The organism is Streptomyces sp. NPDC058045 (genome assembly GCF_042885635.1).
Lineage (GTDB): Bacteria > Actinomycetota > Actinomycetes > Streptomycetales > Streptomycetaceae > Streptomyces.
Genome location: NZ_JBHVRR010000024.1, coordinates 1 through 57,032, shown reverse-complemented (window position 1 = coordinate 57,032; position 57,032 = coordinate 1). Strand labels below are relative to the sequence as shown.

49 protein-coding genes (1 of these 49 running past the window's edge) are annotated in these 57,032 nt (G+C 73.1%); 16 read left to right on the top strand and 33 right to left on the bottom strand.

The annotated features are described in order from the left end of the window. From ACFVST_RS16795 to pssA, 3 genes are all read left to right on the top strand, one after another. A protein-coding gene (locus ACFVST_RS16795) for an acyl-CoA dehydrogenase family protein (RefSeq protein WP_390151771.1) crosses the window boundary here: on the top strand, positions 1-535 show its 3' portion. Its footprint begins 671 nt before the window's first position; only the last 535 of its 1,206 coding nucleotides appear in the window; its start codon lies beyond the left edge, outside the window; its stop codon occupies positions 533-535. A 171-nt stretch (positions 536-706) separates the two neighbouring features. Beyond that, the gene (locus ACFVST_RS16790; protein WP_390151769.1) at positions 707-1,363 is read left to right on the top strand and encodes a phosphatidylserine decarboxylase; all 657 of its coding nucleotides are present in this window, start codon (positions 707-709) and stop codon (positions 1,361-1,363) included. Between the two features lie 22 nt (positions 1,364-1,385). Next, the gene (pssA, locus tag ACFVST_RS16785; RefSeq protein WP_390151862.1) at positions 1,386-2,207 is read left to right on the top strand and encodes a CDP-diacylglycerol--serine O-phosphatidyltransferase; all 822 of its coding nucleotides are present in this window, start codon (positions 1,386-1,388) and stop codon (positions 2,205-2,207) included. A 70-nt stretch (positions 2,208-2,277) separates the two neighbouring features. On the opposite strand, the gene ACFVST_RS16780 is transcribed toward pssA, so the two are convergent. Continuing rightward, positions 2,278-3,441, bottom strand: a complete 1,164-nt coding sequence (locus ACFVST_RS16780; RefSeq protein WP_390151766.1) for a glycerate kinase — start codon at positions 3,439-3,441, stop codon at positions 2,278-2,280. A gap of 178 nt (positions 3,442-3,619) precedes the next feature. Here ACFVST_RS16780 and ACFVST_RS16775 point away from each other — a divergent pair, with 178 nt between their 5' ends. Next, on the top strand, positions 3,620-4,111 hold the full coding sequence (locus ACFVST_RS16775) for an NUDIX domain-containing protein (RefSeq protein ID WP_390151763.1): 492 nt from the start codon (positions 3,620-3,622) through the stop codon (positions 4,109-4,111). Positions 4,112-4,128: 17 nt separating this feature from the next. On the opposite strand, the gene ACFVST_RS16770 is transcribed toward ACFVST_RS16775, so the two are convergent. The 11 genes from ACFVST_RS16770 to ACFVST_RS16720 all read right to left on the bottom strand — a co-directional run bounded on the left by ACFVST_RS16770 (position 4,129) and on the right by ACFVST_RS16720 (position 16,152). Continuing rightward, positions 4,129-4,611, bottom strand: a complete 483-nt coding sequence (locus tag ACFVST_RS16770) for a methylated-DNA--[protein]-cysteine S-methyltransferase (RefSeq protein WP_390151761.1) — start codon at positions 4,609-4,611, stop codon at positions 4,129-4,131. Between the two features lie 10 nt (positions 4,612-4,621). Beyond that, positions 4,622-6,094, bottom strand: a complete 1,473-nt coding sequence (locus tag ACFVST_RS16765) for an AlkA N-terminal domain-containing protein (protein WP_390151758.1) — start codon at positions 6,092-6,094, stop codon at positions 4,622-4,624. Between the two features lie 112 nt (positions 6,095-6,206). After that, complete coding sequence (locus ACFVST_RS16760; RefSeq protein WP_390151755.1) at positions 6,207-6,725, bottom strand: O-acetyl-ADP-ribose deacetylase; 519 nt, start codon at positions 6,723-6,725, stop codon at positions 6,207-6,209. 29 nt (positions 6,726-6,754) lie between these two features. Further along, a complete protein-coding gene (locus tag ACFVST_RS16755; RefSeq protein WP_390151859.1) occupies positions 6,755-8,167 on the bottom strand; it encodes a phytoene desaturase family protein in 1,413 nt (470 codons plus the stop codon). Between the two features lie 114 nt (positions 8,168-8,281). Further along, the gene (locus ACFVST_RS16750; protein WP_390151856.1) at positions 8,282-9,109 is read right to left on the bottom strand and encodes an inositol monophosphatase family protein; all 828 of its coding nucleotides are present in this window, start codon (positions 9,107-9,109) and stop codon (positions 8,282-8,284) included. A gap of 159 nt (positions 9,110-9,268) precedes the next feature. Then, positions 9,269-10,816: an NCS1 family nucleobase:cation symporter-1 gene (locus ACFVST_RS16745; RefSeq protein ID WP_390151752.1), complete on the bottom strand. Its 1,548-nt coding sequence runs from the start codon at positions 10,814-10,816 to the stop codon at positions 9,269-9,271. A gap of 41 nt (positions 10,817-10,857) precedes the next feature. Continuing rightward, positions 10,858-11,859: a TIGR03842 family LLM class F420-dependent oxidoreductase gene (locus tag ACFVST_RS16740; RefSeq protein WP_390151750.1), complete on the bottom strand. Its 1,002-nt coding sequence runs from the start codon at positions 11,857-11,859 to the stop codon at positions 10,858-10,860. A 28-nt stretch (positions 11,860-11,887) separates the two neighbouring features. Next, the gene (hydA, locus tag ACFVST_RS16735) at positions 11,888-13,288 is read right to left on the bottom strand and encodes a dihydropyrimidinase (protein ID WP_390151747.1); all 1,401 of its coding nucleotides are present in this window, start codon (positions 13,286-13,288) and stop codon (positions 11,888-11,890) included. Between the two features lie 84 nt (positions 13,289-13,372). Next, positions 13,373-14,668: an aspartate aminotransferase family protein gene (locus ACFVST_RS16730; protein ID WP_390151745.1), complete on the bottom strand. Its 1,296-nt coding sequence runs from the start codon at positions 14,666-14,668 to the stop codon at positions 13,373-13,375. Next, positions 14,665-15,507: a nitrilase-related carbon-nitrogen hydrolase gene (locus ACFVST_RS16725; RefSeq protein WP_390151742.1), complete on the bottom strand. Its 843-nt coding sequence runs from the start codon at positions 15,505-15,507 to the stop codon at positions 14,665-14,667. The genes ACFVST_RS16730 and ACFVST_RS16725 overlap by 4 nt, the downstream gene beginning before the upstream one ends. A gap of 366 nt (positions 15,508-15,873) precedes the next feature. Next, positions 15,874-16,152, bottom strand: coding sequence for a helix-turn-helix domain-containing protein (locus ACFVST_RS16720; RefSeq protein WP_390151740.1), 279 nt, complete (start codon positions 16,150-16,152; stop codon positions 15,874-15,876). A gap of 61 nt (positions 16,153-16,213) precedes the next feature. Between ACFVST_RS16720 and map the strand changes: the two genes are divergently transcribed. After that, entirely contained in the window at positions 16,214-16,981 is a 768-nt protein-coding gene (gene map / locus ACFVST_RS16715) for a type I methionyl aminopeptidase (protein WP_390151737.1), read from the top strand. A gap of 32 nt (positions 16,982-17,013) precedes the next feature. On the opposite strand, the gene ggt is transcribed toward map, so the two are convergent. Beyond that, on the bottom strand, positions 17,014-18,843 hold the full coding sequence (gene ggt / locus ACFVST_RS16710; RefSeq protein WP_390151734.1) for a gamma-glutamyltransferase: 1,830 nt from the start codon (positions 18,841-18,843) through the stop codon (positions 17,014-17,016). A gap of 341 nt (positions 18,844-19,184) precedes the next feature. Between ggt and ACFVST_RS16705 the strand changes: the two genes are divergently transcribed. Next, positions 19,185-19,934 (top strand): hypothetical protein, encoded by a 750-nt coding sequence (locus tag ACFVST_RS16705; RefSeq protein ID WP_390151731.1) that lies wholly within the window; start codon positions 19,185-19,187, stop codon positions 19,932-19,934. 664 nt (positions 19,935-20,598) lie between these two features. Here ACFVST_RS16705 and ACFVST_RS16700 read toward each other — a convergent pair. Next, positions 20,599-21,129, bottom strand: a complete 531-nt coding sequence (locus ACFVST_RS16700; protein ID WP_390151729.1) for a DUF6278 family protein — start codon at positions 21,127-21,129, stop codon at positions 20,599-20,601. A 442-nt stretch (positions 21,130-21,571) separates the two neighbouring features. Between ACFVST_RS16700 and ACFVST_RS16695 the strand changes: the two genes are divergently transcribed. Beyond that, the gene (locus tag ACFVST_RS16695; RefSeq protein ID WP_390151853.1) at positions 21,572-23,335 is read left to right on the top strand and encodes a GDSL-type esterase/lipase family protein; all 1,764 of its coding nucleotides are present in this window, start codon (positions 21,572-21,574) and stop codon (positions 23,333-23,335) included. A 19-nt stretch (positions 23,336-23,354) separates the two neighbouring features. On the opposite strand, the gene ACFVST_RS16690 is transcribed toward ACFVST_RS16695, so the two are convergent. The 10 genes from ACFVST_RS16690 to ACFVST_RS16645 all read right to left on the bottom strand — a co-directional run bounded on the left by ACFVST_RS16690 (position 23,355) and on the right by ACFVST_RS16645 (position 36,776). Continuing rightward, the gene (locus ACFVST_RS16690) at positions 23,355-24,134 is read right to left on the bottom strand and encodes an exodeoxyribonuclease III (protein WP_390151726.1); all 780 of its coding nucleotides are present in this window, start codon (positions 24,132-24,134) and stop codon (positions 23,355-23,357) included. Between the two features lie 42 nt (positions 24,135-24,176). After that, positions 24,177-24,809: an MBL fold metallo-hydrolase gene (locus ACFVST_RS16685; protein ID WP_390151723.1), complete on the bottom strand. Its 633-nt coding sequence runs from the start codon at positions 24,807-24,809 to the stop codon at positions 24,177-24,179. Positions 24,810-24,865: 56 nt separating this feature from the next. Further along, positions 24,866-26,158, bottom strand: a complete 1,293-nt coding sequence (pcaC, locus tag ACFVST_RS16680; protein ID WP_390151720.1) for a 4-carboxymuconolactone decarboxylase — start codon at positions 26,156-26,158, stop codon at positions 24,866-24,868. Between the two features lie 136 nt (positions 26,159-26,294). After that, positions 26,295-27,452, bottom strand: a complete 1,158-nt coding sequence (locus ACFVST_RS16675) for an SWIM zinc finger family protein (RefSeq protein ID WP_390151717.1) — start codon at positions 27,450-27,452, stop codon at positions 26,295-26,297. A 1,292-nt stretch (positions 27,453-28,744) separates the two neighbouring features. Continuing rightward, positions 28,745-31,633 carry a DEAD/DEAH box helicase gene (locus ACFVST_RS16670; protein ID WP_390151714.1) on the bottom strand — a complete coding sequence of 963 codons (2,889 nt, stop codon included), beginning with the start codon at positions 31,631-31,633 and terminating at the stop codon, positions 28,745-28,747. Between the two features lie 290 nt (positions 31,634-31,923). Continuing rightward, a complete protein-coding gene (locus ACFVST_RS16665; protein WP_390151712.1) occupies positions 31,924-32,571 on the bottom strand; it encodes a sugar kinase in 648 nt (215 codons plus the stop codon). Further along, entirely contained in the window at positions 32,568-33,764 is a 1,197-nt protein-coding gene (locus ACFVST_RS16660) for an ROK family glucokinase (protein WP_390151710.1), read from the bottom strand. The genes ACFVST_RS16665 and ACFVST_RS16660 overlap by 4 nt, the downstream gene beginning before the upstream one ends. 62 nt (positions 33,765-33,826) lie before the next feature. Next, positions 33,827-34,699: an ATP-binding cassette domain-containing protein gene (locus ACFVST_RS16655; protein ID WP_390151850.1), complete on the bottom strand. Its 873-nt coding sequence runs from the start codon at positions 34,697-34,699 to the stop codon at positions 33,827-33,829. 5 nt (positions 34,700-34,704) lie between these two features. Beyond that, on the bottom strand, positions 34,705-35,772 hold the full coding sequence (locus ACFVST_RS16650) for an ABC transporter permease (RefSeq protein WP_390151707.1): 1,068 nt from the start codon (positions 35,770-35,772) through the stop codon (positions 34,705-34,707). Beyond that, positions 35,772-36,776 (bottom strand): sugar ABC transporter substrate-binding protein, encoded by a 1,005-nt coding sequence (locus tag ACFVST_RS16645; RefSeq protein ID WP_390151704.1) that lies wholly within the window; start codon positions 36,774-36,776, stop codon positions 35,772-35,774. The genes ACFVST_RS16650 and ACFVST_RS16645 overlap by 1 nt, the downstream gene beginning before the upstream one ends. A gap of 305 nt (positions 36,777-37,081) precedes the next feature. Between ACFVST_RS16645 and ACFVST_RS16640 the strand changes: the two genes are divergently transcribed. After that, the gene (locus ACFVST_RS16640; RefSeq protein WP_390151701.1) at positions 37,082-38,089 is read left to right on the top strand and encodes a Gfo/Idh/MocA family oxidoreductase; all 1,008 of its coding nucleotides are present in this window, start codon (positions 37,082-37,084) and stop codon (positions 38,087-38,089) included. A gap of 10 nt (positions 38,090-38,099) precedes the next feature. On the opposite strand, the gene ACFVST_RS16635 is transcribed toward ACFVST_RS16640, so the two are convergent. From ACFVST_RS16635 to allB, 5 genes are all read right to left on the bottom strand, one after another. Next, positions 38,100-39,428 carry an alpha/beta fold hydrolase gene (locus ACFVST_RS16635; protein WP_390151698.1) on the bottom strand — a complete coding sequence of 443 codons (1,329 nt, stop codon included), beginning with the start codon at positions 39,426-39,428 and terminating at the stop codon, positions 38,100-38,102. Between the two features lie 207 nt (positions 39,429-39,635). Continuing rightward, positions 39,636-40,055: a ribonuclease domain-containing protein gene (locus ACFVST_RS16630; RefSeq protein WP_390151696.1), complete on the bottom strand. Its 420-nt coding sequence runs from the start codon at positions 40,053-40,055 to the stop codon at positions 39,636-39,638. 170 nt (positions 40,056-40,225) lie between these two features. Further along, entirely contained in the window at positions 40,226-41,041 is an 816-nt protein-coding gene (locus tag ACFVST_RS16625) for an AIM24 family protein (RefSeq protein ID WP_390151693.1), read from the bottom strand. Positions 41,042-41,169: 128 nt separating this feature from the next. Beyond that, positions 41,170-42,282 carry an allantoicase gene (gene alc, locus ACFVST_RS16620; RefSeq protein WP_390151690.1) on the bottom strand — a complete coding sequence of 371 codons (1,113 nt, stop codon included), beginning with the start codon at positions 42,280-42,282 and terminating at the stop codon, positions 41,170-41,172. A gap of 5 nt (positions 42,283-42,287) precedes the next feature. After that, on the bottom strand, positions 42,288-43,640 hold the full coding sequence (gene allB, locus ACFVST_RS16615) for an allantoinase AllB (RefSeq protein ID WP_390151687.1): 1,353 nt from the start codon (positions 43,638-43,640) through the stop codon (positions 42,288-42,290). Positions 43,641-44,033: 393 nt separating this feature from the next. Here allB and ACFVST_RS16610 point away from each other — a divergent pair, with 393 nt between their 5' ends. Then, positions 44,034-44,831, top strand: a complete 798-nt coding sequence (locus tag ACFVST_RS16610) for an IclR family transcriptional regulator (protein WP_390151684.1) — start codon at positions 44,034-44,036, stop codon at positions 44,829-44,831. 41 nt (positions 44,832-44,872) lie between these two features. On the opposite strand, the gene ACFVST_RS16605 is transcribed toward ACFVST_RS16610, so the two are convergent. After that, positions 44,873-45,214, bottom strand: coding sequence for a DUF5955 family protein (locus tag ACFVST_RS16605; protein WP_390151682.1), 342 nt, complete (start codon positions 45,212-45,214; stop codon positions 44,873-44,875). A gap of 630 nt (positions 45,215-45,844) precedes the next feature. Between ACFVST_RS16605 and aceB the strand changes: the two genes are divergently transcribed. Beyond that, positions 45,845-47,467: a malate synthase A gene (gene aceB / locus ACFVST_RS16600; protein WP_390151679.1), complete on the top strand. Its 1,623-nt coding sequence runs from the start codon at positions 45,845-45,847 to the stop codon at positions 47,465-47,467. 84 nt (positions 47,468-47,551) lie between these two features. Here aceB and ACFVST_RS16595 read toward each other — a convergent pair whose 3' ends face one another. Continuing rightward, positions 47,552-48,478 carry a HipA family kinase gene (locus tag ACFVST_RS16595; protein WP_390151676.1) on the bottom strand — a complete coding sequence of 309 codons (927 nt, stop codon included), beginning with the start codon at positions 48,476-48,478 and terminating at the stop codon, positions 47,552-47,554. A gap of 55 nt (positions 48,479-48,533) precedes the next feature. Beyond that, the gene (locus tag ACFVST_RS16590) at positions 48,534-48,953 is read right to left on the bottom strand and encodes a VOC family protein (RefSeq protein WP_390151673.1); all 420 of its coding nucleotides are present in this window, start codon (positions 48,951-48,953) and stop codon (positions 48,534-48,536) included. A 248-nt stretch (positions 48,954-49,201) separates the two neighbouring features. Here ACFVST_RS16590 and ACFVST_RS16585 point away from each other — a divergent pair, with 248 nt between their 5' ends. The 3 genes from ACFVST_RS16585 (at position 49,202) to ACFVST_RS16575 (ending at position 53,309) form a co-directional block, all read left to right on the top strand. After that, positions 49,202-49,477: an acyl carrier protein gene (locus ACFVST_RS16585; protein ID WP_390151671.1), complete on the top strand. Its 276-nt coding sequence runs from the start codon at positions 49,202-49,204 to the stop codon at positions 49,475-49,477. A 130-nt stretch (positions 49,478-49,607) separates the two neighbouring features. Continuing rightward, entirely contained in the window at positions 49,608-51,377 is a 1,770-nt protein-coding gene (locus ACFVST_RS16580) for an ABC transporter transmembrane domain-containing protein (RefSeq protein WP_390151668.1), read from the top strand. Between the two features lie 111 nt (positions 51,378-51,488). Next, positions 51,489-53,309 (top strand): ABC transporter ATP-binding protein, encoded by a 1,821-nt coding sequence (locus tag ACFVST_RS16575; protein ID WP_390151847.1) that lies wholly within the window; start codon positions 51,489-51,491, stop codon positions 53,307-53,309. Between the two features lie 12 nt (positions 53,310-53,321). Here the strand turns inward: ACFVST_RS16575 and ACFVST_RS16570 are convergent, their stop codons facing one another. Further along, complete coding sequence (locus ACFVST_RS16570; RefSeq protein ID WP_390151665.1) at positions 53,322-53,981, bottom strand: winged helix-turn-helix transcriptional regulator; 660 nt, start codon at positions 53,979-53,981, stop codon at positions 53,322-53,324. Positions 53,982-54,110: 129 nt separating this feature from the next. On the opposite strand from ACFVST_RS16570, the gene ACFVST_RS16565 reads away from it, so the two are divergent. The 3 genes from ACFVST_RS16565 (at position 54,111) to ACFVST_RS16555 (ending at position 56,699) form a co-directional block, all read left to right on the top strand. Next, positions 54,111-55,319: a pyridoxal phosphate-dependent aminotransferase gene (locus ACFVST_RS16565; RefSeq protein WP_390151662.1), complete on the top strand. Its 1,209-nt coding sequence runs from the start codon at positions 54,111-54,113 to the stop codon at positions 55,317-55,319. A 78-nt stretch (positions 55,320-55,397) separates the two neighbouring features. Continuing rightward, on the top strand, positions 55,398-55,997 hold the full coding sequence (locus ACFVST_RS16560; RefSeq protein ID WP_390151659.1) for a histidine phosphatase family protein: 600 nt from the start codon (positions 55,398-55,400) through the stop codon (positions 55,995-55,997). A 39-nt stretch (positions 55,998-56,036) separates the two neighbouring features. Continuing rightward, positions 56,037-56,699: a hypothetical protein gene (locus tag ACFVST_RS16555; RefSeq protein WP_390151656.1), complete on the top strand. Its 663-nt coding sequence runs from the start codon at positions 56,037-56,039 to the stop codon at positions 56,697-56,699. Positions 56,700-57,032: the final 333 nt, after the last annotated feature.

Here is a 57,032-nt window from a genome sequence, read left to right as displayed (position 1 = left end):
CACCGAACTGATCATGGACGGACTGCGCATTCCGGCCGATCGCGTACTCGGCGGCGCCACCGGCCAAGGGTTTTACCAAATGATGGACGGAGTGGAGGTCGGCCGGGTCAATGTGGCGGCCCGCGGCTGCGGCGTCGCCCAGCGCGCCTTCGAACTCGGGGTGGCCTACGCGCAGCAGCGGCACACCTTCGGCAAGCCGATCGCGGGGCACCAGGCGATCCAGTTCAAGCTGGCCGAGATGGCGACCAAGGTCGAAGCGGCCCATGCGATGATGGTCAACGCGGCACGCAAAAAGGACTCCGGGCAGCGAAACGACCTCGAAGCGGGAATGGCGAAGTATCTCGCCTCCGAATACTGCAAGGAGGTCGTGGAGGACGCCTTCCGGATCCACGGCGGCTACGGCTTCTCCAAGGAGTACGAGATCGAGCGCCTCTACCGGGAGGCCCCGATGCTGCTGATCGGCGAAGGGACCGCCGAGATCCAGAAAATGATCATCGGGCGCCGCCTGCTGGAGGAATACCAGCTCCAGGGTTAGATGTCCGCTTCTGGGATGTTTCGTCCGAGAAGAACGTCACACCCCGTAGGCACCCTTCGCCCGCCGACTCGGCTTCCTGGCTTGCCCAGTTACCGCTCGCAACCGATACGATCGCCGGAAAGCCGCCGTCCCCCGATCACCGCGCGGCATCATCCGCTACGAAGGTCATCCATGCCCCACAGCCAAACCTCTGCACCAAACGAGCGCTTCCCCAAGGGACGCCTTGCTCGCGGAGCATCGCCGTGGCTCCTGCCGACCGTCGCCACCGCCGCCCTCAGTCTGGCCCGGTCACGACACTCCCGAAGCGCGGCCGCCATCGCCGTGCCCGCCACCGCGCTCGCGGCGGGCATGGTGTGGTTCTTCCGCGACCCCGAGCGTGAGATCACGCAGGGCAGGGTCATCTCCCCCGCCGACGGCGTGGTACAGAGCATCATGCCGTGGAAGGACGGACGCACTCGCGTCGCCATCTTCATGAGCCCGCTCAACGTCCACGTCAACCGCGCCCCGCTGGCCGGCACCGTGACGTCGGTCGAGCACATCCCCGGCGGGTTCGTACCGGCGTTCAACAAGGAGAGCGAGAACAACGAGCGGGTCGTCTGGCACTTCGACACCGAGCTGGGCGACATCGAGCTGGTGCAGATCGCCGGGGCGGTGGCCCGCCGCATCGTCCCGTACCTGCCGCAGGACGCCAAGGTCGAACAGGGCGAGCGGATCGGCCTGATCCGCTTCGGTTCCCGCGTCGACCTCTACCTCCCCGAGGGTGTCGACGTGGACGTAGAGGTCGGTCAGAAGACGGTGGCTGGGGTGACTCGAATTGACCGTGATTGATCCGGAGACACAGGCCGGCTGGGTGCCGGAGGCCGAGGACGACGGCGAGGACGCGGAGGAGATGCCGCTCTCACTCCGCCTGTCGATAGCGGACACCCTCACCCTCGGCAACGCCACCTGCGGCTTCATGGCCGTCTACTTCACCACCACCGGCATCCTGATCCCGCACCTCACCGGCAGTGACGAGTCGGGCATGGCCCGTCACTCGGCGGCGACCGCGGTCATCCTGATGCTGTGCGCCGCCGTCTTCGACCTCTTCGACGGGCTCGTCGCCCGCAAGCTGCGGTCCTCGCCGATGGGCGCCGAGCTGGACAACCTCTCCGACCTGATCAGCTTCGGCCTGGCTCCGGCCTACTTCGTGCTGGTCTACGGCATGGTCGCGGACGACGCGCACCAGCGGGTGGCCGCCGTCGGGGCGGTGGTGGTGCTGCTCGCGGTCGTACTGCGGCTGGCCAGATTCTCCTGTGTGACGGTGAAGGACGGCACCTTCCAGGGGATGCCCAGTCCCTTCGGGGCGCTGACCGTGGTCTCCATCGTGCTGCTGGAACTCCCCTTCGTGGCCACCCTGCTCGCCATCATCGGCACCGCCTGGCTGATGGTCAGCCGCGTCGAGTACCCCAAGCCGCGCGGCCGGCTCGCGGTGGCGATGCTGTCCTGGATCGTGCTGAGCATGGGGCTGCTCGCCGGCTGGGCCTTCGACGCACCCGGCGGACAGCTCGTGCTCCAGACCGGATGCGCCCTGCAACTGGTGATGGGTGCGGTGATCCCGCTCTTCGCCACCGCACGCCGGGTGAACAACTTCCGCGGCAACCGCCGCGAAGCGCGGGCCACCCAACTCCCCTGACGCCCGCCCGAACCGAGGGCCCGGCCACCCGAGAGGTGTCCGGGCCCTGCTGCGTTCCCACCACCGGCCGTCAGCTCAGCCGGTCCGCCGCGATGGTCTCGGCGACCCGCTGGAGGAGCGGCCCGGCCTCCGCGATGGCCTGCTCCACATCACGCGCGATCTCCGTCAGCGGGTACGCCCGCGAGATCCCGGCCCGCTCCAGCGCCGCCGGCTCCAGCGCCAGCCGCCCGCACACCGCCACCACGTCCTTGCCGGCGGCCCGGGCGGCGGCGGCCACCCCGGCCGGCGCCTTGCCGTGCAGGGTCTGCTCGTCCAGCGAGCCCTCCCCGGTGATCACCAGATCGGCGCGGTCCAGGGCCGGTGCGAAGCCCAGCACATCGAGCATCACCTCGATCCCCGGCCGGAAGCTCGCCCCGAGCCCCACCAGTGCCCCGTAGCCGATACCGCCCGCCGCGCCCGCGCCCGGCGCCAGCGCGTACTCGGCGGCGCGCGTCCCGATGGACTCCTCCAGGATCCGGGCGAAGTGCGCCAGCGCCGCGTCCAATTCGGCCACGTCCGCCGGCTCCGCGCCCTTCTGCGGCCCGTACACCGCGGGCGCGCCCTTGGGTCCGGTCAGCGGATTGTCCACGTCGCTGGCGAGCACCACCTCGACTGCGGCCAGCCGCGGGTCGAGACCGGACAGATCGGCGCGGGCTAGACCGGCCAGCGGGCCGCCGCCGGGGGCGACCGGGGCGCCGTCCGCGTCCAGCAGTTCGGCGCCGAGCGCGGCGAGCATCCCGGCGCCGCCGTCCGTGGTGGCGCTGCCGCCGACCCCGAAGACGATGCTGCGGGCCCCGGCGTCGAGGGCGGCGCGCAGCAGCTCACCGGTGCCGTAGGTGGAGGCGGTCAGCGGGGCGAAGACGCCGTCGGGCAGCAGTTGCAGCCCGGAGGCCTCCGCCATCTCCACCACCGCGGTGCCGTCCCGCAGCGCGAAGGCGGCGGTGACGGGGGTGCCGAGCGGCCCGGTCACCCGCACCTCGTGGCGGGTGAAGCCGGCCGCGACAGCCGCGGCCACCGTGCCGTCCCCGCCGTCGGCGACGGGCAGCGCCTCCACCACGGCGTCCGGCCGTACGGCGCGCAGCCCGGCCGTGACCCGCTGGGCGACCTCGACGGCGGTCAGCGAGCCCTTGAACTTGTCCGCGGCGATGAGCACCCGCGGCGGGCCGTCCTGCGTGCCGGGAACGGTCTGATTCACTGCGTCCGCCACCTTGGTTTTCCCCTTGCTACTCGGGCCTTGCTCCGGGGAGGCACACCCCTGGTCAAGGACAGTCGCGCCGCTGCGACCTTAACCGCAGCGGGTACCCGCTGCCCATGGCTGACCACACTCCGAGAGCCCCGGCGGGCGCCCGGGCGGGCCGGATACCCTGGCCGGCGTGACCGCCACCGACTTCGCCGCCTATATCGCCGGGCTGCCCCGCGTCCTCGCCGGGGCCGCCGCCCTCTTCCGGGACGCCGAGGGCCGCGTCCTGCTGGTCGAGCCCAACTACCGGCCGGGCTGGGGGCTGCCCGGCGGCACCGTCGAGTCCGACGCCGGGGAGACCCCGCGGCAGGGCGCCCGCCGGGAGACCGCCGAGGAGATCGGTCTGGACGTACCGCTGGGCCGCCTCCTCGCCGTGGACTGGGTGCCCGGCGAGGGCCGCCCGCCGCTGGTGGCGTATCTCTACGACGGCGGCGTGCTGGACGCCGGGCAGTTGGCCTCGGTCCGGTTGCAGGAGGAGGAGCTGCTGTCCTGGCGGATGGTGGAGCCGCGGGAGGTGCCGGAGCTGCTGCCGGGCGCCGGGGGCCGGCGGGTGCTGGCCGCGCTGGAGGCACTGGCCGACGGCACGGCACCGCTGGAGCTGGAGGACGGCCACCGGGCGGTCTGAACCGGGGCGTTCACGGGTCAGAACAGTGCCGTGCCGCGTTCGAAGTCGAGCAGCCGCCGCTTGCGGTCGAGTCCGCCGCCGTAGCCGGTGAGGGAACCGCCGGCGCCGATCACGCGGTGGCAGGGGACGATGATGCTGACCGGATTGCGCCCGTTGGCCAGGCCGACGGCACGGGACGCCTTCGGGTTCCCCAGTGCCAGGGCCAGCTCGCCGTAGCTGAGGGTCGCGCCGTACGGGATCTGCTGGAGCCGCTGCCAGACGCGGTGCTGGAAGGGGGTGCCGTCCAGGTGCAGCGGCAGGTCGAACTCCTTGAGGTCGCCCGCGAAGTAGGCGTCGAGCTGCTCCGCGGCGGCCGCGAAGGGCCGCTCGTCGCGGTGCCCGAAGGTCTCCAGGGGCGGGCGGTGGCGGTGCTCGGTCATATAGACGCCGGACAGGACGCCGTCGGTGGCGACCAGGGTGAGCGGCCCGTACGGGCTGTCCTTGACGGTGTGCTGTTTCACCGGGATTTCCTTACGCGGGAAGGGAGTTGACGGGATGGTCGTCGGTGGCCCACAGATACTGCACGGCGTAGGCGCGCCAGGGGCGCCAGGCGGTGGCGTGCGCGGTGAGGGCCGCGGGGGTGGCGGGCAGCCCGAGGTGGCGGGCGGCGCGGCGGGTACCGAGGTCGGTGGGGAGGAAGGCGTCCGGGTCGCCGAGGGCGCGCAGGGCGATGACCTCCACCGTCCAGGGGCCGAAGCCGGGCAGCGCGGCGAGCCGGGCGCGGGCCTCGGACCAGTCGCTGCCCGGGCCCAACCGCAGGCTGCCCGAGGCGAGTTGGGCGACCAGACCGGTGAGGGTGGCGCGGCGGCTGCGGGGCAGCGCCAGCGCCTCGGGGTCCAGTGAGGCGAGTGCGTCCGGGGTGGGGAAGAGGTGACTCAGCCCACCCTCCGGGTCGTGCACCGGCTCGCCGTGCGCGGTGACCAGGCGGCCCGCGTGGGTGCGGGCGGCGGCGGTGGACACCTGCTGGCCGAGGACCGCGCGTACCGCGAACTCGGCCTCGTCCACGGTGCGCGGCACCCGGCGTCCCGGCGCCGCGTCCACCAGCGGGGCGAGCCGCTGGTCGGTGCGCAGCCGGGCGTCGACGGCGACCGGGTCGGCGTCCAGGTCGAGCAGGCGGCGGCAGCGGCTGATGGCGACGGGCAGGTCCCGCAGATCGCTGAGGGTGAGCCGGCAGCCGATATGGCCGTCGGCGGGAGTGAGCGCGGCGACGCCGTGCCCGTAGGGCAGTCGGAGGGTGCGGCGGTAGGCGCCTTCACGCCATTCCTCCACGCCGGGTACGGCGGTGGCGGCGAGATGGCCGAAGACGTTTCCCGCGGTGAACGGGGCGCGGTACGGCAGCCGCAGCGCCAGGGTGCCGGGGGTGGCGGGCCGGCCGGGGCCGCGGGGGGTGCGGGCGCGGAGTGCGGTGGGGGTGAGGGCGTAGACCTCGCGCACCGTGTCGTTGAAGGTGCGGATGGAGGAGAAGCCGGCGGCGAAGGCGATCTCGGCCATCGGCAGTGCGCTGGTCTCGATGAGCAGCCGGGCGGTCTGGGCGCGCTGGGCGCGGGCCAGGGCGAGGGGTCCCGCGCCTAGTTCGGCGAGGAGTTGGCGCTCGATCTGGCGGGCGCTGTAGCCGAGGCGGCGGGCGAGACCGCCGACGCCCTCGCGGTCCACGGTGCCGTCGGCGATCAGCCGCATGGCGCGGGCCACCAGGTCGGCGCGCTCGTTCCAGGCGGGTGAGCCGGGGGCGGCGTCGGGGCGGCAGCGTTTGCAGGCCCGGAATCCGGCCTGCTGGCAGGCGGCGGCGCTCGGGTAGAAGACCATGTTCTCGGGCTTGGGCGGGGTGACGGGGCAGGCCGGACGGCAGTAGATGCGGGTGGTAAGCACCGCGGTGTAGAACCAGCCGTCGAAGCGGCCGTCCTTGGACTGCACGGCGCGGACACAGCGTTCGGTGTCGGTGTGCATGACTGCCAGCATGGTGGATCGGCCCCCCGGTGGCTGGCGGGAATCCGACATGGCCCTCGGACTGCCGGGGCCCGGCCGGATCACACCGGGCTCGGGGCCTGCCCGGGTCGCCTCAGTCCGCGGCCAGGGCCCGTTCGAAGGCCCGGTAGGCGGCCTCGTCGAAGAGGACGAAGCGGACCTCTTCGACGGGGGCGGCGGCCTCGGCCCGTACGGTGCTCACCGCGATACGGGCGCCGTCGTCCATGGGCCAGCCGTAGACGCCGGTGGAGATGGCGGGGAAGGCGATGGTGCGGGCGCCCAGGTCGGCGGCGATCCGGAGGGATTCGCGGTAGCAGGAGGCGAGTAGTGCGGAGCGGTCCTCGGTGGTGGAGTGCACCGGGCCCACGGTGTGGATGACGTGCTCGGCGGGGAGGCGGCCGGCGGTGGTGGCGACGGCCTGACCGGTGGCGAGGCCGCGGCCGTAGTGCCCGGCGCGCAGTGTGCGGCAGGCGGCGAGGATCTCCGGTCCGCCGGCCCGGTGGATGGCGCCGTCCACTCCCCCGCCGCCGAGGAGGGAGGAGTTGGCCGCGTTCACCACGGCGTCGACGTGCTGCTCGGTGATGGAGCCCCGGACGAGGGTGAGGGTGGTCATGGTGGGGTCCCGGGTCGGAGGTGGATCGGTCAGGTGGTCTGCCGCAGCCGCCGCCAGACCGCTTTCGCGGCGTTGTGCCCGGACATGCCGTGCACTCCGGGGCCGGGCGGGGTGGCGGAGGAGCAGAGGTAGACCGCGGGGTGCGGGGTGCTGTACGGGCGCAGCGAGAGGCGGGGGCGGAGCATGAGCTGGAGGCCGGAGGCGGCACCGCAGGCGATGTCGCCGCCGACGTAGTTGGCGTTGCGGGCGGCGAACTGCGGGGGGCCGGCCACGGCGCGGGCCAGTACCCGGTCGCGGAAGCCCGGCGCGAAGCGCTCCACCTGCCGTTCGACGGCGTCGGTGAGATCGCCGTCCCAGCCGCCCGGCACATGCCCGTAGGCCCAGAAGGTGTGCTTGCCCTCGGGGGCGCGGGACGGGTCGGCCAGGGTGGGCTGGACGGTGATGAGGAAGGGGTGCTCGGGGGCGCGGCCCTCGCGGGAGGCGGCGCGCAGGGCGCGGTCGATGTCCCCGGCGTGGGGGCCGATCTGGACGGTGCCGGCGCGGCGGGGCTCCTCGGCCGTCCACGGCACCGGGCCGTCCAGGGCGTAGTCGACCTTGAAGACGCTCGCGCCGTAGCGGTAGTGGTCGTAGCAGCGGCCGAGGCCGGCGATGCGGGCGACTGCGGCGGGCGAGGTGTCGAAGACGTAGGCGCGGGCGGGCGGCAGGTCGTCCAGGCGCTTCACCTCGAAGTCGGTGTGCACGGCGCCGCCGAGGTCCTTCAGGTAGGCGGCGAGGGCGTCGGAGATCGACTGGGAGCCGCCGCGGGCCACCGGCCAGCCGCGGGCGTGCGCGGCGAGCGCGAAGACCAGGCCGACGGCGCCGGTGGCGAACCCGTCGAGCGGGGCGATGACATGGGCGACGAGGCCGGCGAAGAGGGCGCGGGCCCGCTCGTCGCGGAAGCGGCGCATCAGCCACGTCGCGGGCGGCAGCCCGGTGAGGCCGAAGCGGGCCAGGGTGACCGGGTCCCGGGGCAGGGCGGTCAGCGGCAGCGACATGAAGTCCTTCGCCAGGGTGTCCCAGCGGCTGAGGAACGGGGTGACCAGGCGGCGGTAGGCCCCGGCGTCGCGCGGGCCGAAGGAGGCGGCGGTCTCGGCGACCGAGCGGGACAGTACGGCGGCGGTGCCGTCGTCGAAGGGGTGCGCCATGGGCAGCGGTGCGTGCGCCCACTCCAGGCCGTAGCGGTCCAGCGGCAGGGCGCGGAAGGCGGGGGAGTTGACGCCGAGGGGGTGGGCGGCGGAGCACGGGTCGTGGCGGAAGCCGGGGAGGGTCAGCTCCTCGGTGCGGGCGCCGCCGCCGACGGTGTCCCGGGCTTCGAAGACGGCCACGGAGAAGCCGCGGCGGGCCAGTTCGACGGCGGCGGTCAGGCCGTTCGGTCCTGCCCCCACCACGACCGCATCGAGCATCGACGCCACCTCGGACTCCTTTGTCAGCCGCCGTCCCCTGGGCCGTCTCCGACCTACGAGCAGGATAGGCCGCGGCACCGACAGTACGGACGCCGCCCGGGGTCCCGCGGTCGGTCAGTCCCCGGCCCCGGCGGCGCCCGCGGCGAGCAGGTCGAGTATGTGCTGGGCGGTGCCGGAGTCGCGGGCCGCGGTGAAGGGCAGGGCGTTGTCCCCGGCGATGCGGAACGGCACGCCGTCCAGGGTGAGTTGGGTGCCGCCGGCCTCCTCGACCAGCAGCAGTCCGGCGGCGTGGTCCCAGGCCGCGGGCCAGGAGAAGGCGGTGGCGTCCAGGGCGCCGGTCGCCACGTCCAGATAGGCGAGACCGGCCGAGGCGCAGCGTACGGTCTCGACCTCGCCGGGCGGGGCCTCGATCACGCCGAGCAGGGCGCGGCGCTGCCGGCCGCGGGTGTACTCGGGGTGGGAGACGCAGATCCGCAGCGGCCGGTCGCCGGGCGGGGCACCGGAGATCAGCGGCTGCCCGTCGAGTACGGCGCCGCCGCCGCGGACCGCGACCGCCATCCGGTCGGTGACGGGCGCGTAGGTCCAGGAGGCGAGGACGCGGCCGTGGTGGGCGAGGGCGACGAGGGTGCAGAAGCCGGGCTCGCCGTGGACGAAGGCGCGGGTGCCGTCGATGGGGTCGACGATCCACACCGGGGCGGTGCCGCGCAGCGCCCGGTAGCGGGCCGGGTCGGTGTGCACGCTCTCCTCGCCGACGACGGCGGAGCCGGGCAGCAGCGCGGTGAGGGCGGTGGTGAGGCGCTCCTCGGCGCCCCGGTCGGCGACGGTGACCAGGTCGTGCGGGCCGCTCTTGGCGCTGATCTCGTCCTCGGCGAGGTGCCGGTAGCGGGGCATGATCTCGACGGCGGCCGTCTCCCGCAGGGCGTGTGCGACATCCGGCAGCAGCGGGGTGAACTCCGCTTCGTCCCGGGGGTACTCGTCGCGGAAGGGGCCGGTCGGCCGGGTGTCGCTCACTCCTCCATCACAGCACGGACGGCGCGCCCCCGGCACACCAGGTCCGCCTCAGCCCCTGCTCAGCGGCCCGCCGTACGGCCGCCGCCGCGGTCAGGCGGAGACCGGTCGCGGCCCGCGGCCCGCGGACAGCGCCAGGTACACCAGCAGGGAGGCGGCGAGGCCGACCGCCCAGCCGTAGTCGGCGAGGGGTTTCAGGAACGGGATCAGGCCGTCCGCGGGGAAGGGTCCGGCCTTCTTGCCGTGGGCGTCCAGCGTCGAGTAGGAGCCGCCGACGGCCAGCACCCCGCCGATCGCGAAGGCCGCCACGGCCCGCAGGTTCCAGCCGGCGGAGTACCAGTAGCGGCCGCCCTCCCGGTACAGGTCGGTCAGGTGCAGCACCGTGCGGCGGATGATCCAGTAGTCGGCGATCAGGATTCCGGCGACGGTGCCGAGGAGGCCGCCGACCACTCCCAGCCAGGTGAAGATGTACAGCTCGGGGGTGGAGGTCAGTTTCCACGGCATGACGAGGACGCCGACCACACCGGTGATGAGGGCGCCGGTGCGGAAGGAGATCAGCCGGGGCGCCAGGTTCGCCAGGTCGTAGGCCGGGGAGACGACGTTGGCCGCGATGTTCACCGAGATCGTCGCGATGAACACAGTGATGAGGGCGAAGAGCAGCCCGAAGACGTTGTCGGTCTTGCCGGCGAGTTCGACCGGGTCCCAGATGGCCGCGCCGTAGACCTTCTCCGAACCGGAGGTGACCAGGACCGACATCAGGGCGAAGGCGGTCATGGTCGTAGGCAGACCTAGGGTCTGCCCCCAGATCTGGGCGCGCTGGCCGCGGCCGAAGCGGGTGAAGTCGGGGATGTTCAGCGAGAGCGTCGACCAGAAGCCGATCATGCCCATCAGGCCGGGGAAGAAGACCTTCCAGAAGTCCGGGCCCCAGCCGACCTTGGACGGCTCGTGCAGCAGCGGGCCGAAGCCGCCCGCCTTGTGCGCGATCCACACCAGCAGCACCACGGCTCCGACCAGGACGAACGGCGCCGCCCAGTTCTCGAAGCGGCGCAGGGTGTCCATCCCGCGGTAGATGACGCCGATCTCGATCACCCAGAAGACGAAGAAGCAGAGCCACAGCGTCCAGGGGTAGCCGCCGATGTGCCCGGCGTCCGCCCAGCCGCCGAACATCTTGCCGAGCAGGACGAAGATGCCCTGCCCGCCGATCCAGGTCTGGATACCGAACCAGCAGCAGGCCACTGCCGCCCGCACCATCGCCGGCAGGTTCGCCCCGCGCAGCCCGAAGGAGGCCCGCGCCAGCACCGGGAACGGGATGCCGTACTTGGGTCCCGCGTGGCCGGTGAGCAGCATCGGCAGCAGGACCAGGACGTTGGCGAGGGCGATGGTGAGGACGGCCTGCCGCCAGTCCATGCCGAGCGCCACCAGCCCGGAGGCCAGGGTCCAGGAGGGGATGCAGTGCGCCATGCCGATCCACAGCGCCACGAAGTTGTAGGTGGTCCAGCGGCGTTCGGCGACCGGTACCGGGCGCAGGTCGTCGTTGGCGAAGCGGGGGTCGGAGAGTGCGGTGCCGGGCGGCAGCTCGACCCGCCCCGCCGGATCGGCTATGGGGCCTTCGGGCGGCGCGGGCGGGACGGTCGAAGCCATGGTGGTGCCCCTTCCGGCCCTCGGTGTGCAGGGCCTGGCGGTCAGTCGGTGAGAGCCGGGATGATCTCCGTGCCGTAGGCGTCGATGGTGGCTTCCCGGGCGTCGTGCATGTTGTAGATCGCGAACTGGTCGACGCCCAACTCCCTGAGCACGCCCAGCTTTTCGCGGTGTGCCTCGGCCGGGCCGAGGAGGCAGAAGCGGTCCACGATCTCGTCCGGTACGAAGTCCGTGGACGGGTTCCCGGCGCGGCCGTGGTGGCTGTAGTCGTAGCCGTGCCGTTCCTTGATGTACGTGGTGAGGGCGTCCGGCACCAGGTCGGAGTGCTCGCCGTAGCGGCTGACCAGGTCGGCGACGTGGTTGCCGACCATGCCGCCGAACCAGCGGCACTGCTCTCGGGCGTGCGCCAGGTCGTCGCCGACGTAGGCGGGGGCGGCGACGCAGATGGTGACCGAGTCCGGGTCGCGGCCCGCCTCGGCGGCGGAGGCGCGTACCGCCTTGACCATCCACTCGGTGAGGTAGGGGTCGGCGAGTTGGAGGATGAAGCCGTCGGCCTTCTGACCGGCGAGGGCGAGGGCCTTGGGGCCGTAGGCCGCCATCCACACCGGGAGCCGGCCGTCGCGTACCCAGGGCAGTCGCAGCGGCTTGCCGTCCACCTCGGTCTCGCGGCCCTCGGCGAGGTCGCGGATGGCGGTGATGGCGTCGCCGAGCCTGGCCAGGGTGTTGGGGGCGCGGCCGGCGACCCGCATCGCGGAGTCGCCGCGGCCGATGCCGCACACGGTGCGGTTGCCGTACATGTCGTTGAGAGTGGCGAAGGTGGAGGCGGTGACCTCCCAGGTGCGGGTGCCCGGGTTGGTGACCATGGGGCCGACGGTGAGGTGCTCGGTGTGCTCCAGGATGCGGCTGTAGATGACGAACGGCTCCTGCCAGAGCACCGCCGAGTCGAAGGTCCAGCCGTAGCGGAAGCCGTTGCGTTCGGCGCGCTGCATCAGGCTGACCACATCGGAGGCGGGCGGGTCGGTCTGTAGGACGAGTCCGAAGTCCATGGGGGTCCTCACGGGGTTCGGCGGGCGGTCAGAGGTACTGGCAGGTGCCGCGCGGGGTGTACCGGCCGTGCCCGGCTCGGCCGGTGAACTCGCCGCGGTCCAGGACGAGTTCGCCGCGTGAGAGGACGGTCTCGACCCGGCCGGTGAGGTGCCGGCCCTCGTAGGCGGAGTAGTCGACGTTCATATGGTGGGTGGTCGCGGAGAGGGTCTGCTCGGCGGCCGGGTCGTAGATCACCACGTCGGCGTCGGCGCCGGGGGCGATGGTGCCCTTCTGCGGGTAGAGGCCGAACATCCGGGCCGGGGTGGCGCAGGCGATCTCGATCCAGCGGCGGCGGGTGATGTGGCCGTCGACGACCGCCTGGTGCAGCAGGTCCATCCGGTGCTCGACGCCGGGCATCCCGTTGGGGATCTTCGAGAAGTCGCCGCGGCCCATTTCCTTCTGGCCGGTGAAGCAGAACGGGCAGTGGTCGGTGGAGACGACCTGGAGGTCGTTGGTGCGCAGCCCCCGCCAGAGCGCCGCCTGGTGCTCGCGCGGCCGGAGCGGCGTGGAGCAGACGTACTTGGCGCCCTCGAAGTCGGGCTCGGCGAGGTTGTCGGTGGAGAGGAAGAGGTACTGGGGGCAGGTCTCGCCGAAGACGGGCAGGTCCCGGTCGCGGGCGGCGGCCAGTTCGGCGACCGCTTCCTCGGCGGAGACGTGCACCACGTAGAGGGGGGCGCCGGCGACGCGGGCCAACTGGATGGCGCGGTGGGTGGCTTCGGCCTCCAGGAGGACCTTGCGCACCTCGCCGTGGTGGCGCGGGTCGGTCTCGCCGCGGGCCAGGGCCTGTTCGACCAGGACGTCGATGGCGATGCCGTTCTCCGCGTGCATCATGATCAGCCCGCTGTTGCCGGCGGCCTGCTGCATGGCGCGGAGGATCTTCCCGTCGTCGCTGTAGAAGACGCCCGGGTAGGCCATGAAGAGCTTGAAGGAGGTGATGCCCTCCTCCACCAGGAGGTCCATCTCCTTGAGGGTGGAGTCGTTGACGTCGGCGAGGATCATATGGAAGCCGTAGTCGATGGCGCACTGCCCATCGGCCTTGGCGTACCAGGCGTCGAGTCCTTCGCGCAGGGCGTGGCCCGGGCGCTGGACGACGAAGTCCACGATGGTGGTGGTGCCGCCCCAGGCGGCGGCCCGGGTGCCGGTCTCGAAGGTGTCGGAGGCGAAGGTGCCGCCGAACGGCATCTCCATATGGGTGTGGCCGTCGACGCCGCCCGGGATGACATAGCGGTCGGTGGCGTCGATGGTGCGCGCGGCGGTCCAGCCGGCGGCGGCGTCACTGCCGTGCGCGGCGAGCGCGGCGATACGGCCGTCCTCGATGAGGACGTCGGCGTGGATCTCCTCGGCGGCGGTGACGACGAGGCCGCCGCGGATCAGGGTGCGGTCGGTCATGGCTCCCTCACTATGATCCCCGATGCCCGCCGCCGGTACGCCAACTGCGGTGCCGGCGGCGGGAGTCACGGGTAACGATGGATGTCAGGCGGGGCGGAGGGCCTCGTTCAGGGCGCGGGCGAGGATCGCGGCGCCCTCCTCCGCCTCGGCGACGGTCAGGGACAGCGGCGGGGCGATCCGCAGCACGCTGGTGTCGTGCCCGCCGCCCTTGCCGATGAGCAGCCCGCCGCGGCGGGCCTCCTCCAGTACGCGGGCGGCGGCCTCCGGGTCGGCCCGGTCGGTGCCGGGGTGGGTGAGCTCGATCCCGATCATCAGCCCGCGGCCGCGTACCTCGCGTACGCCGGGCTGCTGGGCGCAGACGGCGCGCAGCCGCTCGATGAGCAGGCCGCCGACCCGGCGGGCGTTGCCCTGGAGGTCGTGGTCGAGGAGGTGGGTGAGATTGGCCAGCCCGGCCGCCATGGTGACGGGTGAACCGCCGAAGGTGGAGATGGAGTTGGCGTCGAGGCAGTTCATCACCTCGGCGCGGCCGACGACTCCGCCGATGGACATGCCGTTGCCGATGCCCTTGGCGAAGGTGAGCAGGTCGGGCGGGCCGCTCTGGGCGTGCGCCTGCCAGCCCCAGAAGTGGTCGCCGGTACGGCCCCAGCCGGTCTGCACCTCGTCCGCGATCCACAGGATGCCGCGCTCGGCGAGGACTTCGCGGAAGGCGGCGTAGAGGCCGTCGGGCGGGGAGGTGAACCCGCCGACGCCCTGGACCGGTTCGGCGATGAGGGCGGCGAACCGGCCGCCGGCCTGTCCGAGCACATCGTGCAGGTCCGCCACACAGGCCCGGGTGAACTCGGCGTCGTCGAGGTCCGCGAAGGGGCCGCGGCCGCGCACCCCGCCGTGCACGTAGTGGGTGGCGAGCGGGGAGAGGCTGGTCGGGGACCAGGCCGCGTTGCCGGTGATGGAGACGGCGCTGAAGGAACGGCCGTGGTAGCTGTTCCGCATCGCCAGGATCTGGTTGCTCTGCCGGTAGGCGGTGGAGAGCAGCAGCGCCGCGTCGTTGGCCTCGGTGCCGGAGGTGGTGAAGAAGACGCGGGCGTCGGGGATGCCGGAGAGGGAGGCGATCCGCTCGGCCAGCTCCACCATGGGGCGGTTGAGGTAGAGCGTGGAGGAGTGGATGATCCGCCCGGCCTGCTCCGCGATGGCCTTGGTGACCTCGGGCAGGGCGTGCGCGGTCATGGTGGTGAGAATGCCGCCGAAGAAGTCGAGGTAGCGGTTGCCCTCGGCGTCCCAGACATGGCGGCCCTCGCCGTGGGTGATCTCCAGCGGCTCGCGGTAGTAGAGGGCGAGCCAGTCGGGCAGGACCGCGCGGGTCCTGGCGTGCAGGTCGGTCACGGCTGCACCAGCCCGTCGTAGGCGTCGGGGCGGCGGTCCCGGTAGAACGCCCACAGGTTGCGCACCTCGTCGATCAGGCCGAGGTCGAGGTCGCGGACGACCAGCTCCTCCACCTTGTCGCTCGCCGTCTCACCGACGAACTGGCCGCGCGGGTCCACGAAGTAGCTGGTGCCGTAGAAGTCGTTGTCGCCGTACTCCTCCTGGCCGACGCGGTTGATCGCGGCGACAAAGTACTCGTTGGCGACGGCGGCGGCGGGCTGTTCGAGCTGCCACAGGTAGCTGGAGAGACCGCGTGAGGTGGCCGACGGGTTGTAGACCAACTGCGCGCCGTTCAGCCCGAGTTGGCGCCAGCCCTCGGGGAAGTGCCGGTCGTAGCAGATATAGACGCCGACCTTGCCGACCGCGGTGTCGAAGACCGGCCAGCCCGCGTTGCCCGGCTTGAAGTAGTACTTCTCCCAGAAGCCCTTGACCTGCGGGATGTGGTGCTTGCGGTACTTGCCGAGGACGGTGCCGTCGGCGTCGATGACGGCGGCGGTGTTGTAGTAGAAGCCGGACTGCTCCACCTCGAAGACCGGCACCACGATCACCATCCCGGTCTCCCGGGCGAGGTCCTGCATCCGCCGCACGGTGGGACCGTCCGGTACCGGTTCCGCCCAGCGATAGTGCTCCGGCTCCTGCACCTGGCAGAAGTACGGGGCGTTGAACACCTCCTGGAATCCGATGATCTGGGCACCCTGGCGGGCCGCCTCGCGGGCGTGCTCCTCGTGCTTGGCGATCATCGATTCGGTATCGCCCGTCCAGGTGGCCTGGACCAGGGCGGCGCGTACCACAGGGGACATGTGCTGCTCCTTCGACAGGACGTCAGAGAGCCTCTACGCCCGTAGAGCGGGGCCGTGGGGGTCGAACGTAAGCCCCGTGCGGAAGCTGGGCAAGACCATCGCCGTGAACCCGGTGGAGTCGATCTTGTTTCATACCCGAAGGGGTGACGGAACGTGAGCACCCTCCTACGCCGTCCCGAACTGCCCCTGCACACAAGGCCGATGGCGACCCAATGCGGAACCCCCGCCTCCGTCAGCCTCCCAGAGCGCATCCGCCGAGGACTCCACACTGCCGCTCACAGCCGAGCGCGGCGAACTCGCGTACACCGCTGGGGAGTTGAGAGCGGCGGTACCTCTCGGGAATGGCTCCGCCTAGGGGATGCCCCCCTACACCGGGCCGGCCGCCATCGGTTCCCGCTGGTCGCACGGGGTGCAGGTGGCGTGCAGATCGTCCAGGGAGAGGCCGAGGACCGAGGTGAGTGCGGCGACGGTGAAGAAGGCGGGGGTGGGGGCGCGCCCCGTCTCGATCTTGCGCAGGGTCTCCGCGGAGATCCCGGCCTCGGCGGCGATCTCGACCATGGTGCGCTCCCCACGGGCCTGCCGCAGCAGCAGCCCCAGCCGCTCACCGCGCTCGCGCTCCTCGGACGTCAACGGAGTTCGCACCATGGAGTGATTCTACCCGGAGAGGCTGGCGTCACCCCATTCTTATACCGGTATAGTAATGGGCATGGTGGAACTGAAGACAGAGCAGTCGATCGACGCGATGCGTGAAGCGGGCCGCGTGGTGGCCGGAATGCTGGCCGCGGCACGGGAGTCGGCCGCGGTCGGGGTGTCACTGAGGGAGTTGGACGAGGCGGCCCGCGAGGTGCTGAGCAAGGCGGGCGCGGGCTCGCCGTTCCTGGGCTATCGCCCGTCCTTCGCGCCCACCCCGTTCCCGGCGGTGCTCTGCACCTCCGTGAACGACGCGATCGTGCATGGCGTCCCGGGCGACTACCGACTGCGGGACGGCGATCTGCTCTCCGTGGACGCGGGCGCCGAGCTGAACGGCTGGGTCGGTGACGCGGCGATCAGCTTCACCGTGGGCCGGGCGCGACCGCAGGATCAGCGGCTGATCGACACCGCGGAGCGTGCCCTGGCCGCCGGGATCGCCGCGGCCGTCGTCGGCCATCGCATAGGCGACATCGGCCATGCCATCGGCGCCGTGGCCCGCGGCGCGGGCTATGGCGTTCCGGACGGGTTCGGCGGTCACGGTGTGGGCCGCCGGATGCACGAGGACCCCTCGGTACCCAACGAGGGCAGACCGGGCCGCGGGATGCCGCTGCGGCCCGGCCTGGTCATCGCCATCGAGCCGATGCTGACGGCCGGAGGCGCGGACGAGTACCACCCGGCGGCCGACGGCTGGACGCTGTGCACCGACGACGGCTCACGCGCCGCCCACGCCGAACACACCATCGCCGTCATGGAGTCCGGCCCGCGCATCCTGACCGCACCCTGAGCGCTCAGCCCTCAACCACCGGGTGGCCGCCCTCACTTGCCGGGGTGGACCACCATCGCGGAGCCGCCGCCCCGGCGCTTGGGCTCGGCGACGGCGAGCCAGCGGTTGTCGGACAGGCGCTGCACCGCGGTCGCGGCGCCGATTTCCGCGTTCTTGGTGAAGGTGTGCCCCAGCTTCTCCAGTCGGGCACGCACCGGGCTGTCCCACAGGCCCGGTTCCAGCTCGGTGTTGGCTCCGTTCCGCTGGCTGGCGCGGGGTGCGGCGATCGCGTCCGGCAGCGACTGGTGCCGGTCCACGAAGTTGGTCAGTGACTGCAGAACGGTGGTGATGATGGTGGCCCCGCCGGGCGAGCCCAGTGCCACCACCGGCTTGTGGTGGGAGTCCAGCACGATGGTCGGCGAGATGGAGGAACGGGGGCGCTTGCCCGGGCCCGGCAGGTTCGGGTCGTGCACCGCGGGGTCGGCCGGCGCGAAGGAGAAGTCGGTCAGCTCGTTGTTGAGCAGGAAGCCCCGCCCCGGCACGGTGATCCCGCTGCCGCCGGTCTGCTCGATGGTGAGGGTGTACGCGACGATGTTCCCCCACTTGTCGGCCACCGTGAGATGCGTGGTGTTCTCACCCTCGTACGGGGTGGCGGTGCCCTTGCCCGCGGTGGTGCAGTCCGAGGGGTGGCGCGGGTCGCCGGGCGCCAGCGGGCTCTTGAGTACGGCGTCGTCCTTGATCAGGCAGGCGCGGGAGTCGGCGAAGCGCTGGGAGAGCAGCTCCTTCTGGGGCACGTCCTCGAAGGCCGGGTCGCCCACCCAGCGGCCGCGGTCGGCGAACGCGATCCGGCTCGCCTCGATGTACCGGTGCAGGTACTGCTCCTCGGAGGCACGCGAAAGGTCGGTGCCCTCCAGGATGTTGAGCGCCTCACCGACACTGGTACCGCCGGAGGAGGAGGGCGGCATGGAGTAGACGCCGAGACCGCGGTAGTCGGTCACGGTCGGGTCCAGCACCTTGGTGCGGTAGTCGGCCAGGTCCTTCAGGGCCAGGTCCCCGGGCCGCGCCACCCGGGCCGAACCGGGCGCCACCGGCGGCTTGTTGACGGTCTGCACGATGTCCTCGGCGAGGTCACCGCGGTAGAGGAGGTCCGTCCCCTTGCGGCCCAACTCCCGGTAGGTGCGGGCCAGATCCGGGTTCTTCAGGGTGGAGCCCACGACCGGCAGCTTCCCGCCGGGCAGGAAGAGATCGGCGGTGGCGGGGAAGTCGCGGAAGCGTTCCTCGTTGCCGGCGGTCTGCGAGCGGAAGGTCTCGTCCACGGTGAAGCCGTCACGGGCCAGCTTCTCGGCCGGCGCCAGTACGGTGCCCAGACCGCGCTTGCCCCAGCGGTCCAGGGCGGTCTGCCAGGTGGCCGGGGTGCCGGGGGTGCCCACGCTGAGGCCGCTGGTCACCACATCGGCGAAGGGCAGCGGCTTGCCGTCCTCCAGGAAGAGGGAGGAGTCGGCGGTACGGGGCGCGGTCTCCCGCCCGTCGATGGTCTGCACACTGCGGGACTTGGCGTCGTAGTAGACGAAGTACCCGCCGCCGCCGATACCGGCGGAGTACGGCTCGGTGACACCGAGTGCGGCCGCGGTGGCGACGGCGGCGTCCACCGCGTTGCCGCCGTTCTTCAGCACCTCGATACCGGCCGCGGAGGCGTCCGCGTCCACACTGGACACCACGCCGCCGTGCCCGACCGCGACCGGCTGCTTCTCCGGGGTGGCTGCGCCGGCGGATCTCGTCTCAGGGGACGGGGTCTGGGAGGACGGTGGGGCCGCGGCGCCCACCGACGCCATCGCGGCCAGCGCGGCCAGAACCGACAGACTCCGTGCATATATGCGACGCATACGCACCTTCCGTGGAGGTGCACCACCCGCGACGGGCAGTGCCGGACGACGGTGGGGACACCACCTGGACCGATCGTCGGCACGACGATGGCGACGCCACCCGAGGCGATCGTGCGCAGCGTAACTGCGGCTTCCCGCCATGGCCAATACCCGCAGGAGAGCAGTGCGTTGGGCACCCGGCACCGGTCCCGAGCACTCCCCCCGACGACCCCGTCACCAGCCTCGTCACCCCCCTCGCCGCCAGCCCCGTCACCGGCTCCGCATGGGTGGATCTCGCGGGCGGACGCCCTCGGACGAGACGCCATATCGGGCCGAAGCAGGGACAAGTACCATGCCGGGCCATGAACGACGACCTGCGCAACATCGTCCTCGGCCTGATCGCGACGGCCATCAGCGCCGCGCTCGGCTGGCTGGCGCGAAACGCCGTATGGCGCCGCAAGCTCCGCCGCAAGCAGGCGTTCCTCGGACTCCCCGAGCACTCCGAATCGCTGCTGGTGGTCAACCGGGACGCCGGCGGGCCCGAGTTGGCGGTGACGCGGTTCGATGTGTTCGCCCTGCTGGAACTCTCCGCGCTGATCAAGGAATGCGGGGCCAGCGCCCAGGTGGTGGCGCACGACGCGGCCCGGCAGGGCTTCGGCGAGCGCACCGAGTTCTGCGTCGGCGGTCCCACCTCCAACCGCCGGATGGCCGCCCATCTGGCGACGCTGCTCCCCGGGGTCAACTTCAGCTCAGAGACCGAACCGGGCCCGGACCGGGCCTCGTTCCAGGTGGGCGGCGAGCGGTACCGGATGGAGCGGGGAGTCACCGAGTATGTGCTGCTGGCGCGGTTGACGGCCGATCAGGGACCGGAGGCCCGACCGGTGTTCCTCTTCTGCGGCCAGCGCTCCATAACCAACCAGGCGGCCACCCGCTATCTCGCCCGCAACCAGGAGAAGTTGGCCCGCAAACACGGCGCGAACTCCTTCGTACTGCTGCTGAAGGTTGTCAACTCCCAGGCGTACGGCCCCGATGTGGTGGAACTGGTGGCGGATGTGACCCGCGTGGCCAAGAGCCCGCTCCCCACACCCCGCAACTCCCACCGCGCCGCCTGAACCCCCCGCCCCCGGCCCCCTCTCCGGCCCATCAGCGGCCCCAACACCGGCCGATCGGTGGGCGATTGACGCCATGACTGGCACGACGATTGGCGCGACGGCTGGCACTCCGAGCGAAGAGAGAGCAGTGCTCTGGGTACAGGGAGAGCGGTGCTCTCGGGTGAGCGGTGCTCTCGGGCAGGGTGAGCAGTGCTCCCGGTTGGGGAGAGCAGTGCTCCCGGTTGGGGAGAGCAGCGCTCTGGAATCCGGAATGAGGAGAGCGGCCCCCGGTTGCGGGGGCCGCTCGGTCCCTGGGAGCACGACCCGACCGGCGGGCAGCTGACCTTCTCCTCACGGGCGGCCGACGACGAGGTCGGCCGTACTGCGCAAGCAGTGATCTCCGGCTGCTGCCGGGCGGGACTGGCCCTGCGGCCGCTGCGCTCCGACAGCGGCATCCCCCTGCCGGGTCCGCACCATGTCCGGTGCCCCGGTCTTGGGACTATAGGCGAAGTTCCGTGCCGTGCAGCGCGATCGGAGAATCGGCCGCCCTGACAGTCCCACCCCTCTCGGCTGTGTCGGTTCGCGCAAACTATCCGCCCCGGCGCCGGGCTCGACAGCCGACACGCACCCAAGAAAATTAACCGTATTTGTCCTTTTTGAACGGGCGTTGGGGGCTCCAGAGCCTTCAGGCTTCGGCAGCCTCCGCATAGATCTGGAACAGTTCGGGCGCACCGTTCACCGCCCAGTCGAGACCCGCCTCCACCACATGGATTTCCCGCCCCGAGGCGAGGCGGACCACCGGGTGGCCGCCCGGTCCGACATGCCAGGACGCACCCGGCACGGTCCGGACGATCACGGTGCCGAGATAGAGGCCGGCGTCATTGCCGAGCCAGGGCAGGAGTTCCGGGTCGTCGCGCCAGCGCGGCAGCAACTGGTCAACGGCGGACAGGGACGCGGCCGAGTCGTCGAGCCGCAGGCCCACGGCGGCCGCCTGGGAACGCAGCAGTTCACACTCGGAGAACAGTTCGGCCAGCCCCGCGCCATCCGCCGCGCCCGCCACCTCCGCCCCATCCTCCCCGCGCTCCACGTCCACCGTGTCCGCCACGTCCGCCGCATCCCCAGGTCCCTGACCGGGCGACGCGGCCGTGGTGCCGCCCTCCGTCTCGGGTCCGGTGGACTGCTGCTTGCGCCACTTGTCCAAGAAAGGGATGTTCATACCGACAAGCGTGGCACCGGGTCAGGTGGTGGCACCACAGGCGCGCGCGTCCTTTCGCGGGACGGCGTTCGGGGTGCGTTCGAGCCATGACAAGGCGAAGCGGCGCGCGGTGCATTGACGGGTCCCTGACGCATCTCTAGCTTGGCGGACCCCGACCGCCTCTCCCCACCCCTCACCCACGTCCGCGCACCGCACTCGCACCCGCACCCCCACCCGCCGGACGTCTCCCCCGCTCTGTCGCCGCGCCGCCGCAGGAGTTGCCGTGCACAGACCCTTCGCGCCCCGCCCCGCCTCCGCTCCCCCGCACCGGACACCGGACGCCCCCTTCCGGCCACCCCGGCGGACCCACCGCCCGCGCCCCGCCCACCGAAGATCCGCCGGCCCCCGCCTGGCCCCGACCACAGCCGTTCTCACCGCCGCCCTCACAGCCGTACTCACCACCCTGGCACTGCTCACCGCCCCGCCCGCGGACGCCCGGCCCGCCCCCGGTGCCGCCTCGGCCGCGTCCGGTGCGGAACCCCAACCCCTGCCGCTGGTACGGCTCTTCGACAATGCCGCGGTCGGCGACCCGGCTGCGCCCGGCCGAGCCGACTTCGACGGGCAGGGCGCCGCGCTGCCGGCCCCGGATCTCGCCGCGGCGGGCTGGACCCCGGGCCGTCGGCTCACTCTGGAGCGGGCTGCGCTCACCTGGCCGGACCGGCGCCCCGGTACCCCGGACAACGTCCGCGCCGACGGTCAGGCCGTCAAGCTGCACGGCCGCGGTGACGCGCTGGCCTTCCTGGTGGCCGGCACCGGCGGCACCGCGTCCGGCACCGGAACCGTGCACTACCGCGACGGCCACCGCGGCACCTTCCGGCTCACCGCCCCGGACTGGCGCACCGGCCCCCTCGCCACCAAGGCCGTCGCCCTCCCCCACGTCCTCACCCCGGAAGGCCCGGTCGACGCCCGGGCGCGCCTCTACGCGAAGACCGTGCCGGTGGACCCGGAACGCCAAGTAGTCCGGGTCGATCTGCCGCGTACCGGCGGCACTTCGGGCGGCGCACCCGTACTGCATGTGTTCGCGCTGACGGTACGGCCCGCCACCGCCGGCTGGAGCGGCACCTGGGCGGCGTCCACCTCGGGGCACGGTGCGCTGGGCCCGTGGTCCGACCGCACGCTGCGGCTCGCCGTGCACACCTCGGTGGGCGGGGCGCGGGTGCGGGTCCGCTGGGACAACACCTTCGCGGGCGCCCCGGTCCGGATCGGGCGCGCCACCGTCGCCGTGCAGTCGGCCGGGGCCGAGGCGCGGGGTACTCCGGTGCCGCTCTCCTTCGACGGGGCGCCGGACACCGTACTCCCGGCGGGGGCGCAGCAGTTCAGCGATCCGCTGCCGTTCGCGGTCCCCGCGGGCAGCACGCTGCTGGTGAGTTTCCGGCTGCCGGAGACGGTGGCCTCGGCGCCGCTGCACCGGGAGTCGCGGGCCCCGAGCTGGGTGAGCGCGCCCGGCGACCACACCGGCGATCCGACCGGCGAGAGCTACACCGCGGCGAACTTCGGCTGGCCGCTGCTCGCGGGCGTCGATGTCAGCGGCGGGCCCGGCTCGGTGGCGCTGCTCGGTGACTCCATCACCGACGGTGTGGGCTCCACCCCGGGAGCCGACCACCGCTGGCCCGACCGGCTCGCCGAACGGCTGGCCGCCCAGCGCCGGGTGCCGCACTACGGCGTCCTCAACGAGGGCATCTCGGCGAACCGGGTCCTCGCCGACCGCTACCCCGGCGACGGTGTCTCCACCGACTTCGGCGGAGTGAGCGCCCTGCACCGGCTGGACCGCGACCTCGCCGCCCAGACCTCGGTCCGTACCGTGGTGCTCTTCCTCGGGGTGAACGATGTGCGGTGGGGCGAGACGGCGCCGCGGGTGGAGGCGGGGCTGGCGGAACTCGCGGGCCGGGCCAGGGAACGCGGCCTGCGGGTGCTCGCCGCGACCATCACGCCCTGCGAGGGCGAGAAGCTCTGCACCCCCGCCGCGGACGCGGAACGCACCGCCGTCAACCGCCAACTCCGCGAGCACCGCGCCGACTTCGACGGACTGCTCGACTTCGACCAGGTACTGCGGGACCCCGCGCACCCCTCCCGGCTGCTGCCCGCCTACGACAGCGGAGACCATCTGCACCCCGGCGACGACGGGCTCGCCGCCCTCGCCGACTCGGTACCGCTGGAACTCCTCTGAACTGACAGGGCGGACCGGCCTACACGTCGAGGTCCACGACGACCGGGGCGTGGTCCGAAGCGCCCTTGCCCTTGCGCTCCTCCCGGTCCACATAGGCGTCCGACACCGCCTTGGCGAAGGGCGCGTTGCCGTAGACGAGGTCGATCCGCATCCCGCGGTTCTTCGGGAAGCAGAGCTGGCGGTAGTCCCAGTAGGTGAAGGGGTGGTCGTACTTGAGGGGGCGGGGCACCACGTCGGAGAGGCCGGCCTCGCGCAGGGAGGCGAGGGCGGCCCGCTCCGCCGGGGTGACATGAGTGGCGCCCTCGAAGGCCGAGAGGTCCCACACGTCCTCGTCGGCGGGGGCGACGTTGTAGTCCCCGAGGACGGCGAAGGGGCGCTCGCCCGCGGCGTCCCCGGCGACCGCCGCGCGCAGCGCCTCGAACCACTGGAGCTTGTAGGCGTAGTGCGGGTGGTCCACCTCACGGCCGTTGGGGACGTAGACGGACCAGACGCGGACCGGGCCGCAGGTCGCGGAGATCGCCCGGGGCTCCTCCACGCCGTCGTATCCGGGGTCGCCCGGGAGGCCGCGCACCACGTCCTCGACGCCGACGCGGGAGAGGACCGCGACGCCGTTCCACCGGCCGGTGGCGTGCACCGCGCTCTCGTAGCCCAGCGCGCGCAACTGCTCGGTGGGGAACTGCTCCGCGCTGGTCTTGGCCTCCTGCAGGCACAGCACATCCGTGCCGCTCTGCTCCAGCCAGGCCAGCAGCCTGGGCAGACGGGCGGTGATCGAGTTCACGTTCCAGGTGGCGATGCGCATGGTGCCCAACCTACCGGGCGGGTACGACAACCGGTCCGGGCCTCAGAGGCGGACCGTGCCGCCCGGTGCGAGCCGCAGATGTTCGGCGCCGCCCAGGTCGCCGATCTGCCGGTCGTAGATGGGCCGCGCGAGATCGGTGAGCAGGGCGTCGTGCACGTCGTAGGCGCGCTGCGGGCGGACCTCGCGGACGTAGTCGATCACCTCGGAGATCTTGCTCCACGGGGCCTGCACCGGGAGCATCAGCGTCTCCACCGGGGTCCCCGGCACGGTGAGGGCGTCGCCGGGGTGGAACAGCGAACCGTCCACCAGGAAGCCGACGTTGGTGACCCGCGGGATGTCCGGGTGGATCACCGCGTGCAGCTCGCCGTGGACCTGGACGTCGAAACCGGCGGCGGTGAAGGTGTCGCCGTGCCCCACCGTGCGCACCCGGCCGGGGAAGGCCACGGCTAGCCGCTCGGCGACCGAGCGCAGCGTCCACACCTCGGCCTCCGGGTCGGCGTCCAGCGCGGCCCGCAGCCGCCCCTCGTCGAAGTGGTCCGGGTGCTCATGGGTCACCAGCAGGGCCTGGGCGCCGACGGCGGCGTCCGGCTCGGTGAAACCACCCGGATCGATGACGAGGGTCCGGCCGTCCTTCTCCAGACGGACACAGGAATGCGTGTGCTTGGTGAGCTTCATGCGCCCATCCTGCTACGCGCCGCCCGCCGGTCGCCCGTGGATCCCGCCGGTCGCGCTCACTCCTGCGGGGTGGTCTCCGCGCGGATGACCTCCTGGGCGATCTGGAAGGCGCTGTTGGCGGCGGGCAGTCCGCAGTACACCGCGGTCTGCATCAGCACCTCCTTGATCTCCTCCGGGGTGAGGCCGTTGCGCAACGCGGCCCGTACGTGCACGGCCAGATCGCCGAGGTGGCCGCCGGCGACGAGCGCGGTGAGCGCGACGCAACTGCGGGTGCGGCGGTCCAGCGCGGGCCGGGTCCACACCTCGCCCCAGGCGTAGCGGGTGGCGAACTCCTGGAAGTCGCCGGAGAAGTCGTCCGCCGCGCTCAGCGCCCGGTCCACATGCGCGTCCCCCAGCACCTCCCGCCGCACCTTGAGACCCGTCTCGTACGAGTCGGGGCGTGCGGCGGGCTCCGGCTGGGCGACCGGCGCTATCTCCGCGACGGGACCGATGACCGGCGGGGTGAGGGCGGCGGGCGCGGCGGTCACCGACAGCGGCAGCGGGATGTGCCCGGTGCCGTCGGCGGGCTGCTGCCAGGCCGTGTCGAAGTGCCGCACCAGCAGATCGGTGACGGCGGCCGGCTGCTCCACCGGCGCCAGATGGGAGGCGCCCGGCACCACCGCGAGCCGTGCGTCCGGTATGCCCGCGACCAGGGTGCGGGCCTGCGCCGGCCCCGTCACCTTGTCCTCGGAGCCGACCAGGACCAGCGTGGGCACCCCGATCCGCCCCAGCTCGGCACGGATGTCGAAGGCGGCCAGTGCCTCGCATCCGGCGATGTAGCAGCCCGGGTCGGTGGTGCGCACCATCTGCACCGCCCACTCGGTGATCGCCGGCTGGTTCGCCACGAACCCGGGCGTGAACCACTGCTCGGGCGCGGTACGGGCGATGGGCGCCAGGCCGTTGGAGCGGACGATCACCCCGCGCTGCCGGAACTCGTCCGCCGTACCGAACCGGGGCGAGGCCGCGACCAGGGCGAGCGAGGCCACCCGCTGCGGGTGGCGCAGCGCCAGTTCCATACCGATGGCGCCGCCGAGGGCGCAGCCCGCGTAGCCGAAGCGGACCACGCCCAGCTCGTCGAGGACCTTGAGCAGGCGGCTCGCCAGGGCGTCGACCGAGTTCGCCGGGTGCGCGGGAGCGCCGCCGTGCCCCGGCAGATCGAACCGGAGCACGCGCCACTCCCGCGCCAGCTCCGGCACCTGCCGGTCCCACATGTGCCAGGTGGTGCCCAGTGAGGGACCCAAGATCAGCACTGGGGCGTCGTCCGGCCCGTCAAAGCGGTACTGCAGGGTCTTTGTCGGTGTCTCACTCACGCCCTGCACAGTCTCACATCTCCTGATTTCGCACGCGCCTGGGTCGCCGCCCACGCAACCCGTCCCCGCTTGTGGCGACTTCAGGGAGATCCGCCACGACGGGGTTGACAGCGGGGCCGCTTCGGTGGTGCGGGCGTCAACGGGCCGGTGGCTGCGGCTCGTTGACGGCGCGGTCCGCGGTGAGGCCGGTGAGGGCACCGACCGGGTCCGAGTCCGGGGTGCCGCGCGGCCACCAGTCCGACCGCCCGGGCTCCGACTCGTAGGCGTACCAGAGACCGTCGCGGCCCAGGCGGAGCTGAAGGTGGCCCTGGGGGTGGGTGAGGTGGTTGCGGTGCGGGCGGAAGGCGGGGAGGTCGGCGGCGAGGAGCGCGGGACGGGCCCGGTCGAAGCGGCCGGCGGGCGGATCCCAGGGCTCGTCCAGAACACGCAGGCCCGCCTCGCCGCCCTGGCGCCAGGCGGCGACCGCCCGGGACAGCTCCGCCGTATCGGTACCGATGGCTTCGGCGAGGGCCGCGTACAGGCTGCGGGTGGCGGCGGTCAGACCTGAGCCGGGGCGGGCCGCGGCCAGCCGTACCGCGTCCTGTCTGCGGGTCAGCCCGGCGACCGGGTCGCGGCCGGTGGCGAGCAGGATGTGGGCGCGGGCCGCGGCGTCGGTGGCGAGCTGATCGAGGGCGAACGGGTCGGGGCCCGCCTCGGCCGCCGGGTACGCAGGCGGGTGCTCAGGGCCGCGCGGCACCGGGAGCGGCGGTGGCAGCGGCGGCCGGACCCCGGCGGCGAAGGCCTCGGCGGCGCGCACCCCGGGGAGGGCGGCCGGCACCTCCTCCTGGTCGGCCGCGGCACGGGCGGCACTGCGGCGGGCCAGATCGTCCAGCAGCCGCTGCTCGCCGCGGCCCCGCAACAGCAGCAGTACGAAGGGGTCCTGGTCGAGCAGGAGGGCGGTGCGGTAGCAGAGGGCGGCGGCGTGTTTGCAGGGGTGACCGCGGTCCGGGCAGGCGCACTCCGGGTCCAGCTCACCCGGCCCCGGCAGCAACCGCACCCGGCCCTCCGCGAGCGACTGCGGCAACTCACGGTCGAGCAGCGCGGCCATCCTGGCCGGCTCCTCGGCCGCCGCGTCCAACAACTCGTCCCACTCCTCCTCGGCCAGCACCGGCAACCGGATCCGCACCCGGTACGGCCGGGGCCGACTGCCGTGCACATAGGCGAGGACCAGGCCCGGGGTGACGGTGACCGCGTCCACGCGCCCCTTGTCCGCATAGGACCGGCCCCGCGCCAGCCGCGCCGGATCAAGCGCCACCCGCTCCAACGCCTCCACCCAGGCCCGGCCCCACCAGCTGTGCGGGGCGCCTGTGCCCTGCGGGGTGCCGGGTGGCTCGCCGGGGGTGGGTGGGGGGAAGGTACGGCGCTCTCCAGCGGGGGTGGTCCCGGCGGCCAGGCGCTTCGGCAGCCGTCCGGAAGCACGCCTCCCCGACGCCCTTCCCGCGGCGGCACGACCGGCGCCGGCGGCCGGCACGTCCGACGTGCCCGACTCCGCCGCCGCCCGCCCGGTACGACGCGAACTCCGGCTCCCCGCCTGCACGATGGCAGCGGAGACGGCTGCCCGCCGGTCGGAACGGGGGTGGTGGGAGCGGGGGTGGTTGTCGGGGGGTACGGGGGTCGGCCCTGGGGCGGACCTCGGTGTGTGACCGGGGGCGGATTCGGGGGCGGGGCCTGGGGCGGATCGGGAGGGTTCGGCGGTGGTGGGCGCGGGGGGTGGGGTCGCGGTGTCCCCGGTCGCGGGGCCGGTGGTCGCGGGGGCCGGGGCTGCGGTGTCCGGGGCGGCGGTGTCCGGGCTCGCAGGGTCGGTGGTCGCGGAGGTCGTGGCTGCGGGGCACTCCGGCGCCGAGCCGGTGATCGCGGCGCCCATGGCCGCGGTGCCCGGGGTTCCTGCACCCGTCGGCGCGGAGCCTGTGGTCGCGGTGCCTCGGGCGTTCCGTTGCGCTGAGGCTGCGCGGGCTGCGGCTACGGCTGCGGCTGCCGCCCCGCGTTTCGGTGAGGCGCTGTGGTCCTGTGATGTGGCAGGTGGCGTCGGGGAGTTGGGATCCGGGGTGGCCGGATCGGGCGGGGTAGGGGCTGCCCTGCCCGGGGACCCGGGGCCGGTGGTCGCGGAGCCCGTGGTTGCGGGACCCCGGGCGTTCCGCCGCGCCGCGGCCGCGCGGGCTGCGGCAGCGGCAGCGGCTACGGCCCGTTTCGGTGCGGTGCCGCCGTCCCGCGGTGCGGCAGATGCCGTCGAGGCACCGCGATCCGGGGTGGCCGGATCAGGCGAGGCGGGGGCCGTCGCGGCGGACGTCCCGCCCTCGGGGAGGCCCCTGGGGATGCGGTGGCGGGCGGCGCGCAGGGCTCGGCGGGCCTCGTCGGCGGGACGGGGTGCCGAGGCCGGGGAAGCGGCGGCGCGCGATTCTCCGGCAGCCGCAGCATCGGTGCCCGCCTCCCCGGCGCCCGTTCCCTCGGTGCCCGTCTCCCCAGCGCGCGCCTCCCCAGCGCCCGTCTCCTCGGTGACGCTCTCCCTCTCCCGGGCCGACTCCCGTTCAGGGGGCGGTGGTTGAGGGGTCATGTCGGTCTCCGGAGGGCGACTAGGTCGGTGAGTTCGTGGTCGGTGAGTTCGGTGAGGGCCGACTCGCCGGAGCCGAGGACCGCCTCGGCCAGGGCACGCTTCGCGGCGAGCATCTCCGCGATGTGGTCCTCCACAGTGCCCTCGGTGATCAGGCGGTGTACCTGGACCGGTCTGGTCTGGCCGATGCGGTACGCCCGGTCGGTGGCCTGCTCCTCGACCGCGGGATTCCACCAGCGGTCGAAGTGCACCACATGACCGGCCCGGGTCAGATTCAGGCCGGTGCCCGCGGCCTTGAGGGACAGGACCAGGACCGGGGTGGCGCCGTACTGGAAGCGGTCCACGATCCGTTCCCGCTCGGGGACCGGGGTGCCGCCGTGCAGCAGCTCGGCGGGGACGGCGCGCCGCGCCAGGTGGGCGCCGAGGAGCTTGGCCATCCCGACGTACTGGGTGAAGACGAGGGCGGAGCCGTCTTCGGCGAGGACGGTGTCGAGGAGTTCGTCCAGCAGGTCGAGCTTGCCGGAGCGGCCGTCGAGGCGCGGGCCGGTGGCCGGGGGCTCCTTGAGGTACTGGGCGGGGTGGTTGCAGATCTGCTTGAGGGAGGTGAGGAGCTTGAGTACCAGGCCGCGGCGGGCGATGCCCTCGGCGGTCTCGATCGCCGCCATCGACTCCCGTACCACCGCCTCGTACAGCGCGGCCTGCTCGCGGGTGAGGGGGGCGGGGTGGTCGGTCTCGGTCTTCGGGGGCAGCTCGGGGACGATGCCCGGGTCGGACTTGCGGCGCCGCAGCAGGAACGGCCGTACCAGGCGGGCCAGCCGCTCGACCGCCTCCGGGTCCTCGCCGCCGGTGCCGTCGGCGACGCCGCCCTCCACGGCGCGGGCGTGCCGGGCGCGGAAGGAGGTGAGGGGGCCGAGGAGGCCGGGGGTGGTCCAGTCGAGGATGGCCCACAGCTCGGAGAGGTTGTTCTCCACGGGGGTGCCGGTGAGGGCGACACGGGCGGGCGCGGGCAGGGTGCGCAGGGCCTTGGCGGTGGCCGAGTACGGGTTCTTGACGTGCTGGGCCTCGTCGGCGACGGCCAGGCCCCAGGGCTGCTCGGCGAGTTGGGCGGCGGCGGTGCGCAGGGTGCCGTAGGTGGTGAGGACGAAGCCGCCGGGGGTGCCTTCGGTGACGAGGCCGGTCAGGTCGCGGGCGGCGCCGTGGAAGCGGCGGACGGGGACGCCGGGGGCGAAGCGGGTGATCTCGCGCTGCCAGTTCCCCAGGAGGGAGGCGGGGCAGACGACGAGGGTGGGCTCGGGGCGGGCGCGCCGCAGATGGAGGGCGATGAGGGTGACCGTCTTGCCGAGGCCCATGTCGTCGGCGAGGCAGCCGCCGAGACCGAGCGAGGTCATCAGCTCCAGCCAGGCCAGACCGCGCAACTGGTAGTCGCGCAGGGTGGCTCGGAGGCCGGGCGGTGGCTCGGCGGGGGCGGGGCCAGCGAGGAGGCGGTCCCGGAGCGCGGCGAGGGCGCCGACCGGCACCGTCTCGACCCGCTCGCCGTCGGCCTCGGCCTCGCCGGTGAGGGCCGCGGCCAGGGCGTCGACCGGGTCGAGCAGGCCCAACTCGCGTTTGCGTGCCTTGCGGACGAGGCCCGGATCGACCAGGACCCAGCGGTCCCGCAGCCGCACGATCGGCCGGTGCGCCTCGGCCAGGGTGTCCATCTCGGCCTCGCTGAGCGGCTCGCCGCCGAGTGCCAACTGCCAGTGGAAACGCAGAAGTTGACCGCTGTCCAGGATGTCGGTGCCGTCGGTGGCGGAGCCGGGCGCGGAGTGCAGGCGGGCGGTGGCGGTGAGGTCGCGGGCGAGGTCCCGGGGCCAGTGGACGGCGACTCCGGCGGCGGCGAGACGGGGCGCGGCGGCGCCGGGCAGCTCGGTCAACTCCCCTTCGGACAGGGCGAGGACGTCGGGTGCGTCCTGCTCGGTGAGGCGGGCCAGCGGAGCCCAGACCCGGGCGGCCCGGCGTACCGCGAGGGCGGTGTCGATCCTGGCGCGGGGGCCGAAGGCGGCGTCGGCCGCACCGGCCCAGAGGGCGGCGGCGTCGGTGACGAGGGTGGGATCGGCGAGGCTGTGCACCTGGACGACGGCGGCGCCCGCGTCCCGTGCCGCCGCGGCCCCTTCCTCCCGTGGGTGCCCGTCGAAGTGGTGGAAGGCGGAGAGGTCCAGGCGCAGGGAGATGCGGACTCCGGCGTCCATCCCGGCGGCGACCTCCGCGGCCCAGGCGCGGGCGCCCGGCAGCGGCTGCGGTGGCCAGGCCGCGAAGGGGCGGCCGAGCGCGTACTCGGCGGCCGGGGTCCGGGGCAGGGTGTCGGCGACCGCGTCCAGGAAGGCGCGGAGCAGGGCTTCCGGCTCGGGCAGGGTGAGCGGGCCGCCGCCCGGCAGCGGTACGGCGTGGCCTTCGGGTGGGAGGGCGGCGGCGATGGCGCGGAGGTGGGCCAGGTCCTCCGGGTCGAGCGGTCCGGCCCGCCAGGCGTCGTGCCCGGCGGGGGTGAGACCGGGCAGCAGCCGGCCGCGGGCGGCGAGGTGCAGGGCGTGCCGGGCGGCGGCGGACCAGCAGGCGGTGGCGGGGTGGGCGGCGGGGTCGTGGCGGGCGGCGGCGAGGGGGCCGAGGGCTTCGGTGAGGGGCAGCCGGAGGGCGGGGACCCGGGCCCGGCGGACACCGCGGCCGTGCCGCCGGACCACGGTCAGCTCGGTGGCCTCGGCGCCCGGAGGCGGTGCGGCGGCCCAGCCCGCGTCAGCCTCGGCGGGCGGCCCCGGGTCCCAGAGCGCGAGGTGCCCGTGGCGGGGCGGACCCGCGGGCAGGAAGACGGCGGCGAGCCGCACCGGCAGCACCGCGTCCCGCACCTTGACCCGCATCGGCCCTGCACCTCCTTCCCACGCGCTTCCCACCCGACAGGGCGGCGGCACCACGGCACGGCACTCCACCAGACCGGCACCGGCCCACGACCCCTCCGACTCTACGGGCGCCCACCGACAACCGGCCCTGACCAGTCCGTATGCCCTTGGCGGGCGGCGGCGGAGGTGGAGGGGAGGCGAGCGGAGAGTGTCGTTCCGCACCGGGGACGGCCGCACGGAACCGCCCATTCCGACCTCGCGCCGGACGTCGCGGCACCGGTCACCCGACCGTCAGGCCACCGCCGCCCCTCTCAGGGCGTCGTCCTGGAGACCAAGTACACCTGCGGATAGCGCGGGTTGGCGCGGTTGACGACCAACTGGACGGTGGGGCGGGGGGCTTGGAGCTTGACGGTGACCTGGGACCACTTGCCGGCGCCACTGAAGTCCCAGTCGGCGATCCGGCGGTCGCGGGCGGCGATGGCGTCGCGGCCGGGGCGGAGCTTGTCCATGCCGGAGCCCATGTCCCGCAGGAAGGCGGTGAGTCCGTCGTTGGTGGTGAGGAACTCCACGTAGAGGCGGCTCACCTTCCAGTTGTTGGTCTCGTAGGTCTGGGCGGCGCCGTGCTCGTACGGGAGGGGGACGTTGTAGAGGCGGCGCTGGAGTTTGGAGGGGGCGCCGCCGGTGAGGCCGGTGGCGGAGTATTTGTCCTCTTTGTCCCGTCCGCTGTTGCGGCTCTGGTTGGCGGAGATCACCAGGTAGCCGGCGGGGACGCCGATGAGCAGCACGATGATCAGCAGGGTGAGGGCGCGGCGCCGGACCATATGCCGGCGGTCCTCGACCGGGGACGACGCGGAGCCGGTCCCGGAGTCGGTTCCGGTGCCCGGGTCGGTCGGGGCGTCCGGCTCGTTCGGGTCGGTCGGGCCGCTGCGGGCATCGGTGTCGGTGTCGGCGGGGTTCACTGCTGGCTGTCCTGCGGGGTGCTGGGGGTGCGGCGGGCCTCGGCGTAGCGCTCGTAGCGTTCATAGCGCTCGACGCGGCGGCGCTTGGCGCGGCGGAAGCGGCGGGCGACGAGGCGGGCCAGATCGGCGGCGCCGACCATGCCGGCCTCGGGCCCGAGTTGGGCGCGGGCGATGGTGGCCTCGGGCCGGTAGCCACGGCCGGTGAGGTGGCGGCGGAAGGCGTCCCGGGCGGGGGCGATCAGCAGGTCGTCGGCGGCGCTGACCCCGCCGCCGATGACAAAGCCCTGCGGGTCGAGCGCGGCGGCGAGGTTGGCGATGCCTACGCCGAGCCACTGCCCGATGTCCTGGAGCAGTTCGACGCACATCGCGTCGCCCTCGCGGGCCAGTTCGGTGATGAGGGGGCCGGTGATGTCGGGGACGGAGCCCTGCACCCGCTCGATGATGTTGTGCGCCACCGGGGAGTCGGCCGCGGCCAGTTCGCGGGCCTCGCGGACCAGGGCGTTGCCGGAGCTGTACTGCTCCCAGCAGCCGCGGTTGCCGCAGGGGCAGCGGTGGCCGCCGGGCACCACCTGCATATGGCCGAACTCGCCCGCCACCCCGTACTTGCCGCGTTTGACCCGGCCGTCCTCCAGGATCGCGCCGCCGATGCCGGTACCGAGGGTGATCATCACCAGGTGGTCCTGGCCGCGTCCGGCGCCGAAGCGCCACTCGGCCCAGGCGGCGGTGTTGGCGTCGTTGTCGACCATGACGGGAACCGCGAGCCGGCCCGAGAGCCGGTCCCGGAGGGGCTCGTTCCGCCAGGACAGATGGGGGGCGAAGAGGACGCGGTTGCGGTCGGCGTCGACCCAGCCCGCGGCGCCGATACCCACCGCGTGCACATCGTGCCGGTCGGACAGGTCGAGGACGAGTTCCACGATGGTGTCCTCGACGGCCTGCGGGCTCTTGGACTTGTCGGGGGTCTCGGTGCGCACCTTCTCCAGGATGGCGCCGTCCGCGTCCACCACACCCGCCATGACCTTGGTGCCGCCGATGTCGATGCCGACGGTCGGGACCCGGGGCGCCGAGAGGTGGGAGCGGCGCTCGCGGGCCTGGACGGTCCGCAGCACGGTGGCCCGCGCTGCGCCCCTGGGTGTCACCCCGGCCCGGGCGGCGCCCAGGGCACGCGGCAGTGGCAGGTCGCGGTAGGTGCTCATCGCGCCGATTCTGCCTCACCCGCCCCCCGCGGCGCACAACGCGCCGCTCAGGGACGTACGGGTCACGGCCGGTCGGCGCCGGGCACCGGACGGCCGCCGAGGTGGGTGGGGACGGGGGCGCGTTCGAGTTCGTGGCGCAGGTCGTCCAGTTCGCTGCCGCCCGCCATCTGGCGGGTGAGCTCGTCCAGGGTGATCGCGTCGCGGAGGTGGCTGCCGGCCATGGTGCCGCGCTTGAGCAGGACGAAGCGGTCGCCCACCAGGTAGGCGTGGTGCGGGTTGTGCGTGATGAGGACCACGCCGAGGCCGGCGTCCCGGGCCGCGGCCACGTACTTGAGGACGACGCCGGACTGCTTGACGCCGAGGGCGGCGGTCGGCTCGTCCAGGACGAGGACCTTGGCGCCGAAGTAGACGGCGCGGGCGATGGCCACGCACTGGCGCTCGCCGCCGGAGAGGGTGCCGATGGGCTGGTCGACGTCGCGCAGGTCGATGCCCATGCGGAGCAGTTCGGCGTGGGTGGTGGCGCGCATCCGGGCCACGTCCAGCCGCTTGAGGGGGCCGCGGCCGCGGGTGGGTTCGGAGCCGAGGAAGAAGTTCCGCCAGACCGGCATCAGCGGGACCACGGCGAGGTCCTGGTAGACGGTGGCGATGCCGCGGTCGAGGGCTTCGCGGGGCGAGCCGAGGCGGGTGTCCTCGCCGTCGATGCGGAAGTCGCCGCCGTCGTGCCGGTGCAGTCCCGCGATGATCTTGATCAGGGTGGACTTGCCGGCGCCGTTGTCGCCGAGGACGCAGGTGATCTCCCCGGCGTGCACCTGGAGCGAGACGCCTTCCAGGGCGCGGATGTTGCCGTAGAACTTGCTGACGTCCGCGAGCTCCACCAGCGGACCGCCGGCCGAACTCACCGCCTCCGCGGGGCCGTTGGGCTCGTCTTCGGTCATGTCGCTCATGCGGTCGCCTCCGCGCGCTTGCGGACCCATGCGTTGAGCAGGGTCGCCAGGAGCAGCATCGCCCCGAGGAAGAACTTGAACCAGTCCGGGTCCCACTCGGCGAAGACGATGCCCTTGCTGGTCATGCCGAAGATGAGGGCGCCCACCGCGGAGCCCACCGCGGAGCCGTAGCCGCCGGTGATGAGGCAGCCGCCGATGACGGCCGCGATGATGTAGATGAGCTCGTTGCCGACGCCCTCGCCGGACTGCACCGCGTCGAAGGAGAACAGCAGATGCTGCCCGGAGACCCAGGCGCCGAAGGCGACGCCGAGGTAGAGGCCGATCTTGGTGGCGGTGACAGGGACGCCGACCGCGCGGGCCGCGTCCTTGTTGCCGCCGACGGCGAAGATCCAGTTGCCGGCGCGAGTGCGGAGCAGGATCCAGGTGGCGGCGGCGACCAGCAGCAGCCACCACACGATGGTGATCTTGAAGTCGACGCCGCCCAGGGTGAACGTGGAGGCGAAGAGGGCGCGGGCCGAGTCGAAGCCCTCCATGTCGGAGATCGACTTGGTGGAGACGGTGCCGCTGATCAGCTTGGTGAAGCCGAGGTTCAGCCCGGTCAGCATCAGGAAGGTGCCGAGGGTGATGATGAAGCTGGGCAGCCTGGTGCGGGTCAGCATCACCCCGTTGAAGGCGCCGATGGCGAGCGTGGCCAGCAGGGAGACACCGACGCCGACCCAGACATTGGCCGTCATCTGGTAGCTGAACATCGAGGAGACCAGCGCGGAACTGGTCACCAGCACACCCGCGGACAGGTCGAACTCGCCGCCGATCATCAGCAGCGCCACCGGCACCGCCATGATGCCGATGGTGGACGCCGCGTAGAGCACGGTGGAGAGGCTGCCGGCGCGCAGGAAGCTGTCCGCGGCGAAGGCGAAGAACACGAAGACGGCGAACGCGCCGACGACGGAGCCGAGTTCGGGCCGGCCGAGCAGCCGGCGCAGCGGCGAGGTCCGCAACAGCCGTTCGTCGGCGGCCTGTTCGGCGTCGGGCGATGGCGCCGGGGCGGTGACGGGGCCGCTCATCAGCGGGTACCCCGCTTCGTGTAGTCGGCCAGCGCCCCGGCGTCCTTCTCGGTGATGATCTGCGGTCCGGTCAGTACGGGCTTGCCGCCGCCGAGCACGTCCTTGTTGTAGCGGTAGAGCCACAGCAGGTCGACGGCCTGATAGCCCTGGAGGTAGGGCTGCTGGTCGACGGCGAAGCCGAGGGTGCCGGCCTTGAGGGCGGCGGCCACCTTGGCGTTGAGGTCGAAGGTGTCCACCTCGGCCTTGCTCCCGGCGTCCTTCCCGGCCTGCACGGCCGCGTCGGCGAAGGGCGCGCCCAGGGTGAGGACGGTGTCGATGGACTTGTCGGCCTGCAACTTGGCCTGGATGGACGCCCGTACGTCGGGCATGTTGGTGCCGTCCACGTAGAGGCTCTGCATCTTGCCCTTGAAGTGGGACCTGGCTCCGGCGCAGCGCTGCTCGTGGCCGACGTTGCCCTGTTCGTGCAGGACGCAGAGGGCCTTCTTGCGGCCGCGCTTGTTCAGTTCGTCGCCGACGGCCTCACCGGCGACCGTCTCGTCCTGCCCGACATGGGTGAGGGCGCCGAACTTCTTCGACTCGGCGACCCCGGAGTTGACGGTGATCACGGGGATGCCGGCCTTCTCGGCGCGGGCCACGGCGGCCTTCATCGCGTCCGGTTTGGCGAGGGTGACGATCAGGCCGTCGACCTTCTTGTCCACGGCGGCGTCGATGAGCTGGGCCTGCTGCTGGGCCTCGTCGTGGTGCGAGTAGAGGAACTTGATGTTGTCCTTCACCGCGGCCTGCTTGGCGCCGCTCTGGACGATGTCCCAGAAGGTGTCGCCGTCACCGGAGTGCGTCACCATGGCGAAGGTCCAGCGGGGGGTGTTCACCGCGGCCCTGCCCTGGGCCGCGGCCGCCTTGCGGGCGTCCTCGGCGCGCTTGCCGCCGGTACTGCTGCACCCGGCCAGGGAGAGGCCGAGGGCTCCCGCCAGCGCGAGGCTTGCCCAGGTCCGAAACCGTGCCACGTGGTCGCTGCCCTTCTGCTGTTCCTACGTGTCGTCGCACCCGCCGCCGGGTCGGCGCCGGGGGGCCTGGTCAGCGGCCCGGTCCCCCAGTATCGGACACCGGTGACCGGGGCCCGGCCATCGGGTACCGCCGGTGGGAACGGGCTCCGGCAGGGCTGCACGAGTTGTAGCGGCGGCGGCACGCTACGTCAATGGTTTGCCCGTACATGACGATCCCGGGGCGGGGGCCGGAGCGGTGTTCGAGCGTACGGCCCGCGGGGGGAGGTGAGATTGACAGCGTGAAGTGGCCCGGTCACGTTGGGTGGATGCGCATCGGACTGATCGGGACGGGCCGGATCGGCGGCTTCCACGCGGCCGCCCTGAGCCGCAACCGCGAGGTGGGCTCGCTGCTGGTCACGGACGCCGACCCGGAGCGGGCCACCCGGCTCGCCCGGCGGCTCGGCGCGGTGGTCGCCCCGAGTGCGGACGAGGTACTGGCCTGGGGTGTGGACGCCGTGGTGATCACCACCGCCACCGCCGCGCACGCCGAACTGATCACCCGGGCCGCACGGGCCGGGCTGCCGGTGTTCTGCGAGAAGCCCGTCGCGCCCGACCTGGCGGGCACCCTGGCCGCCCTGGCCGAGGTCGAGGCGGCCGGCACCGTGCTCCAACTCGGCTTCCAGCGCCGCTTCGACACCGGCTACACCACGGCCCGGGAGGCGGTACGCGCCGGCAAGCTCGGCCGGCTGCACACCGTACGGACCGTCACCTCCGACCCGGCGCCACCGCCCGCCGCCTATCTGCCGCTCTCCGGCGGCCTGTACCGGGACTGCCTGGTGCACGACTTCGACGCGCTGCGCTGGATCACCGGCCGCGAGGTGCGGGAGGTGTACGCCGTCGGCTCGGACGCGGGCGGCGAGATGTTCCGCGCGGCGGGCGACGTGGACACCGCGGCCGCCGTCCTCACCCTCGACGACGGCACCCTCGCCACCGCCACCGCCACCCGCTGCCACGGCGCCGGATACGACGTACGGATGGAACTGGCCGGGGAATGGGACCAGTTGGCGGTGGGGCTGGACGACCGTACGCCGATCGCGTCCACCGAACCGTCCGGGCCGCCGCCCGCCGAACGGCCCTGGCCCGGCTTCCTGGAGCGGTTCGCCGCCGCCTACGAGGCCGAACTCGCCGCGTTCGTGGACGTGGTACGGGGCGAGCGGGCCAATCCCTGCGACGGGCGGGAGGCACTGCACGCCCTGCGGATCGCGGAGGCCTGCGCACTGTCCCGCACCCACCACCGCCCGGTCGCCCTCACCGAGATCCCCGGCGGCCCCTGACCAGCGCCGCTCAGATCTCGCCGCGCACCATCGCCAGCAGCCGGTCCAGTACGGCCGCGTCGGCGCGGAGCCCGTCATGGGCATGGGCGTTGGTGATCCAGGGGCGCAGACCGCGGATCCGGGCGGCGGTGGCCAGCGAGTGCTCCCGGTCCACGAACATGTCGTCGTGGTAGACCGCGGCCGCCACCGGCACCGTGTTGCGGGCGAGGCGGCCGGGGTCGTAGAGGGCGGGCCAGTCGGTGCGGCGGGCGAGGCGGTCGGCGGCCTCGCGCAGCGGCACCAGCGCCGGGTCCTCCTCGAAGTGCCAGGGGTAGATCATCTCGCCGGTGAAGCGCAGCGGCCCGCCGCCGTCCGCGTCGAAGGCCGGGAACTCCGCCCGCGTCCGGTGCGCCGACCAGTCGGTGGCCCGGCCGCCCTGGGCGTAGATCGGCTCGTGCAGCAGCGCGTAGAGCGGGCGCGGCGCGAAGGACAGCACCGAGTCCAGGCCGCGCAGAAACGGGTCGGAGAGCGCCGGTCCCGCGGGGGTGCCGACGAAGGCGCACTCCAGCAGGTAGTGCAGGGTGTCGAAGCCGGAGGCGGTGCCGAAGGTGATGCCGGCGCTCTGGAAGCGCCGCACGCTCAGCCGCTCCCCCGAGGGCATCCGCACCTCGTGCGCGGCGAGATGGGCGGCGACCGCGTCCGCGAGGCGCTGGTCGCCCGGATAGCGCGCGAAGTAGCGCTCGTTGTGGGCGAGGGTGCGGGTGTAGGCGGCGCGGTAGACGTCGTCGGCGTGACCGTCGAGGGCGGGCAGCCCGCCGGTGACGCACACCTGCCGCAGCCCCTCCGGCGCCAGCCCTAGATAGGTCACCGCGCAGAACCCGCCGAAGCTCTGCCCCAGGACGCTCCACGGCTCCTCGCCCTGGAGGTGGCGCCGCAGCGACTCGGCGTCCCGCACGATGGAGTCGGCCCGGAAGTGGCTCAGATACTCCGCCGCGTCCCCGTGCCCGGCGAGGGTGGTGCGGTCGGCGGGCGTCGAGCGCCCCGTACCGCGCTGGTCGAGCAGCACCACCCGGTACTCCTTGAGGGCCCGCGCCAGCCAGGCACCGGGCGCGTTCGGCCGGTCGGCCCGCCCGCCGGGTCCGCCCTGGAGGAACAGCAGCCGGGGCAGCGCCTGTTGCTCCCGCCCGGCGGCGACCACCTCGCGGGCGAAGATCCGGATGGTCCGGCCGTCGGGCCGCGCGTGGTCCAGCGGCACATCCAGAATGTGATCGGTACAGACCATGCCGTCGTGCCGGTAACTCACAGGCCCCTCGGCAGGGGCCGGACCGGTCGGGTGCGTGGTGTCGGGCGCAGCGCTCATCGCCCCCTTCGATACCAGGTCCGGTCGACGCGGCACCAGGTCGTGTCACGGAGGGCGTCAGCTCCTCTCGCCGCGCCCTGCCGCCACCGCCACCTCGTGCTCGCGCTCCCCGAGCGCCGCCAGTCTCTCCCGGGCCTGTTCGTGCGGGAGTGGGAAGACGGCCGGGGCGGGGTGGGGGTCCCGTCCCGGCCGCCGTTGTGGGGCCCGTCAGCAGCCGAAGTCGACCAGATCGAAGGTCGCGTAGTGGTCGGAGGTGTAGTAGTCCTCCTGGCTGCGCTCGCCGGTGACGATGCGCTTGGCACCGCGGGTCGGGGAGCCGGGGGTGATGACCGTGTACTCGTGGTAGTAGCCGGTGTCCTGGTCCGGCAGGACGCCCTCACGGTTCTGGAAGACGGTGCCGTCCTGCTTGTAGGGGAAGGGGCCGCCCTGGTCGATGAGGTCCAGGGTGTCGTGGGCCTGGGAGGGCAGCTCGGAGTAGCAGATGTCGCCGGCCGACCGCACCTGGTGGGAGACGGCGGTGGCGTGGTGGACGGGGGACGGTGCGGCGTTCGCGGCGGCGACGGAGCCACCGGCGAGCAGTGCGACGGCGAGGACAGGGGCGCTGAGAATACGTGGGGGGAATCTCATGACTCTTAGCATGACGCGCGTAGACCATGGGGTGTCAATGACAAGTACACGGATTTCTCCGGGTGTTCACGATGTTCACTCGCGGGCCTGAGTGGAATTTGAGAATCCGGCCGGACGGTCCAGCGGGGTGTGGGCCTGCGTTCCCCGGGCCGCGGTGCCCTGACCTGCCGTCAGCCGGCGTGGGTGGAGAAGAGGCCGCCGGTGGGGCCCTGCTTGTCGCCGCCCTGTGCCTTCTTGAGGGCGTTGGCCAGGCCCTCGATGGTGAGCGACTGGAGGATGACCCGGCCGTCGCCCTCCAGGGTGGCCAGGGAGAGGCCCTCGCCGCCGAAGACCGCGTTCATCAGGCCCTGCCGGTTGAGCCCGCCGACGCGCTCGACGCCGTATCGGATGCCCTCCTCGAAGGCGACCACGCAGCCGGTGTCGACCTCGATGCGGCCGCCGAACTCCGCCGGGTTGAGGTCGATGAAGTTGCCCGCGCCGCAGATGATGACGGTGCCGTGGCCGGTGAACTTCTCCAGGATGAAGCCCTCACCGCCGCTCATCCCGGTCCGCCCGCCCTGGAAGGCGATACCGAACTCGACGCTGGACTCGGCGGCCACGAAGGCGTCCTTCTCCGCGAACCAGGCCCGGCCGCCGCTCACTTCGAGGGCGCGCATCTCCCCGGGCAGCACCCCGGCGAAGCCCACCGTGCCCTCGGCGCGGCCCGCGGTGAAGTACTGGAAGGCCAACGACTCGCCGGCCAGGGCGCGTTGGCCGACCTGCATGGCGGTGCCCATGGCCTGGCGCAGCATCCCGCCCATGCCGCCGCCCCCGCCGCCCTGCTGGCCGCCGCCCGGGCCGCCGGGTCCGGAGAGCCGGGTCTCCATGCTGACGTCGGTGGTCTTGAAGAGGAACTTGCCCGCCTCGCAGTACACGGTCTGGCCCGGCTGCAGGGTGACCACGGCCATCTGCATGGCGTTGCCGACGATCTCTTGGTGCAGCGTCACGGGCGGGCTCCTCGGCGCGTACTCGATGCTTCCGCCCGGCCCAACGAGCGGACGCCCGCGGCGGTTCCCCATCCGCCCGGGGCGGGCGTCAACCCGCCCCGGGCCGTGGGGAGTTCAGCCCGGGGGTGTCAGCCGAGTTCCTGGTGGCGGGCGGTCAGCCGGGCGATGCCGTACTCGGTGAGGCCGCCGAAGAGGCGCAGGCGGGAGAAGCCGCCGTCGGGGTAGATGTCGATGCGGGCGTGGGTGCCGCGGACCGGTTCGGCCGGGACGAAGCGGTGGTTGGTGTCGGGCTGGAGGCGGGTGCGGGGCAGCACCTCGACCCACTCGCCGCCCTCGCCGTCCTTGACCGAGACGGAGGCCCAGCCGCCCGCGTTGCCCTTGAGGTAGGCGGTGTCGATCTCCAGGGCGCGGATCTCGCTGTGCCCGGCGAGCTTGTACTCGATCCAGTCGTTGCCCTGGTCGCGGCGGCGGCGGGTCTCCCAGCCGTCGTCCATCTTGCGGGAGCGGCCGGGCTGGATGGTGTTGACGGGCGAGGAGTAGAAGCGGTTGGAGGCGTCCTCGACGCTGCCGCCGTTCTCCAGGGCCACCACGTCGAAGGTGCCGAGCGCCCGCACCCACGCCGGGTCCGGTACGACCTCGCCGTGGACCCGCAGACGGGCGATGCCGCCGTCGGGGTGCTGGCTGACGCGGAGGTGGGTGAAGCGCTGCTCGACCTCGACGGTGAAGCCGTTGGCCGCGTGGCCGCCGACCGCGGTGCGGGGTACCAGGGTGGTCCACTTGACGTCGTCGGCGAGGAGTTCCTCGGGGGTGGGGGCGCCGTCCACGGCGACCGCCTCGACGGAGACGGCCTGCGGGTAGTTGCCGCGGAAGTGCGCGGTGTCGACGACGATGCCGCGGATGACGCCGGGGGCGCCGAGGCGGACCAGGGCCCAGTCGTGGTCGCCCTCGGCGGGCCAGGGGTGCTCGGCCGAGACGCCACGGCGGCGGCGGGTCTCCCAGCCGTCCATGACCTTGCCCTTGTGGCCGAAGGCCTCCGGGTCGAACTCGGCGCGCCCGGGCAGCAGAAGGTTCTCGCGCTGGGCGAAGAACTCGTCGTTGGCGGCGATGACTCCGGCGCCGAGCTGACGGTCGGCGAGGTTGGCGTAGCGGGTGAAGGGGAGGTCGGTGGAGCGGTAGTCGGCGTACGGGTCGCCGCCGCCGTAGGGGTTCGCGTCGCCGGTGAAGGTCTGGTTCGCCGTCACGTTGATCAGTTCTTCCTTTCCAGGAGTCGGCCGGTGGGCTCGGTGAAGGTGGCGCCGGCGGCCGGGTCGGCCGTGTAGATACGGCGGCCGCGGAGCCAGGTCTCGCGCACCACGCCGTGCAGGGTGCGGCCCGCGTAGGCGGTGATGCGGTTGCGGTGCTGGAGCTCGGCGGGGTCCACGATGAAGGTGGCTTCGGGATCGAGGACGGCGAAGTCGGCGTCGCGGCCGGCCTCGATGGCGCCCTTGCCGCCGAGGCCGGCGAGCCGGGCGGTGCGCTCGGACATCCAGCGGACCACGTCCTCGACGGTGTGGCCGCGGCGCCGCGCCTCGGTCCAGACGGCGGCGAGGCTGAGCTGGAGCGAGGAGATGCCGCCCCAGGCGGTGGCGAAGTCCTCGGTCTTGAGGTCGACGGTGGAGGGCGAGTGGTCGGTGACCACGCAGTCGATGGTGCCGTCGGCGAGCGCCGCCCACAGCAGGTCCTGGTTGGCGGCCTCCCGGATCGGCGGGCAGCACTTGAACTCGCTTGCGCCGTCCGGGACTTCCTCGGCGGTCAGGGTGAGGTAGTGCGGGCAGGTCTCGACGGTGAGGCGGACGCCCTCGCGCTTGGCGGCGGCGATCAGCGGCAGCGCGGCGGCGGAGGACAGATGCAGTACATGGACCCGGGCGCCGAGCCGCTTGGCCAGGGCGATCAGGCCCTCGACGGCGGTGTCCTCGCTGCTGTGGGGGCGGCTGCTGAGGAAGTCGGCGTAGCGGGGGCCGCTCCGGTGGGGGGCGGCGGCGAGCTGCCGCGGGTCCTCCGCGTGCACGATGAGCAGGCCGCCGAAACCGGCGATCTCCCCCATGGACACGGCGAGTTGGGCCTGGTCCAGCTCGGGGAACTCCTCGACGCCGGAGGGCGAGAGGAAGCACTTGAAGCCGAAGACCCCGGCGTAGTGCAGCGGCCGCAGGTCCTTGACGTTGTCGGGCAGGGCGCCGCCCCAGAAGCCGACGTCGATATGGGCCTTGCCGCGGGCCACCTCCTGCTTGGTGCGGAGGTTGGCCGTGGTGGTGGTCGGCGGCAGGGAGTTGAGCGGCATGTCGATGAGGGTGGTGATGCCGCCGGCGGCCGCGGCGCGGGTGGCGGTCCAGAAGCCCTCCCACTCGGCGCGGCCCGGGTCGTTGACGTGGACATGGGTGTCGACCAGGCCCGGCAGCAGCATGGCGTCACCGGTGTCCTCGACGCGGGCGCCCTCGGGTACGTCCGCCTCGTAGGGCAGGACGGCCTCGATGCGGCCGCCGGAGACGGCGACCTGGGCCGCGCGGACCCCCTCGGGCAGGACGGCGCGGCGGGAGCGCACCACCAGTTCGACCTCGGACACCCGGACCCCTCTCGGTACCGCGGGGCACGTGCCTGATGCACGTCTCCGTCCAGCGGATTTCAACGTTCTGTTGAAAGTCTTCCCCCCCGGCCGGCACCCCGTCAAGGGGGCCCCGCGCCACCGGAAGGGGAGGCGCCACCCTCTAGACGTTTCCACAAAGTGGAATTAGAATTCCGTAAGACAGAACGTAGCTATGCACAATCCAAGCGTCAACCCCTCCCGGAATCGGCCCGCGGAACACCGGACAAAGCACCCCTGACCGGCGAGAACCCACCGGTGGGCGCCGTCGGCGGGGCCCGGGCGGCGGGTAGGCTCCTCCCTGTCCGTCCGCAGCCGTCCGCCCTGGCCGGCGCCCCGTACGCAGCCAGTTCGCAGGCCCGAAAGGAACGCGCCGTGCCGAGGTCGTCCATCGCCACCAACGACGCCAAGCCCGCCGCCACCGGCGGCGTCCAGTCCCTGGAGCGCGCCTTCGACCTGCTGGAACGGATGGCGGACGCGGGCGGCGAGGTCGGCCTCAGCGAACTCTCCGCGGCCAGCGGCCTGCCGCTGCCCACCATCCACCGCCTGATGCGCACCCTGGTCGCCTGCGGCTATGTACGGCAGCAGCCGAACCGCCGGTACTCCCTGGGCCCCCGGCTGATCCGGCTCGGCGAGTCCGCCTCCCGGCTGCTCGGCACCTGGGCCCGCCCCTATCTGGCCCGGCTGGTCGAGGAGACCGGCGAGACCGCCAATATGGCCATGCTGGACGGCGACGAGATCGTCTATGTGGCGCAGGTGCCGTCCAAGCACGCGATGCGGATGTTCACCGAGGTGGGGCGGCGGGTCCTGCCGCACGCCACCGGCGTCGGCAAGGCGCTGCTCGCGCACACCCCGGCCGAGGAGGTACGCGCCCTGCTGGCCCGTACCGGAATGCCGGCCACCACCGAGAAGACCATCACCACCCCGGACGGCTTCCTGGACGCGCTGGAGGAGGTGCGCCACCTCGGCTACGCCATGGACGACAACGAGCAGGAGATCGGGGTGCGCTGTATCGCGGTGACCGTGCCCGACTCCCCCACCCCGGCCGCCGTCTCCATCTCGGGCCCGGCCGGCCGGGTCACCGAGACCGCCACCGAGAAGATCGTGCCGGTGCTCCAGAGCATCGCCGCGGAACTCTCCGAGGCCCTCGCCAGCTCGGGCCCCGCCGCCTGACCCCAACTGCCCCTCGCCGGGCGCCGGTTGGACGCGCCCCGTCAGACCTCGTACGGCGGCTGAGGGGTGCGGGGGTCGTCCGCGGCGGGCAGGTCGAGCAGGTCCACCGCGACGCGCACCTCGGCCAGTCCGCCGGCGAGGGCGCTCACCGAGCCGACGGCGGCGGCCACCACCAGCAGCGAGCGGCGCAGCGCGGCGGGCTGCGGCGGCTGCTCGCGCGCCAGCCCGGCGAGCACGGCCAGCTCGTCCTCGGCGATGGCCCGGTCTATGAACTCGGCGGGATGCGCGGCCAGTTCGCCGCGCAGCCGGCCGATGGCGCACTGCAAGGCGCCGATCCGCGCGGCCCGCTCCCCGTCGCCGCCCGCCACCGCGGGCCGCCCCATGATCCGTAGCACAAGCCCTCCCCCTCGCACCCCACGGTGCGACCTCGCTCCGCTCGTCTCCCACCCCGGACCCGGGCGCACCGAACGGCGGCCGACCACCGACAGTGGCCCCGGGTTGGCGGACAGTAAACGCTACGCGGTGCGCCTTTCGCCACTCAAGTGACGGAAATGGCAGGGGAGATACCGGTCTTGCGGGACACCGAGGGCGCGCGCAGCCGTACCGTACGCCGGGCGTGCCGGTGGGCTGCGGCGCACCGGGGCGCGCCTATCCGGAGGTGGTGGCGGCGTACGACATCGACACCCCGCGGATCTGGCCCACTTGGAGTGAGGGGGCTGGCACTGGGCGACACATTGTGTCGACAGGAAGAATCTCGACGTCAACAAACCATTGAACTTCCACCATAAGGAAACTACTATCCACTGTTCAGAAGCGCCGTTCCCTGCCATTACCGGGGATCGGCGTCCGACGGCCGTATCCCGGATCCCTGGCACCCCGTGCCGGGCAGCTCCCACGCCCCTGGTGAGTTCTGCCCCGGCGCGCCGCCGCACCATGTCCACCATGGAGGGTGCCCCGGCGGCCGCCCGGCACGCCCCAGAAGTTCGCTGACTCGCTGAAGGAAGTGACAGCTCATGTCCGCACCAGCGCCCTCTCCGCTGGACATCGTCGACGCCACCCCGCTGCCCAGGCAGGACGAGGTGCTCTCGGACGCGGCCCTCGCCTTCGTGGCCGAGCTGCACCGGCGCTTCACCCCGCGACGGAACGAACTGCTGGCGCTCCGCGCCGAGCGCCGCGACCGGATCGCCCGCACCTCCACCATCGGCTTCCTCCCGGAGACCGCGGCGATCCGCGCCGACGACTCCTGGCGGGTCGCCCCCGCGCCCGCCGCGCTGGAGGACCGCCGGGTCGAGATCACCGGCCCCACCGACCGCAAGATGACCATCAACGCGCTCAACTCCGGCGCCCGGGTGTGGCTCGCCGACTTCGAGGACGCCTCCGCCCCCACCTGGGAGAACGTCGTCCTCGGCCAGGTCAACCTGAAGGATGCCTACCACCGCCGGGTCGACTTCACCGACGGGCGCAGCGGCAAGACCTACGCCCTCAAGCCGGACGAGCAGCTCGCCACCGTGGTGATGCGCCCCCGCGGCTGGCACCTCGACGAGCGGCACCTCCAGCTCGACGGCACCCCGGTCCCCGGCGCCCTGGTCGACTTCGGCCTCTACTTCTTCCACAACGCGCAGCGCCTGCTCGACCTCGGCAAGGGCCCGTACTTCTACCTGCCGAAGACCGAGTCGCACCTGGAGGCCCGCCTCTGGAACGAGATCTTCGTCTTCGCGCAGGACTACGTCGGCATCCCCCAGGGCACCGTCCGCGCCACCGTCCTGATCGAGACCATCACCGCCGCCTACGAGATGGAGGAGATCCTCTACGAGCTGCGCGACCACGCCTCCGGGCTGAACGCGGGCCGCTGGGACTACCTCTTCTCCATCGTGAAGAACTTCCGTGACGGCGGCGCCAAGTTCGTGCTGCCGGACCGCAACGCGGTCACCATGACCGCCCCGTTCATGCGCGCCTACACCGAACTCCTGGTCCGCACCTGCCACAAGCGGGGTGCGCACGCCATCGGCGGTATGGCCGCGTTCATCCCCTCCCGGCGGGACCCCGAGGTCAACAAGGTGGCCTTCGAGAAGGTCCGCGCCGACAAGGACCGCGAGGCGGGCGACGGCTTCGACGGCTCCTGGGTGGCCCACCCCGACCTGGTCCCGATCGCCATGGAGTCCTTCGACAAGGTGCTCGGCGACAAGCCCAACCAGAAGGACCGCCTCCGCGAGGACGTCTCGGTGGCCGCCGGCGATCTCATCGCCGTCGACTCCCTGGACGCCAAGCCCACCTACGACGGGCTGGTCAACGCCGTCCAGGTCGGCATCCGCTATATCGAGGCCTGGCTGCGCGGCCTCGGCGCCGTCGCCATCTTCAACCTGATGGAGGACGCCGCCACCGCGGAGATCTCCCGCTCCCAGATCTGGCAGTGGATCAACGCCGGGGTGGTCTTCGAGAACGGCGAGCGCGTCACCCCCGAGCTGGCCCGCGAGGTCGCCGCCCGCGAACTGGACGCCATCCGCGCCGAGTTGGGCGAGGAGGCCATCGCCGCGGGCCGCTGGCAGCAGGCCCACGACCTGCTGCTCACCGTCGCCCTGGACGAGGACTACGCGGACTTCCTCACCCTGCCCGCGTACGAGCAGCTCCGCGGCTGACCCGGCCGTACCGCCGTACCGGAACGGGCGGCACCCAGGGGCCTTGGCGGGTCCGAGGGTGCCGCCCGTTTCATGTCACCGGGATCACTCCAGGTGGGCCGACCAGTCGGGGGCCGCCGCCGGTCTGCCGTGCAGATCGGGGACCCGTTTCAGCCAGCCCGGACGTCCGGCGCGGCGGGCCTCGGCCCGGCGGGCGTCCTCCGCGATCAGCTCCGCCCGGCTCGGGAAGTCCGTCGGCAGCCACTCGGCGGAGACCCGGGCCCGTGCCTCCAGATGCTGCGCATAGGCCTCGCGCAGCTCATCCGGCCCGGCGAAGGAGGCCTCCGCGGGCAGCCACTCGTCCGGCACCAGCGCCACCACCTCGCGCAGCAGCTCGCCCGTCACCCGCGGAGCCAACTCGGCGTCCGCGGCCCGGGTGTCGGGCGCGAAACCGCCCAGCGCGTGGTGGCGGAAGTCATAGCGCTTCCCGGCGGCGGCCCGCGGGGCGTGGGCGTCCCAGCGGTGGTGGAAGACGAGGGCGGCGCCATGGTCGATCAGCCACAACCGGGGCTCCCGGGACGCGGACACCGGCCACACCATCAGGTTCGAACTGTGCACGGTGCGGTCCACGTTGGCCGTGAGGGCGTCCAGCCACACCACCCGCCCCGCCTCCACCGGATCCACCGTGAAGTCCCGCGCCACCTCCGGGGTGAAGTCCCGCGCCCCCGGCAGCAGATCCATGCCCAGATTGAGCCCGGCGCTGGCCCGCAGCAGATCCTGCACCTCCTGGTGCGGCTCGTCCGCGGCGACCGCCGGATCGAACCGCACCCGCACCAGCTCCGGCACCCGCAGCCCCAGCCGTCGCGCCAGCTCCCCCACGATCACCTCGGCCACCAGCGCCTTGCGCCCCTGCGCGGAACCGGTGAACTTCACCACATAGGTGCCCAGATCGTCCGCCTCCACCACACCGGGCACCGAACCCCCCGCCGTCAGCGGCTCCACATAACGCCCCGCGGTGACCTCTCTCAACATGCGGCCCAGGCTAACCGGGTCGGCCACCCCGCAGAGCCATGACCGCCCCCGCCCCTCAACCGGCCTCCGGCGCCGGCTCCTTGAACACCGCCTCGACGTTGTTGCCGTCGAGGTCGGTGACGAAGGCGCAGTAGGCGCGGTACTCGGGCCAGCGGCGGGGGGCGTGCCGGGAGGTGGCACCGGCGGCGAGGGCGGCGGTGTGGAAGGCGTCCACCTCGGCGCGGCTGTCGGCGGTGAACGCCAGATGCATACCGCGGCTCACCGCCCGCGGGCCGTCCGGTCGGCTGAGGCAGAAGGAGGGGGTGTCGCTCTCCCGGTGCCAGTACTCGATGCCGTCGTCGGTCAGAGAGCCGGCGACGATGCCCAGCGGGGCGAGAGCGGCGGTGTAGAGGCGTTCGGTGGCCGCCAAGTCGGTGGGGAAGAGGCCGACATGGTGGAAGAGGGACATGGCGGTGGTGGTCGTGGTGTTCTCCATGGTCACGCAGGATAGGCCGCACCCGGAGCGGTCCCGGTGACCGAGCGGTCCGGTCTCCGGGATTCACGACGATCGTTCGATCAGCGCATTGCTCTGTGCCGGTGCACCTGGCCGCGGTGGGCCGCGCGGCCGGTCCCCCGGGAGGCGCGGGCGGCCTAGCGTGACCGCGGCGTGCGACGGCATCCGACTCCTCGACCCGGTGAAGCCGGTGCGCATACGGCCCCCTTCGCCCAGCTCCAGGAGGACAGATGAGCAGTACCACCGCCATGCAGGCCCAGCTGATCGCCGTGATGACGGAGCACTTCGGTCTGGGGCCGGAGGAGGTCACCCCCGCCATGACCTTCGCCGAACTCGACCTGGGCTCCCTGGAGCTGGCCGAGACCGCGGTGGTGCTGGAGGAGCGCTTCGGTCGCGAACTCCCGGACATCGAAAGCGAGTTGACCCCCGCGCTGACGGTCGCCGAGGCCGCCGTACTGCTGGACGAGCGCACCGCGGACGAGCACACCGCACCGGCCACCGAGTGACGCGCCGCACGGTGTCGGTCACCGGGATCTGCCTCACCACGCGGCCCTGGTCCTCACGGAGGTCCTGACCACACCCGTTCGCCGCCCCAACTCCCCTCGCGCTCCTGCCCGTTGGCCTAGGGTGCGGTGGATGACCGATACGTCCGCAGCGCAGGAGACCCCGGACCGGCGCGGACCCGGCCGGTATCTGTGGTGGCTGATCACCTGTCAGCGCGGGCGGTGCGCGGCCGGGGCGGTCCTGGGCAGCGCGTGGATGGTCGGTCTGACACTGCCTCCCCTGGTGCTCGACCACGCGGTGGACGAGGGGCTGGAGCCGGGACACACGGGAGTGCTGGCCGGTTGGTGTGCGGTGCTGCTGGGGGTGGGGGTGGTGAACGCCTGGCTGGCCGTGCTGCGGCATCGCACGATGACCCGGGTCCGGCAGGACGCCTCCTTCCGCACGGTGCGGGTCGTGGTGGCACACGCGACGCGGCTGGGGGCGGTGCTGCCGCGGCGGGTGGCGGCCGGGGAGGTGGTCACCATCGGTTTCGGTGATGCCGCGGCGATGGCGAACACCCTGACCATCACCGGCCCCGGGGTCGGCGCCGTGGTCGCCTGCGCCGTCGTCGCCGCGTTCCTGCTCTCCGTCTCCTGGCTGCTCGCCGTGGTCGTACTGCTGGGGGTACCGCTGCTCGCGCTGGTCCTCGGGCCGCTGCTGGGCCGGTTGCAGCGGGTGCAGTCGGTGTACCGGGAGCAGCAGGGCGGGCTCGCGGCCCGCTTCGGGGACATCGTCGGCGGACTGCGCGTCCTGGGCGGTCTCGGCGGCAAGGAGGTGTACGCCGAGCGCTACCGCCGCGATTCGCAGGCGCTGAGGGAGCAGGGGTACCGGGTCGCCGCGGTGACCAGTTGGATCGGTGCTCTCGGTGCCGGGCTGCCGATGCTGTTCCTGGCCGCGGTCACCTGGCTCGCCGCCCGGATGGCGGCCCAAGGCGCCATCACCGTCGGGGAGTTGGTGGCGGTCTACGGGTATGTCGCGGTTCTCGTGGTGCCGGTGTCGTTCTTCATCGAGGGCGGTTCCGATCTCGGTCGCGGGCTGGTCGCCGCCCGGCGTCTGCTCCGTTTCCTGGACCTGGAACCCGGCACCGCCGACCCCGCGGCGGGAGCCGACGCCCCCGGACCGCCGTCCGTGATGCGTGACCCGGTCTCCGGTGTCGAGGTGGCACCCGGCGCACTGACCGCGCTGGTCGGTGCTCGGGCGGCGGAGACGGCGGAGGTGCTGGACCGCCTGGGCCGGTTCACGCGCACCGAGGCGACCTGGGGCGTGCTGCGGCTGGAGGACATCGCGCTGGAGCAGGTCCGGGCGCGCGTCCTGCTCGCGGACGGCGAGGCCGAACTGTTCGCCGGCACCCTGCGCGAGGCCGTCGCGGGCCGCCGGGAACCGGACGACGACGCCCTGACCGGTGCCGTCCGCGCGGCCGCGGCGGAGGACATCCTGCTCGGCCTGCGCGAAGGGCTGGACTCTCCCGTCGACGCCCAGGGCCGCAATCTCTCCGGTGGCCAGCGGCAGCGCGTCCGCCTGGCGCGGGCGCTGCTGGCCGACCCCGAGGTCCTGCTGGCGACCGAGCCCACCTCGGCGCTGGACGCGCACACCGAGGCGGTGGTCGCCGCCCGGCTGCGTGCCGCGCGCGAGGGCCGTACCACCGTGGTCACCACCACCTCACCGCTGCTGCTGGATCAGGCGGATGTGGTGTACCACCTGGTGGGCGGCGAGGTGTCCGCCACCGGAAGCCATCGGGAACTCCTCCGGGGCGAGCCCGGTTACCGCAGGCTGGTCTCGCGGGGCGCGGAGGACGGGACGGACCCGGATGGACCGGATGGAACGGACGACCCTGGACAGCCTGAGCGACAGGTCGTGCGATGACCGGCCACCCGCAGCAGTCCGCCGCCGGGCCACTGCCGGTCGCGGAGCCGTCCCAACTGCGGCGTGCGGCGGTCGAGTTGATCCGCCTGGAGCGGGGGGGCCTTCGCCACGCTGATCGCCCTGAACGCGCTGGCGGTCGCTGCCGGTCTGGCCGGCCCGTGGCTGCTCGGCCGGATCATCGACGCGGTCGGGGCGGGCGGCGGGGTGGCGGCCGTCGACCGGTTCGCACTCGCCATCGCCCTTTGCGCGGCAGCCCAGTTGGTGCTGACGCGGTACGCCCGGCTGGTCGGGGACCGCTTCGGTGAGCGGACCTCGGCACGGGTCCGGGAGCGGTTCACCGGCCGGGTGCTGGGGCTGCCCCCGTCGGTCGTGGAGCGCGCCGGGACGGGGGATGTGACCACCCGCGGCACCACCGATGTCGCCTCGGTCGCCGTGACCCTGCGCGACATCGGGCCGGATGTGCTGATCGCCGCGGTGCAGGCGCTGTTCGTCCTCGGCGCGGTCTTCGCCCTCGCCCCGCTGCTCGGCGCCTGCGCGGTGGTGGGCCTGAGCGGCATCTGGTTCGCCGGCCGCTGGTATCTGCGCCGGGCGCGCAGCGCCTATCTCGCCGAGGGGGCCGCGAATTCGGTGCTGGCGGAACTCGTGGCGGCCACCGCCTCCGGGGCGCGCACCGTGGAGGCCTTCGGCCTGGAGCAGCGGCGGATCAGCGCCTGCGGGGCGGCGATCGAGCGGTGCCGGCGCACCCGGATGCGGACACTGTCCCTGCGCAGCGTGCTCCTCCCGTCGGTGGACGTCTCCCATGCCGTGCCGGTGGCGGGTGTGCTGCTCGTCGGCGGGATACTGCACCGGCACGGCGCGATGAGCCTGGGGGCGGTGGTCGCGTCCGCGGTGTATCTGCGGCAGTTGTCCGCCCCACTGGACACCATCCTCCAGCGGCTGGAGCAACTACAGGGCAGCAGCGCGTCGTTCGCCCGGGTCGAGGGGCTAGGGGGTGTCTCCCCGATCTTCGCGGGCCCGCGACGCCTGGCACGCACTCTCGCCGCACCGGCCAAACGCCCAAGTACGTCCAGTACGAGGGCGCTTGACCGGCACACCGAGAGCACGCACCAGACGCCGCGGCCTGATCCACGAAGATCGGGGAGACACCCCCTGGCGCAGGTGCCCCGGCCGCCCGAGGGCGGCTCCGGTGTCCCCGCCGACGGCCGGATCGAGCTGACCGGGGTGCGCTACGCCTATGACGGTGCCGGTGATGTGCTGCACGGTGTCGACTTGACCGTGCGGGAGGGCGAACGGCTGGCGATCGTCGGCCCCTCCGGCGCGGGCAAGTCCACCCTGGGCAAGCTGCTCGCGGGCATCGACGCGCCCCGTACCGGCACGGTGACGGTCGGGCGGGTCCCCATCCGCGAGCTGGGGCCCGAAGTGCTGCGCCGTCAGGTCGTGTTGATCACCCAGGAGCACCATGTCTTCCTCGGCACGGTCCGGGACAATCTGCTGATCGCCGCGGAGGCCGCCACCGACACCGAACTCCGGGCCGCCCTGGCGGCCGTGGGTGCCGAGTGGGCCGAGGAACTGCCGGCCGGCCTGGACACCGAACTGGGCGCCGCCGGACATCGCCTCGACGGCGCCCAGGCACAGCAACTCGCCCTGGCCCGAGTGGTGTTGGCCGACCCCCACACCCTGGTACTGGACGAGGCCACCGCCCTCCTGGACCCGCGCACCGCACGCCGTACCGAACGCGCACTGGCCGCCGTACTCGAAGGGCGCACCGTCATCGCCGTCGCGCACCGGCTGCACACCGCGCACGACGCCGACCGGATCGCCGTGCTGGAGGGCGGCCGTATCACCGAACTCGGCACCCATGAAGGGCTGTTGGCCAGCGGTGGTGCCTACGCCGCGCTCTGGCGGTCCTGGCACGGCGAGCCGCCGCCGTAGTCGCCTCCGTGGTCACCCCCGCAGCGCCTCGGCCAGCGCGCCCTCGCCGGTGACGGCCACCCGTCCGCCGCGTACCGCCTCCGCCAACTCCAGGCTGCCGTCGGCGAGTCGGGCGCAGTCGGTGGTGGTGAGGGTGAGGCGGGCGTCGGGTTCGGTGGGGGCGGGGCCGTCGCCGTGGAGGGGGCCGGGGTGGTCGGCGGAGGTGCCGAGGAGGAGGTGGAACTCGCCTTCGGGGAGGCGGACTTCGGCGGTGCCGGGTACGCCGAGGCGCGTCAGCAGGGTGTGCAGGGGCAGGGCGAACCAGTGGGCGCGGACCGCGTCGGTGGGGCGCGGCTCGTCCAGTTCGAGTGCGCCCCAGGTGCCCAGGGCCTCCAGCACCGGCCTCAACTCCCGCCCCCGCTCGGTCAGTTCGTACACCCGGGCGGCGGTGGGGGGCGGGGTGCGGCGGCGGGTGGCGATGCCGTCGCGCTCCATGTCGCGCAGCCGGGTGGCGAGCATGTCGGTGGAGACGCCGACGAGATCGGCGTGCAGATCGGTGTAGCGCCTGGGCCCGGCGAGGAGTTCGCGGACGATGAGCAGGGTCCAGCGGTCACCGACGGCGTCGAGGGCGCGGGCCGCGGCGCAGAACTGGTCGTAGCTGCGGCGTCCCGGCTGTCGTGGCTGACGTGGCATGGACCGCAGTCTAGACATGTCGTTGGACTTTCCAAGCCGCTGCTTGGTAAAACCAAGCCAGTCGTGTTCCGTGGTGCCGCAGTCGCCGGCCGGGGCGCGCGCCCGCCGCACCGGTCTGGAGGCCACCGCATGGAGTTCCGGCAGTCGAGCAAGCTCAACGACGTCTGCTACGAGATCCGGGGACCCGTCATCGAGCAGGCCGACGCCCTGGAGGAGGCAGGCCACAGCGTGCTCCGCCTCAACACCGGCAATCCCGCCCTGTTCGGCTTCGAGGCGCCGGAGGAGATCGTCCAGGACATGATCCGGATGCTGCCCAGCGCCCACGGTTACACCGACTCCCGCGGCATCCTCTCCGCCCGCCGCGCCGTCGCCCAGCGCTACCAGGAGATGGGCGTCGAGGCCGGGGTGGACGACATCTTCCTCGGCAACGGCGTCTCCGAACTGGTGTCGATGGCCGTACAGGCGCTGGTCGAGGACGGCGACGAGATCCTGGTGCCCGCGCCCGACTACCCGCTGTGGACCGCCGTCACCACCTTCGCGGGCGGCACCCCCGTGCACTACCTCTGCGACGAGCAGTCCGACTGGTACCCGGACCTCGCCGATCTGGCCGCCAAGATCACCGACCGCACCAAGGCCCTCGTCCTGATCAACCCCAACAACCCCACCGGCGCGGTCTATCCGCGCGAGGTGCTGGAGGGCGTCCTCGACCTGGCGCGCCGCCACGGGCTGATGGTCTTCGCGGACGAGATCTACGACCGCATCCTCTACGAGGACGCCGTGCACCATCCGGCCGCGGCGCTCGCCCCCGACCTGGTGATACTCACCTTCGGCGGCCTCTCCAAGACCTACCGGGTGGCCGGATTCCGCTCCGGCTGGCTGGTGGTGAGCGGACCCCGGCGGCAGGCCCGGGACTATCTGGAGGGGCTCACCATGCTCGCCTCCATGCGCCTGTGCGCCAACGCCCCGGCCCAGTACGCCATCCAGGCCGCGCTCGGCGGACGGCAGACCATCGGTGAACTCACCGCGCCCGGCGGCCGGTTGCGCGAACAGCGGGACCGGGCCTGGCAGAAGCTCAACGAGATCCCCGGCGTCTCCTGCGTCAAACCGCGGGGCGCCCTCTACGCCTTCCCCCGCATCGACCCCGCGGTGCACCCCATCCACGACGACGAGCGCTTCGTACTGGACCTGCTGCTGCGGGAGAAGATCCAGGTGGTCCAGGGCACCGGCTTCAACTGGCCGCACACCGACCACTTCCGCATCCTCACCCTCCCGCACGCCGACGACCTGGACGCCGCGATCAGCCGCATCGGCCGCTTCCTCGCCGGGTACCGGCAGTAGGCGGCCGACGGGTGCGTACCGCGCCGATCGGCGAAGATCGGAGGAGCGGCCCGGACCGTACGAGGAAGGGAGGCCGCGATGGGTGACCTGCTGCTCGTCCGGCACGGCGAGACCGAGTGGTCGCGCTCGGGACGGCACACCAGCTTCACCGATGTGCCGCTCACCGAGGACGGGGAGGCACAGGCCCGCGCCCTCGCCCCGCTGCTCACCTCGCACCACATCGCGGCGGCCTTCACCAGCCCCATGCTCCGCGCCCGCCGCACCGCGGAACTCGCCGGCCTCCCCGGCGCCCGCGTCGACCCCGACCTCCGCGAGTGGGACTACGGCGCCTACGAGGGGGTCACCACCGCCGAGATCCACCGCGGCCGCCCCGGCTGGTACCTCTTCGAGGACGGGGTGGAGCCGGGCGGCCCCGAGCACCCCGGGGAGAGCCCCGAGGAGGTGGGGACGCGGGCCGACCGGATGCTGTCCACGGTGGACGCGGCCCTCGGCAACGCGGAGGGCAGCGTGGTCCTGGTGGCGCACGGCCACTTCCTGCGGGTGCTCACCGCGCGCCGCCTGGGCCTCGGCCCGCGGCAGGGCGCGCTGTTCCAGTTGGCGACGGGCACGGTGTGCCGCCTCAGCACCGAGCACGGGCGGCCGGTGCTCGCCGGCTGGAATGTCAGACCCCGAACGTAGGCTGCACATCAGCAGGGGTGGACGGACGGGAGGGGCGCGATGGCACGTCAGCCGACGGCGGCGCAGCGGCGGCTGATCGCCGCCGCCGCCCCGGACACCGGGCGGGTCCGCGGCACCCCGGCGCAGTTGGCCGCCCTGGTCCGCCTCGGTCTCGCCTTCCGCCACCCCCGCCCGCCGCACGACCACTTCCTCACCCCGGCCGGCCACCGCCTCCGCGAGCAGCCCGCCCAGCCGCCGTCACCGCCCGCCACTCCCCCACCCGGTCAACCGGCCGCCGTACAGGCCCCGTTCACCGCCCGCACCGGTACCGAAGACGGACCGGACGGCGACGGGGACGGGGCGGACGGTGGGGCCGAGCGGGCGCGGCAGGTGCGGTCCGCCTGGCAGGGGCTGCTGGAGCTGCGCCGGATGACCCGCCCGGACGGCGCCACCGAACTGCCCTGCGGCTGGGAGCGTACGCATCTGGTGCAGGCCGCCGCGCTCGCCCTGGAGGCCGCCGGCTGCCCGCCCCGGCTGCCGTCCCGCCCCGGGTACCGGGTGACGGCCACCCCTCAGCCGGAGGCCGTCGCGGTGGACGCGCCGGGGCCCGGGGAGCTGCGGCGGTGTGCGGCGGCACTGGAGGCGGCGGGCTGGCAGACCGGAGAGCACACCGAGCCCCGCACCGCCCGCCGCTACCTCCTGGCCTCCCCGCGCCGCGCCTGACCGCCCCGGCCCGAAGTCTCCGCATCCCCCAACGGCCCACGCCCACCGGCGAGTTCACCGGCCCGCCCGCACCGCCGCACCCCACTCGGCCTACTCGGCCTGTTCGGACTGTTCGGACTGTTCGGCGGTGCCGTACTCGCCGGTCCGCTGCTCACCGTCGCCTGTGCCGGCGCCCGGGTGACAGCCGTGCCGCGGGCGGCCTGGACCCGCCGCCGCACTGGCAGGTCACGGCGACCCGTACCGCCTCGGCTGAGTGGGCGGACGGGTGCCGGAAAAGCGGGGGGACCCATGCCCGGGCCCCGGGTGCGGGGCTGGGGGGGGGGGTGTTATAAA

Excerpts from the sequence above, each read along its gene's own strand:
- ACFVST_RS16760 (WP_390151755.1), bottom strand. The coding sequence starts at position 6,725 with ATGACCACCCTCACCCTCGTCCGGGGCTCCATCACCGAGCAGCACGTC.
- ACFVST_RS16650 (WP_390151707.1), bottom strand. The coding sequence starts at position 35,772 with ATGAGCGGCCCCGTCACCGCCCCGGCGCCATCGCCCGACGCCGAACAG.
- ACFVST_RS16630 (WP_390151696.1), bottom strand. The coding sequence starts at position 40,055 with ATGAGATTCCCCCCACGTATTCTCAGCGCCCCTGTCCTCGCCGTCGCA.
- ACFVST_RS16605 (WP_390151682.1), bottom strand. The coding sequence starts at position 45,214 with ATGGGGCGGCCCGCGGTGGCGGGCGGCGACGGGGAGCGGGCCGCGCGG.
- ACFVST_RS16740 (WP_390151750.1), bottom strand. The coding sequence starts at position 11,859 with ATGGACTTCGGACTCGTCCTACAGACCGACCCGCCCGCCTCCGATGTG.
- ACFVST_RS16660 (WP_390151710.1), bottom strand. The coding sequence starts at position 33,764 with ATGAGCACCTACCGCGACCTGCCACTGCCGCGTGCCCTGGGCGCCGCC.
- ACFVST_RS16590 (WP_390151673.1), bottom strand. The coding sequence starts at position 48,953 with ATGGAGAACACCACGACCACCACCGCCATGTCCCTCTTCCACCATGTC.
- ACFVST_RS16725 (WP_390151742.1), bottom strand. The coding sequence starts at position 15,507 with ATGTCCCCTGTGGTACGCGCCGCCCTGGTCCAGGCCACCTGGACGGGC.
- ACFVST_RS16705 (WP_390151731.1), top strand. The coding sequence starts at position 19,185 with ATGAACGACGACCTGCGCAACATCGTCCTCGGCCTGATCGCGACGGCC.
- ACFVST_RS16585 (WP_390151671.1), top strand. The coding sequence starts at position 49,202 with ATGAGCAGTACCACCGCCATGCAGGCCCAGCTGATCGCCGTGATGACG.
- ACFVST_RS16670 (WP_390151714.1), bottom strand. The coding sequence starts at position 31,633 with ATGCGGGTCAAGGTGCGGGACGCGGTGCTGCCGGTGCGGCTCGCCGCC.
- map (WP_390151737.1), top strand. The coding sequence starts at position 16,214 with ATGGTGGAACTGAAGACAGAGCAGTCGATCGACGCGATGCGTGAAGCG.
- ACFVST_RS16790 (WP_390151769.1), top strand. The coding sequence starts at position 707 with ATGCCCCACAGCCAAACCTCTGCACCAAACGAGCGCTTCCCCAAGGGA.
- ACFVST_RS16690 (WP_390151726.1), bottom strand. The coding sequence starts at position 24,134 with ATGCGCATCGCCACCTGGAACGTGAACTCGATCACCGCCCGTCTGCCC.
- ACFVST_RS16555 (WP_390151656.1), top strand. The coding sequence starts at position 56,037 with ATGGCACGTCAGCCGACGGCGGCGCAGCGGCGGCTGATCGCCGCCGCC.
- ACFVST_RS16565 (WP_390151662.1), top strand. The coding sequence starts at position 54,111 with ATGGAGTTCCGGCAGTCGAGCAAGCTCAACGACGTCTGCTACGAGATC.
- ACFVST_RS16685 (WP_390151723.1), bottom strand. The coding sequence starts at position 24,809 with ATGAAGCTCACCAAGCACACGCATTCCTGTGTCCGTCTGGAGAAGGAC.
- aceB (WP_390151679.1), top strand. The coding sequence starts at position 45,845 with ATGTCCGCACCAGCGCCCTCTCCGCTGGACATCGTCGACGCCACCCCG.
- ACFVST_RS16570 (WP_390151665.1), bottom strand. The coding sequence starts at position 53,981 with ATGCCACGTCAGCCACGACAGCCGGGACGCCGCAGCTACGACCAGTTC.
- ACFVST_RS16595 (WP_390151676.1), bottom strand. The coding sequence starts at position 48,478 with ATGTTGAGAGAGGTCACCGCGGGGCGTTATGTGGAGCCGCTGACGGCG.
- ACFVST_RS16580 (WP_390151668.1), top strand. The coding sequence starts at position 49,608 with ATGACCGATACGTCCGCAGCGCAGGAGACCCCGGACCGGCGCGGACCC.
- ACFVST_RS16765 (WP_390151758.1), bottom strand. The coding sequence starts at position 6,094 with ATGCACACCGACACCGAACGCTGTGTCCGCGCCGTGCAGTCCAAGGAC.
- ACFVST_RS16700 (WP_390151729.1), bottom strand. The coding sequence starts at position 21,129 with ATGAACATCCCTTTCTTGGACAAGTGGCGCAAGCAGCAGTCCACCGGA.
- ACFVST_RS16720 (WP_390151740.1), bottom strand. The coding sequence starts at position 16,152 with ATGGTGCGAACTCCGTTGACGTCCGAGGAGCGCGAGCGCGGTGAGCGG.
- ACFVST_RS16745 (WP_390151752.1), bottom strand. The coding sequence starts at position 10,816 with ATGGCTTCGACCGTCCCGCCCGCGCCGCCCGAAGGCCCCATAGCCGAT.
- ggt (WP_390151734.1), bottom strand. The coding sequence starts at position 18,843 with ATGCGTCGCATATATGCACGGAGTCTGTCGGTTCTGGCCGCGCTGGCC.
- ACFVST_RS16640 (WP_390151701.1), top strand. The coding sequence starts at position 37,082 with ATGCGCATCGGACTGATCGGGACGGGCCGGATCGGCGGCTTCCACGCG.
- ACFVST_RS16635 (WP_390151698.1), bottom strand. The coding sequence starts at position 39,428 with ATGAGCGCTGCGCCCGACACCACGCACCCGACCGGTCCGGCCCCTGCC.
- ACFVST_RS16755 (WP_390151859.1), bottom strand. The coding sequence starts at position 8,167 with ATGCTCGATGCGGTCGTGGTGGGGGCAGGACCGAACGGCCTGACCGCC.
- ACFVST_RS16655 (WP_390151850.1), bottom strand. The coding sequence starts at position 34,699 with ATGACCGAAGACGAGCCCAACGGCCCCGCGGAGGCGGTGAGTTCGGCC.
- ACFVST_RS16560 (WP_390151659.1), top strand. The coding sequence starts at position 55,398 with ATGGGTGACCTGCTGCTCGTCCGGCACGGCGAGACCGAGTGGTCGCGC.
- hydA (WP_390151747.1), bottom strand. The coding sequence starts at position 13,288 with ATGACCGACCGCACCCTGATCCGCGGCGGCCTCGTCGTCACCGCCGCC.